The organism is Burkholderia sp. 9775_39 (assembly GCF_015712225.1).
Classification (GTDB): Bacteria; Pseudomonadota; Gammaproteobacteria; order Burkholderiales; family Burkholderiaceae; genus Burkholderia; species Burkholderia cenocepacia.
The window spans coordinates 1-57,671 of sequence record NZ_JACCQC010000001.1; the positions used below are offsets into that span (position 1 = coordinate 1).

Annotated in this window: 35 protein-coding genes; 14 read left to right on the plus strand and 21 right to left on the minus strand. The window is 67.2% G+C overall.

Features of this window, described 5'->3' with window-relative positions; all coding sequences use genetic code 11:
* Positions 1–657 precede the first annotated feature (657 nt).
* A complete protein-coding gene (locus H0X90_RS00005) occupies positions 658–1,095 on the plus strand; it encodes a hypothetical protein (RefSeq protein ID WP_006493901.1) in 438 nt (145 codons plus the stop codon).
* A gap of 152 nt (positions 1,096–1,247) precedes the next feature.
* Here the strand turns inward: H0X90_RS00005 and H0X90_RS00010 are convergent, their stop codons facing one another.
* The 8 genes from H0X90_RS00010 to H0X90_RS00045 form a co-directional block, all read right to left on the minus strand.
* Entirely contained in the window at positions 1,248–1,925 is a 678-nt protein-coding gene (locus H0X90_RS00010; protein ID WP_006497811.1) for a DUF429 domain-containing protein, read from the minus strand.
* Between the two features lie 9 nt (positions 1,926–1,934).
* On the minus strand, positions 1,935–2,459 hold the full coding sequence (locus tag H0X90_RS00015; protein ID WP_006489846.1) for an HD domain-containing protein: 525 nt from the start codon (positions 2,457–2,459) through the stop codon (positions 1,935–1,937).
* 118 nt (positions 2,460–2,577) lie between these two features.
* Positions 2,578–6,048, minus strand: a complete 3,471-nt coding sequence (locus H0X90_RS00020) for a YhaN family protein (protein WP_077190376.1) — start codon at positions 6,046–6,048, stop codon at positions 2,578–2,580.
* 3 nt (positions 6,049–6,051) lie between these two features.
* On the minus strand, positions 6,052–7,302 hold the full coding sequence (locus H0X90_RS00025) for a DNA repair exonuclease (protein WP_077190378.1): 1,251 nt from the start codon (positions 7,300–7,302) through the stop codon (positions 6,052–6,054).
* A 346-nt stretch (positions 7,303–7,648) separates the two neighbouring features.
* The gene (locus H0X90_RS00030; protein WP_077190380.1) at positions 7,649–8,419 is read right to left on the minus strand and encodes a hypothetical protein; all 771 of its coding nucleotides are present in this window, start codon (positions 8,417–8,419) and stop codon (positions 7,649–7,651) included.
* A gap of 252 nt (positions 8,420–8,671) precedes the next feature.
* Positions 8,672–9,214, minus strand: a complete 543-nt coding sequence (locus H0X90_RS00035) for a hypothetical protein (protein ID WP_006497816.1) — start codon at positions 9,212–9,214, stop codon at positions 8,672–8,674.
* 441 nt (positions 9,215–9,655) lie between these two features.
* The gene (locus H0X90_RS00040) at positions 9,656–11,641 is read right to left on the minus strand and encodes a gamma-glutamyltransferase family protein (protein ID WP_034203784.1); all 1,986 of its coding nucleotides are present in this window, start codon (positions 11,639–11,641) and stop codon (positions 9,656–9,658) included.
* Positions 11,642–11,872: 231 nt separating this feature from the next.
* Positions 11,873–12,829 (minus strand): LysR family transcriptional regulator, encoded by a 957-nt coding sequence (locus H0X90_RS00045; RefSeq protein WP_006497819.1) that lies wholly within the window; start codon positions 12,827–12,829, stop codon positions 11,873–11,875.
* 102 nt (positions 12,830–12,931) lie between these two features.
* Between H0X90_RS00045 and H0X90_RS00050 the strand changes: the two genes are divergently transcribed.
* The 4 genes from H0X90_RS00050 to H0X90_RS00065 all read left to right on the plus strand — a co-directional run bounded on the left by H0X90_RS00050 (position 12,932) and on the right by H0X90_RS00065 (position 17,287).
* On the plus strand, positions 12,932–14,056 hold the full coding sequence (locus H0X90_RS00050) for an aryl-sulfate sulfotransferase (protein WP_077190382.1): 1,125 nt from the start codon (positions 12,932–12,934) through the stop codon (positions 14,054–14,056).
* A gap of 58 nt (positions 14,057–14,114) precedes the next feature.
* The gene (locus H0X90_RS00055; RefSeq protein WP_006483692.1) at positions 14,115–15,470 is read left to right on the plus strand and encodes a uracil-xanthine permease family protein; all 1,356 of its coding nucleotides are present in this window, start codon (positions 14,115–14,117) and stop codon (positions 15,468–15,470) included.
* A 280-nt stretch (positions 15,471–15,750) separates the two neighbouring features.
* Positions 15,751–16,272 carry a DUF2165 family protein gene (locus H0X90_RS00060; protein WP_077190388.1) on the plus strand — a complete coding sequence of 174 codons (522 nt, stop codon included), beginning with the start codon at positions 15,751–15,753 and terminating at the stop codon, positions 16,270–16,272.
* Between the two features lie 79 nt (positions 16,273–16,351).
* Positions 16,352–17,287 carry a tyrosine-type recombinase/integrase gene (locus H0X90_RS00065; protein WP_077056889.1) on the plus strand — a complete coding sequence of 312 codons (936 nt, stop codon included), beginning with the start codon at positions 16,352–16,354 and terminating at the stop codon, positions 17,285–17,287.
* 38 nt (positions 17,288–17,325) lie between these two features.
* Here H0X90_RS00065 and H0X90_RS00070 read toward each other — a convergent pair whose 3' ends face one another.
* Both H0X90_RS00070 and H0X90_RS00075 read right to left on the minus strand, forming a co-directional pair.
* Entirely contained in the window at positions 17,326–17,805 is a 480-nt protein-coding gene (locus H0X90_RS00070) for an RES family NAD+ phosphorylase (protein WP_006497823.1), read from the minus strand.
* Entirely contained in the window at positions 17,802–18,257 is a 456-nt protein-coding gene (locus H0X90_RS00075) for an antitoxin Xre/MbcA/ParS toxin-binding domain-containing protein (protein ID WP_006480981.1), read from the minus strand. The genes H0X90_RS00070 and H0X90_RS00075 overlap by 4 nt, the downstream gene beginning before the upstream one ends.
* 828 nt (positions 18,258–19,085) lie before the next feature.
* Here H0X90_RS00075 and H0X90_RS00080 point away from each other — a divergent pair.
* The gene (locus H0X90_RS00080; protein WP_077190384.1) at positions 19,086–32,786 is read left to right on the plus strand and encodes an LWXIA domain-containing protein; all 13,701 of its coding nucleotides are present in this window, start codon (positions 19,086–19,088) and stop codon (positions 32,784–32,786) included.
* Positions 32,787–32,807: 21 nt separating this feature from the next.
* Here H0X90_RS00080 and H0X90_RS00085 read toward each other — a convergent pair whose 3' ends face one another.
* Positions 32,808–33,449, minus strand: a complete 642-nt coding sequence (locus tag H0X90_RS00085; protein WP_048986970.1) for an HD domain-containing protein — start codon at positions 33,447–33,449, stop codon at positions 32,808–32,810.
* Positions 33,450–33,622: 173 nt separating this feature from the next.
* On the opposite strand from H0X90_RS00085, the gene H0X90_RS00090 reads away from it, so the two are divergent.
* The 3 genes from H0X90_RS00090 to H0X90_RS00100 all read left to right on the plus strand — a co-directional run bounded on the left by H0X90_RS00090 (position 33,623) and on the right by H0X90_RS00100 (position 36,186).
* The gene (locus tag H0X90_RS00090; protein WP_077190386.1) at positions 33,623–34,588 is read left to right on the plus strand and encodes a GlxA family transcriptional regulator; all 966 of its coding nucleotides are present in this window, start codon (positions 33,623–33,625) and stop codon (positions 34,586–34,588) included.
* 287 nt (positions 34,589–34,875) lie between these two features.
* On the plus strand, positions 34,876–35,187 hold the full coding sequence (locus tag H0X90_RS00095) for a DUF4148 domain-containing protein (protein WP_006483511.1): 312 nt from the start codon (positions 34,876–34,878) through the stop codon (positions 35,185–35,187).
* Between the two features lie 285 nt (positions 35,188–35,472).
* A complete protein-coding gene (locus tag H0X90_RS00100) occupies positions 35,473–36,186 on the plus strand; it encodes a dienelactone hydrolase family protein (protein WP_006483507.1) in 714 nt (237 codons plus the stop codon).
* A gap of 134 nt (positions 36,187–36,320) precedes the next feature.
* Here the strand turns inward: H0X90_RS00100 and H0X90_RS00105 are convergent, their stop codons facing one another.
* The 4 genes from H0X90_RS00105 to H0X90_RS00120 form a co-directional block, all read right to left on the minus strand.
* A complete protein-coding gene (locus H0X90_RS00105; RefSeq protein WP_077020410.1) occupies positions 36,321–37,823 on the minus strand; it encodes an efflux transporter outer membrane subunit in 1,503 nt (500 codons plus the stop codon).
* 2 nt (positions 37,824–37,825) lie between these two features.
* A complete protein-coding gene (locus H0X90_RS00110) occupies positions 37,826–41,017 on the minus strand; it encodes an efflux RND transporter permease subunit (protein ID WP_006497829.1) in 3,192 nt (1,063 codons plus the stop codon).
* A gap of 15 nt (positions 41,018–41,032) precedes the next feature.
* A complete protein-coding gene (locus H0X90_RS00115; protein ID WP_048992876.1) occupies positions 41,033–42,271 on the minus strand; it encodes an efflux RND transporter periplasmic adaptor subunit in 1,239 nt (412 codons plus the stop codon).
* A 224-nt stretch (positions 42,272–42,495) separates the two neighbouring features.
* A complete protein-coding gene (locus H0X90_RS00120; protein ID WP_077190497.1) occupies positions 42,496–43,377 on the minus strand; it encodes a LysR family transcriptional regulator in 882 nt (293 codons plus the stop codon).
* A 705-nt stretch (positions 43,378–44,082) separates the two neighbouring features.
* Here H0X90_RS00120 and H0X90_RS00125 point away from each other — a divergent pair.
* Positions 44,083–44,937: an AraC family transcriptional regulator gene (locus H0X90_RS00125; protein ID WP_226245002.1), complete on the plus strand. Its 855-nt coding sequence runs from the start codon at positions 44,083–44,085 to the stop codon at positions 44,935–44,937.
* Between the two features lie 60 nt (positions 44,938–44,997).
* Here H0X90_RS00125 and H0X90_RS00130 read toward each other — a convergent pair whose 3' ends face one another.
* On the minus strand, positions 44,998–45,969 hold the full coding sequence (locus H0X90_RS00130) for a sulfonate ABC transporter substrate-binding protein (protein ID WP_006489094.1): 972 nt from the start codon (positions 45,967–45,969) through the stop codon (positions 44,998–45,000).
* A 101-nt stretch (positions 45,970–46,070) separates the two neighbouring features.
* Here H0X90_RS00130 and H0X90_RS00135 point away from each other — a divergent pair, with 101 nt between their 5' ends.
* Positions 46,071–46,259: a hypothetical protein gene (locus H0X90_RS00135; protein WP_155123393.1), complete on the plus strand. Its 189-nt coding sequence runs from the start codon at positions 46,071–46,073 to the stop codon at positions 46,257–46,259.
* On the opposite strand, the gene H0X90_RS00140 is transcribed toward H0X90_RS00135, so the two are convergent.
* Together H0X90_RS00140 and H0X90_RS00145 are read right to left on the minus strand one after the other, a co-directional pair.
* Complete coding sequence (locus H0X90_RS00140; protein ID WP_012493826.1) at positions 46,250–47,200, minus strand: LysR family transcriptional regulator; 951 nt, start codon at positions 47,198–47,200, stop codon at positions 46,250–46,252. The genes H0X90_RS00135 and H0X90_RS00140 overlap by 10 nt on opposite strands.
* A gap of 304 nt (positions 47,201–47,504) precedes the next feature.
* Complete coding sequence (locus H0X90_RS00145; RefSeq protein WP_077190501.1) at positions 47,505–48,803, minus strand: adenylosuccinate synthase; 1,299 nt, start codon at positions 48,801–48,803, stop codon at positions 47,505–47,507.
* Positions 48,804–48,943: 140 nt separating this feature from the next.
* On the opposite strand from H0X90_RS00145, the gene gcvA reads away from it, so the two are divergent.
* Complete coding sequence (gene gcvA / locus H0X90_RS00150) at positions 48,944–49,849, plus strand: transcriptional regulator GcvA (RefSeq protein ID WP_062885900.1); 906 nt, start codon at positions 48,944–48,946, stop codon at positions 49,847–49,849.
* Positions 49,850–50,001: 152 nt separating this feature from the next.
* Here the strand turns inward: gcvA and H0X90_RS00155 are convergent, their stop codons facing one another.
* Complete coding sequence (locus H0X90_RS00155) at positions 50,002–50,370, minus strand: hypothetical protein (protein WP_006489073.1); 369 nt, start codon at positions 50,368–50,370, stop codon at positions 50,002–50,004.
* A gap of 2,041 nt (positions 50,371–52,411) precedes the next feature.
* Between H0X90_RS00155 and H0X90_RS00160 the strand changes: the two genes are divergently transcribed.
* Positions 52,412–52,666 carry a hypothetical protein gene (locus H0X90_RS00160; protein WP_124550877.1) on the plus strand — a complete coding sequence of 85 codons (255 nt, stop codon included), beginning with the start codon at positions 52,412–52,414 and terminating at the stop codon, positions 52,664–52,666.
* A gap of 106 nt (positions 52,667–52,772) precedes the next feature.
* Positions 52,773–54,089 (plus strand): replication initiation protein, encoded by a 1,317-nt coding sequence (locus tag H0X90_RS00165; RefSeq protein ID WP_006489076.1) that lies wholly within the window; start codon positions 52,773–52,775, stop codon positions 54,087–54,089.
* A gap of 95 nt (positions 54,090–54,184) precedes the next feature.
* On the opposite strand, the gene H0X90_RS00170 is transcribed toward H0X90_RS00165, so the two are convergent.
* Positions 54,185–55,216, minus strand: coding sequence for a ParB/RepB/Spo0J family partition protein (locus H0X90_RS00170; RefSeq protein ID WP_060213374.1), 1,032 nt, complete (start codon positions 55,214–55,216; stop codon positions 54,185–54,187).
* Complete coding sequence (locus tag H0X90_RS00175) at positions 55,209–55,904, minus strand: ParA family protein (protein WP_006497839.1); 696 nt, start codon at positions 55,902–55,904, stop codon at positions 55,209–55,211. Before H0X90_RS00175 ends, H0X90_RS00170 begins: the two co-directional genes overlap by 8 nt.
* Between the last annotated feature and the right edge of the window lie 1,767 nt (positions 55,905–57,671).

The window sequence follows — 57,671 nt, forward strand, 5'->3', positions numbered from 1 at the left end:
CTCTTCAGTTCAAACCTGTTACTGTTTTCGGTTCAGTTAAGAACCGGTCGCTCACTCAAAGCTGACAGGAATATGAATCACTTCATAAACCTGACTTACTTTAGTGTGAGACTCTTGATACTTTTGCTATCTGATCCGAGGATCAGCTCGCTGTCATCAAGCGCCCACACTTATCGGCTGTTAATTTTTAAAGAGCATGTCTGCGAGGGATCTTGAACCCCTCAGCAGCGCTGCGTTTTCAGCAGCAGAGAAGCGAGATTATGAACCGTGTTTCGCAGTTCGTCAACAACTTTCTGAACGACTTCGTTGCGACTGCGGGGCTCAACTTCCGTACCGCCGAGGCTCGCTACCTTCCGAACTCCAACGGCACTGCTTCCCTTCCTCCCGCGCCGCGTTTCCGTTAGCGCGAAAGAGGCGTGATTCTAAGCACCTGCCCCCATCCATGCAAGCGCTTTGTGAAGAAAGTTTGAAAAAGCCTCCGTGCGCTCACGCGCACGGAGGCTTTGGGCTCGATGGGCCAGGAAGCGCAACGCGCGCCGCCGTCCAAAGATATGACGAACACGTCTCTTTCCCCCTATATGAGGGGGCGCGGAACGGCCAAGGAACCCGGCGCGGTCGAGTATCATGCCGCGACCGAACCACGCACTCATATTGACGATGGACAGCACGACTCAACCCGGCGACACCGACCTTCGCGACGAATATGCGGCACTGCGCGAGCGCGCGATCCTGCTGGAACAAGAGGTCCCGCCGCTTCTGCAACGCATCTCGGACATGCTGCCGCGCATCAGCGGCGAATCCGAACTCGCGGATACGCATCGCGAGCGACTCGTCGGTGCGCGCAACGCGGCGCTGGTCTCGATCGAAAACTATCAGCAGGCGATTCCATTCCTGCAGACCGCCGACTCGATCATCGAGCAGCTGGACAAGACGCCCGAGCGCGACGAAGACATCGAGTGGCGGGAATCGCTGCTGCAACGGCTGGACGAGTTGATCGATGTCGCGGTCGTGATGATCGACGATGCGGACAGCTACTTCGCGCATGCCCAAGCATGCGACCTGTCCAGCGTGCCGACATCCATCCTCGAGGATTGAACAGGCTCGCCCGGCATCGCGCGGTGCACCGGCCTCACGTCGTGCCCGCCGACAGCCGCTAGCCGCCCGCTGCATCGCCGGGCCTGCGGCATTCTTCCCGCACGAAGCGTTCGCCCTCCGACCGCCATCCCGCGCGGAGCCGCACGTCGCCGCTACGGCGAATCGAGCACGATCGTCTCGCTCATCACCGGCACGCGGATGTACCCGCCCGCCGCATCGCCATACGCATGCGCGTTCCCGTCGATCACGTACTGCGCCGTCAACGCGCACAAGGTGGCGTCTCGTGCATCGACGGTGCGCAGCGTCGATACGTCGATTCCCAGCCGCTCCAGCAATTGCCGCCGCTGATTGCGCTTCTGCTTCGCCGACGCCACGGCCTTGCCCAGCATCGCGCAGGTAATCGCATAAGGATAGGTTTCGAAGCTCGCACGGCCGCCCGCGTAGCGCGCGTCCGTCAGCAACGGATAGGCGTCCGAAAGCGCGCGGTAGACGCGCTCTCCCATGAACATCCAGTCGAAGAAGCCCGACGTGCTCGCGATGGCCTGCTCGCGCGACGGCGTCGGGAAGCACGAGATCCGTTCGCGCGCGAGCGCCTGCTCGGCCGCGCGGCGGCCGCTCCCTGTCCACCACAGGCTCGGCGCGTCGACGCCGACGGCCACGACGTCATGGGCGAGACACAGTGCGGGCAGCGACTCGGGCGCGATTCGCGCTTCCCGACAGACGACCGTCGAGCCACGCAGGATCACGAGATCGCACAGCTTCCTGTCGCCGCCGACGTCGACACCCGCGACTGCAGCCGGTCGTGGTGCGGCGGATCGGGCCGATCGCATGCGCGTGCGTCAGTCCGCCGGCCGTGCCGCGTACGCGGTGTCGAAGATTGCCTCGAGACCGGGATGGACGCCGCGCATCGGGTCGACGACCGACTTCGCCCAGTCGAAGTACGCCTGCTTGCGTTCGAGCGGCCAGTCCGCGGGTGGATGCCGGGCGATGTCGCGCAGGTTGCAGATCTTGTCGGCCAGCTTTACCAGCTTCGCGCGCCGGCTGATGGTGGCCGCGTGCTCGACCTGCAGACGCTTGCGCTCCTCCTTCGGCAGCGACTTGTCGTCGGTGACTTCCATCACGATGTCCGCCACATCCTTGCCGAACAGCCGCAGCAACTCCTGCTCGGTCGTCTCCGTATCCTCGACCGTGTCGTGCAACACCGCCGCGACGATCACGCGCTCGTCCTCGACGCCGGCCTCGTTGGCCAGTACGTCGGCGAGCGCGATCGGATGATTGATGTACGGCGACGCTTCTTCGTCCTTGCGCCGTTGATTGCGATGCTTGTCCGCCGCGAACGCAATCGCGGCTACCAGCTTCTTCATATTCACCCCTCGTGTGGCCAGACCGCGGCCGTTGAACCGGCCGCGTGCATTTCGGAACCGCTCATACTACCTGTACGCGATGCCGCTTCCCGTGCGCCGGCTTCCCGGCGTGCCCGCATCACGCGCCGACCGGCGCGCGCTGCAACTCGACCACGTTGACCCGCGCGCCGAATACGTCCCTCACGAGCGGCAGCAGGTGGTCGTGGTGCGTCAGGAACAGCACCTGGGTACGCGTCGACAGATCGCGCAGCGCATCGAGCCCCGCCTTCGCACGCGCGTCGTCGAAATTGATGAACAGGTCGTCGGCGACGAACGGCAGCGCCGTGCGGCTGCCGAGCTGCAACTCGAGCGCCGCGATCCGCAGCGCGAGGAACAGCTGATCGCGCGTCCCTTCGCTCAACCCGGCGACCTCGACCGACGTCCCCTTCGTACGCCGTGCATACAGCGCGGGCGGCGTCCGTTCGGTATCGACGGTCAGCTTCGCGAATTCGCCCAGCGTGAGCCCGGCGAAGATCTCGCCCGCGCGCCGCAGCATCGGCCCCTGCTTCTGGTCACGGTAGCGATCCGTCGCCCACTTCAGCAAGCGGCTCGCCGTGGCCGCTTCCAGATACTGTTCGGCCGCGTCGCCCATTGCCGCGAGCGCCTCCTGCCGCTTCGACTCGGCGACCGCCGCGTTCGCCTGGCCGTCGATCGCGCCGAACGCCTGATCGGCCACGACCTGCTGCTGCGACAACGCGTTCAGCCGTTTGCCGACATCGTCCAGCGACTGCTTCACCGCTTCCAGATGCGCCGGCACGTCGGCAATGTCCTGTTCCGCCACCTCGGCCTCGACGGCGGACCGGGACAGCCCGTCGCCGTCGCGCACCAGCGCCTCGTGCGCGGCATCGACCGCCTGACGAAGCTGGCGCTGGCGATCCGAACGCTCGGCCAGCGGCAGCGCCGCATCGATCGACGCGACGCCGGCCCGTTGCAGCAGCGGCTGGATGCGCGCGTCGGCGCCGGCCACTGCGGCCGCCGCGTCCGCGACCTTGCCGTCGGCCTGCCGCACGGCCTCGTCGGCACGATCGATCGCACGCGCGATTTCCCGGGCGGCCGCGAGGCGCATCGTCAGCCGCCGCGCGACGTCCGGCCAGTCGCCGCTCGCCAGCCATTCCGGCGCGAGCGCTTCGGCAAGCCGCCGCGCGCCGGCCTCGAGCGCGTTCAACTCCGCGCGGATCGCGGCGATCCGGTTGCGCGGCGCGTCGGCATCGGCCAGTTCGGCCGTCACCGTATTCGCGAGCCCGAGCGCGCCTTCCGCCGCGGCCAGCGTCGTCGCGCTCGCGGACAGTTTCGCGTCGGCCAGCGCGTCGCGCCATTGCGCTTGCCATGCGTCGTAAGCCGTTTGCGCATGATCGGCCCGCAACTGCGCGGTCGCGCAGCCGCGTTCGGCTTCCCGCGCACGATCGTCGAGGCTGTCCTTCTGCGCGGCCGCTTTCTCGGCCGACTGCACGAACGTCTCGGCGACGGCGACGAGCGCGGCCAATCCGTCCGCCTCGCCGCCCCGCGATACCGGCAGCAGCGCCGCGCGCAGCGCGGCTTCCGCGCTGGCACGGGCAGCACGCATCGCGTCGAATTCGCGACGCTGACGATCGAGCTCGGCCTGCGCGGCGAACACCGCGTCGCGCTTCGCGAGCCAGTCGCCCATCGCCGCCAGCGGCATGCCGGGCACCGCGGCCGTCGTCGCGAGCGCGGCCCAGGCGTCGCGATGTGCGGCGAGCTCGCGCTCGCGTTCGTCCAGCGCGGCTTGCCGGCGCGTCACGCCTGCACGGGCGGATTCGACCTGCTGACGCAGCGATTGCAGCGTCGCCGCGGCCTGGGTCGCGCCGAGCTGCGCATCGACGAGTTCGTCGGCGAGGCGAATCGCGGCGTCGACCGCCGGTGCGCCCGTTGCGAGATCGACGGCCCCGCTGCGGATCTCGCCCCACGCGCCGTCGCGCCGCGCACGCGCCGCCAGCACGTCGGCGGTCGTGACGACCTTGTGGTTCTCCGCGAAATGCTTCTCCTGCAGCACAAGCCGTTCGAGTTCCTCGAGCGCGCCATCCCGCGCGTCGCGCGCGGCAGCGGCCGCGCTGGCGCGTTCGCTGTCTTCCTTGAGCAACGCGCCGAGCCGCGCGGCCGACGGCACGTCGAGCGCGCGCAGCGCGTCGACCGGCATCCGCCATGGGCCGAGCGCATCGAGCGCGCCGGTCAGCGTGCGTTCGGCAGCCGCGATGTCATGCGCCAGCGCCTGCTCGCGCGGGCCGGTGTTGCGAAAACCCTGTGCATCGGCCAGCGCCGCGCGCAATGCTTGCGGCACGTCGACGGTCGACAGGCGCGCCTGTTGTTCGCGGACCTGCGCCAGCTCGCGCGTGCGTTCGTCGAGCGATTCGCGCGCGCCGGCGAGCGCCTGGCGCAACGCGCCATGCTCGCGCAGCAGGTTCGCGACGGTCTGCAGCGACAGCGCCGTCGGCAACGCGGCGCGCAGCGACGCTTCGTCCGTCGGCCAGCCGAGTTGCGCGGCCGCCGACAGCGCGGCGGACAGGTGCCGCTCGACGTCCGCGCCGAGCAGCAGCAGATCCTGCGCGTGATTCATGCATGCGCCGCGCAGCCGGTCGAGCGCCTCGATATCCGCTTCGAGCGCCAGCGTGTCGGCGTCCGCGGCGATCGCATCGCGCGCCTGCCGCTTCGCGAGCAGGTCGGCGCGCCGTTCCTCGAGCACCTTCTGCTCGGCCGCGAGATCGCCTTGCGCCTTCAGCAGATCCGCATACGCGGTCGGCGGCAACTCGACGACCGCGCCGAGTTCCGCCAGCGCCGCGTCCTTGACCGTCAGTTCCTTCAGGTACGGCGCGAGCCGCCGCACGCGTTCGAGCTTCGAGCGCAGCGCTTCGAGCCGGCGCTGTTCCGCGCGCGCCTGTTCGGTCTGCTGCTCGACCGCTTCGCGCGCGTCCTTGCGATCGACCCAGTCGCGCGTGCGCACCTGGACCGTCTTCAGTTCGGCAACGGCTTCGTTGAACGCCGTTTCGGCCAGCGCAAACGCGCTGCCGCTGCGACGCGGCGCCCACAATTCGAGCGCGCGCGCGTCGAGTTCCTCGCGCACCGGCCCGAGGCTGCCGACGCCGGCCGCCGATTCGAACAGCACCTGGCCGAGCTTGTCCGATGCGTCGAGAATGCTGCGGCCGCCATCGACCAGCCGCCCGTGATCGAGCCCGAACATCTGCTCGAAGAATTCGCGCGTCGCACCGTCGAGGATCGCGGCCAGATAGTCGTCGGGCAGCTTGTCGTCGGCGGGCGTGCGCAACGAACTGCGGCCACGCGCCCGGTGGAACGCGAGCTCACCGGTGCCGCTCTCCAGCACGCCGCCGATTCGCAACTCGGGCGTGCTGTGCAGGAAATCGAGCGGCGTCTGCAGCTTCATCCCGAACAGCAACTCGGACACGGCCGTGCGGATCGTCGACTTGCCCGCCTCGTTCGGCCCGACGATCACGTGAAAATCCTCGCTGGCCGACGGAAAACGCAGCGTCTCGTCGGTGAACTTGCCGTACTTGATCAGATCGAGCTGGCTGATGCGCATCGCTTACTCCCCCCTCGCCAGCCGCGCAAGCAACGCGGGCCCGACCTGCTCGACCAGCGCGGTCAGCTCGCCCGCGCGCACCATCGTCAGCAACGGCACCTCCTCCTTCACGTCGCTGCGGACCTTGCCGACGAACGGCTTCAGGTCGCGTTCGAGCAGCGCGAGGAAATCCGGATCATGCGCGGCGTCGGCCAGGATCTGCTTCAGGTCCTCCAGCGCCTCGAGCGGTTCGCTTTCGCCCGGCTGCCGATCGGCAGCGGACGTCGCGAGCCGGACCTTCTCCAGCCACAGCCGCTCGTTGCCGATGATGCCGATCTGGTTCAGCACTTCCGCACGCAACTGCGGCGCGCGGCCGAAAAAGAGGCCATGCGCGGGCGTGCGCCCGGTGACGGTGACGCGCACCGCGCGCGGCACGTGGCCGTCGACGGTCAACAGCGCCTCCAGCGACTGGCCGATCTTTCGCGACAGATCGGCCACCGACAGGCAATCGGACGCATCGACCGACACGGCTTCCCAGCGCAGCACGTCGAGATACAGTCGTTCGACCTGCGTGTTGCCTTGCTCGACCGTCACGAGCACCGCGCCGCGCCGGCCGGTTTCGCGGATATGGCGCCCTTGCAGGTTGCCGGGAAACACGACGGTGGACGAGCCCGTCCATTGCTGGAATTCGTGCACGTGGCCGAGCGCCCAGTAGTCGTAGCCTTTCGCGTGCAGTTCGGCCAGCGTGCACGGCGCGTAGTTCGCGTGCGCCGCATACCCTTCGAGCGCCGTGTGCAGCACGCCGATGTTGTAGTACCCGGGCACCGGGTCCGGATAGCCGACCGCGAGATTGTCGACGACGGCCTTGTCCTTGAAGCTCTGCCCGTGCAGCGCGACGTCGAATTCCGGCAGCCTGAAGGTTTCCGGCTTGCGATGGCCGAACACGGTGACGTTGTCGGGCAGCGTCAGCTTCTTCGTCATCTCGCTTTCGGCATCGTGGTTGCCGCCGAGGACGAACGCGCGGATCCCGGCCTTGCGCAGGCGGCCCATCTGCTGGCCGAAGAAGATGCCCGTGTTGTGATCCTTCCAGTCGCCGTCGTACAGGTCGCCCGCGATCACGAGGAACGCGACTTCCTCCTCGATCGCCCGATCCACGAGTTGCCGCAGCGCCTCGCGCGACGCGTTGCGCAACTGCGCGGCCGGCGCGTCGGGGTACGCGCTCAGGCCGTGCAACGGGCTGTCAAGGTGAATGTCTGCCGCGTGGATGAACTTCACGAAGGTTCCTCTGTTTCATGGCGAAGGGGCGACGCCGCTCGCACGGGCCCGTGCCGTCAGGCGTCACCCCGGTAGCCGCCGGGCCTGCCGCCGCACATGCGACACGCGCCGAGCCGGATCGCGCTGCCCGTTGCAAGCGGGTCGCGATGGTACCTGAAAGCGGGTAACGACATGCGTTCTCCGTCGGTCCGGACGGCGGGGAAGCACGCGATACCGATGCGAACCGCCATTGTGCCGCAGCACGATCGCGTGACAGCGAAACGACGCCGGGAAAGCGCCGAACGGGGAGCAGGAACACACGCGGGATCGCCCCACGTGCGTCGCGACGCACGCGCCCGGCTTGCGCTCACTCGCCGCGCGGAACGGGCGGCGGCGCATAGCCGTTGTCGTTGCCGGGGAATGGATTCGCGTTGCGGCGCAGCGCATCCTCGTCGCTCTCCTTCCGTGCGAACAGCGCCACACCGATCACGCCGACGTTCGCGGCATCGCCATACCTTGAATTCGCGACATAGCTGTCGGGCACGGCCGCGAAGCGGAACGCGGCGACTTCGTCGCGGCTCTTGCGGAAACCCTCGATCGTCAGCGTGCGGCCCGGATACAGCACGTAGCCGCCGTTCGTATAGCTGCCCGGCCGCCCCGACCGCACGTCGAGTCCATCGACCGTCGACACGACCTCGAACGCGCGGCGCCCCTGGTTACGCAACACGATCATGTAGCGCGAGCCTTCGACGCCGGCCATGTGCCAGCGGCCGTTGCTGCGCGCGAGACGCAGCGGCGCCCCCTTCTCGTCGGTAAACGACAGCGCGATGTCGCCGTTCGCGAGCGCGATGCGGGTCGGCAGCCGGCGCACCTGCGACGCGGGAAGCTGGCCGGGCAGCACGTCGTTGTAGTAGACCGACGCGAGGTCCGTCGGCTTCGCCGGATCCGCGCGTTCGAATTCGACCTGCCGGGTTTCGGATCTCACCGACTCGCCCCACGCGGTACCGAGCCCGCGGCGTTCGCTGGCGTCCGGCGCGGCGCTGGGCGCGGCGGTACTGGCGGACGGCGGGGGCGGCGCCGCGCAGGCAGCCAGCCAGAGCGCGCAGGCGAGCGCGAGAAGACGGAACAGGAGGGTCATGACGTGATGCCTCGGAATGTTATCGGACCGCGCCGGGCTCGCCGGAACGGTGTTTTTGTATCGTCTGTCGTCACGGTGTCGATCGGACATGCTGGCCCATGCCGGCCGGTACGACCATCGCGGCGACCGGCTGTCGGGCGCCCTGCTATTTAAGCATGGCGCGCGGGCAATGGGCAGGGGCCGCGCGCCGATAAAAAAACGGCCCGGCCCGCATCGAAGCGGACCGGGCCGTGGCGGGATGCGTGCTGTTTATTACAGCGCGCCGCCTTGCGCCGACGCCGAACCCTTCACGCCGACCGACGCGCCGCCCTGCACCGCGTTCGTCGCGCCTTCGAGCGCTTCGCCGGCCTTCGCCTTCGCGCCGCCCGCGACATCGCCCGCGGTCGACACCGCGCCTTGCGCATGGCTCTTCGTCGAACCTGCGACGTGCTTCACGTGCGACTTCGTCGCATGCACGGCCGATGCCGCCGCATCCTTCGTCGCGCCCGCCGCCGAACCGACCGCCTGCGTCGCGCCGCCCACTGCCGTGCCGGCTGCCGAGCCCACGCCGCCGACCGTCTTGCCGACGCCGTTCAGCGCGCCGCCGACGACGTTGCCCGCGCCCGAACCCGAGCCTGCCGCATTCGCGCCGGCGCCCGCCTGCACGCCCACGCCGCCACCGAGCAGCGGCGTCTGGACCTGGGCGCCGACACCTGCGGAACCCTGGGCGCCGGTCTGGGCGGTCTGTGCAAATGCAGCCGAAGTCGCCATCGCCGTCAGAGCGGCACCCAGCAGAATCGTACGAATCTTGTTCATGGTCATTCTCCCCAAAGACGTTGTTGCTGCGGGCCGCCTTCGTGCGGCTTGTCGCATGCCTCGCCGCGACATGCGGCAGGTGGAGCTAATGTAGCGGCGCCGACGCGCAAAACGATTGAATTGCGGGGACTGTTACTTCCGTTGCAAATGCTGACGATTGACTCACACTGTTTGACAATCGGGAGCTTGCGGCGGGTGAACGCCGTATTTGACGACGGGCGGGTGTGAACCGCGAACCGGGACGACCGGCTGCGTCACGGCGACGACCTGCCCGATCGTCAGGTATCGGGCAAGCCGATCCACGCAACGGCCGGCTGACGAGCCGGCCGCTTTTATCTGCATCCCGAAGGACGAGTGACGCCCGGTCGTCGATGCGGCCTCGTCATGACGCACGGCCCCGGTCGCCGACAAGCGGACCGGGGCCGTGCGCATTCCACGCGGTTACGGCCGGAACGTATCGCCGAGCACGACGCCTTCGCGACGCGGATCGGTGCCGCCCTGCAACGCCGGCGACTGGCCGACCGTCACGCGCATCACCGTGTTGACGCCGCTCGCCTGCGCGGACGTCGACACCTTGTGCCCGAGCGCGAGCAGCCCCGTGATCAGCGGATCGTTCGCGCCGTTGTTCGCCGCGTTGACGTTCGGATGTTCGCCGCCGACCGTGGTCGTCGGGCTGTTGCTCGCGCCGAAGTCGACGAGGCCCGCCGACTGCTGCGCATCGAGCCCCCAGTCGAGCGCGCCGACCAGCGTCTTGACCACGTATTGCGGAATCGTGCCGCCGCCCGGCGAACCGGTCGCCATCACGAAGTCGCCGCGCGAGCCGTCGGCGGCCTGCCCGAACACGATCGTCGGCGCCATCGAGCTGCGCGGCCGCTTGCCCGGCTGCAGGCGGTTGGCCACCGGATTGCCGGACGTGTCGAGCGGGTTCGCGGAGAAATCGGTCAACTGGTTGTTCAGCAGGAAGCCGTTGGTCATGTGGAACGAGCCCATGCTCGACTCGACCGTCGTCGTCGCGCTCAGCACGTTGCCGTCGCCGTCCACGATCGTGAACTGGTTCGTGCCGTGCTCGATCAGCGTCGTGTCGACGCCGAGCGGCACCGCGCCGAGATTGCCGGGCTGCGCGGTGCCCATGCTCTTGGTCGTGTCGATCAGCGCCGCGCGCGATTTCAGGTACGGCTTGTTCAGCAGCGTGTCCCACGTGCCGCCCGGCAGCGGCACGAAGTCGGTATCGGCCACGTACTTGTCGCGGTCCGCATAGGCGAGCCGTTCGGCCTCGGTGACGAGGTGGACGCCCGCGACGGTCGGCTTGCCGCCTTCGAGATCGATCGCCGTCGGCTTCAGCGACTTCAGGTCGAAGTTCTCGAGAATGCCGAGCGCCGACGCGACCGCGATGCCGCCCGACGACGGCGGCGGCATCCCGCACACCCAGTAGCTGCGATAGGTCGTGCACACCGGGTCGCGGCGCTTCGCCTGATAGGCGGCGAGATCCGCGACGGTCGTCTTGCCCGGCGTGAGCGTCGAGCCGTCCGCGCCCTTCGTCACCGCGATCTTCGCGACGATGTCCTGCGCGATCTGCCCCGTGTACAGCGCATTCGCGCCCGACTGCGCCATCAGCGACAGCGTGCGCGCATACGCGGGGTTCTTCAGTACGGTGCCGAGCGTCTTCGGCGACCCGTCGGCGTTCAGGAAATACGCGGCGGCTTCGGGATCGCGCTTCAGGTTCGCGGCGTTCGCCGCGATCGCGTCGGCCAGCCGGCCGCCGATCGGGAAACCGTTGGTCGCCAGCGTGATCGCGTCGCCGAACAGGCTCTGCCACGGCAGGCGGCCATGATCCTGTTGCAGCGCCTCGATGAGCCGCGGCACGCCGATCGTGCCGATCGAGCGGCCGCTCGCGCGCGCGTTCGGCAGCGGCGCCGAATGATCGGTGGCGTCGTCGACGTAGCGCAGGTAGTTCTCGGTCGCGGCGGCCGGCGCGGTTTCGCGGCCGTCGTACGCCTGCAGCGTCTTGCCTCGCGCATCGTAGTAGAGCAATACGCCGCCCGAACCGAGGCCCGTCGCCTCGGGCACCGTCAGGCCGAGCACGGCCTGCACGGCGACCGCCGCGTCGGCGGCCGTGCCGCCCTTCTTCAGCACCGCGCAACCGGCCGCGCTCGCGTACGCGTTCGACGTGGCGACCAGGTACGTTTTCGCATGGACGGGCTTCATCCCGGTGCGATAGCCCGACGACGCTTCCGGCAGCGACGGGTCACCCGGCTGGTTCGAGCCCACCACGACCGTCGCGCCGCTGTTGTCGACCGCGAGGCAGCTCGCATCGGTGGAAGGTGCGGTCGTGCGGCCCGCCTCGTTCTCGACGTCGCCGCCGCAGGCGGTCAACAGGGCGGCCGCGAGCAACGCGGACGCATACGGAAAAATCGCTGTTCTGTTCATTGTCTGCCGATGTTCTCGTCGATCGTTGCGATGGACATCCTGTTGCCTGCAACCCCCTCGGGGCATGGGCAACGCGTTCGATGGTCCCATGAACAAAATTTTTTCCGCAATAAGGAAATGGCGTAGTGCAACCGGACGTTGTGTGCGCAACGTCACCGAACCGGCATGCGGGTTCACCTGTTGCACTGCATCGCGTTTCGATACGCCGATGCGGCTCGCCGCGCGACGTCGTTATCTTTTCGCCCGGCGACGCGTGCCGCTCGACGGGCCGCTGCGTGCGAAGCCGTGCTCCATCGCGTCGATCGCCTCGGAAAAGAACTCGAGAAACATCGTCATCGCGACGGTCGCGCTCATGTCCGCCCGCTGGTAGATGCAACTGAACGAGCGCGCGCCCGCATCGGCCAGCGGCGTCCAGGCGAGCCGGCCGGCGGCCACGTCGTCCGCGACGTTTTCCGCGATCAGGAAGCCGACGCCGGCGCCTTCGGCCGCGAGACGCCGCACCATCGACACCGACCCGGTTTCGACCAGCGGCCGTACGTTGCGCGGCTGCCGCGCATCGATCTGGTCGAACATCGCGCGCAGCTCCGTGTCGGGCGTCATCAGGATCAGCGGATGCGCGAAGCAGTCGCGCATGCGCACCTTGCCGCCCGTCGACGCCAGCGGATGACCGGGCGCCGTGACGACACCCAGCGGCTGCGCGAACGCGCGCACCTCGACGACGCCCGGCGCGGTACGCCGGCGCAGCGCATAACCGATGTCGACCTCGCCCGTCTCGACCCAGCGCACGATGCTCTCGCCGTTTCCGGAGCGCACGCTGTACGTGACGCCCGGGTAACGCTGCATCGCGGCAAGGATCGCGTCGGGCACGAGCTTTTCCGCGGTCGACGCGGGCACCGCGAGATTCACGTGGCCGCGCCGCAACGCGCGCAGGTCCTCGACCTGCGTCAGCGCGTTGTCGAAATCGCGCTGGCCGCGCCGCACGGCCGCGATCACGATCTCGCCGGCGAGCGTCAGTTGCATGCCGCGCGGCAGCCGGTCGAACAGCGGCACGCCGACCTGCTCCTCGAGATTGCGGATCTGCTGGTGTACCGCCGCGGCGGTCAGGTGCAGCGCATCGGCTGCCTTGCGAAGCGAGCCGCGTCGCGCGACTTCGTCGAAACAGCGGAATGTCTGCGATATCGAACGCATGTGGAGTCCGTTAGATTTTTCCGAACAGGCCGTCAAGAATAATCCGATTTTACTGACCGGACGAATCGTCTAGATTCCGCTGCATCCCCGTATCCGATTCGAATGGAGACCGCAGTGACGACCGTCGACCAGATCACCCAGCGCCGCCGCGGCGTCGGCCTCATCGCCCACGATCCCGCGCTGTCCGCAGGCGGCTATACGCTCATCGCGCCGCAGACCGCCGACGGCAACGTCTATCTCGTCGGCATCGACGGCGAGGTCGTCTACCAGTGGAAGATGCCCGTGCGCCCCGGCCGCCATGCGGTCATCCTCCCGAACGGCAACCTCGGCTACAACGGCAATCATCCGCACTCCGAATCGCGCTACGCACCGTGGTCGATGTGGCACGGCGGCGACTTCTACGAGGTCACGCCGCAAGGCGAAACGGTGTGGCGCTACGAGGACCCCGCGCATCACCACGACGCGCAGTGGCTGCCGAACGGCAACCTGCTGTATGCGGCGTGCGAACCGGTCGACGCGGCCTTCGCGCGGCGCGTGCCGGGCGGCACCGCGCACGGCGACGACGAGGTGATGTTTGCGGACGTGATCCGGGAAGTGAACCGCGCCGGCCAGATCGTCTGGGAATGGCACGCACGCGACCATCTGCGGCCGGAGGACTTTCCGATCGCGGCAGGCTTCGGCCGCTATCACTGGCCGCTCGTCAACGGTCTCGCGGTCGATGCGGACGGCCGCGTGCTGATGAGCCTGCGCACGACGTCGGGGATCATCGGCGTGAACCGCGCAACCGGCCGCGTCGACCTGCACATCGGTCCCGACGTCGTATCGCACCAGCATGCGCCGGTGCCGCTTCCGAACGGCAACATCCTCGCGTTCGACAACGGCAATTTCCGTCACGGTGCGCACGTCGTGTTCTCGCGCGTCGTGGAAATCGATCCGGCGACGCGGCGCGTCGTGTGGTCGTATGCGGACGACGTCGTGAACCTGTTCTACACGCCGTTCATGGGCAACGCGCAGCGCTTGCCGAACGGCAACACGCACGTCACCGAATCGTCCACGGGCCGGCTGTTCGAAGTGACGCCGGCCGGCGAGGTCGTCTGGGAATACGTGATCCCGTGGTTCGCCGAATACCCGGACGAAGCGGCGCGCAAGACCGGCCCCGGCCAGTTGAACAGCGTGTTCCAGACGTTCCGCTACAGCGCCGCGCAGTTGCCCTGGCTACGGACCTGAGCCTTCGTTCACCGCCGGTTTCCGGCGATCGTCGCCGTTCGTTTTCGAGGGGCCTGCCGTGTCGCACGATCCGATTTCCCCGCCCGTCGATGCCCGGCTGCCCGCGTGGCAGCTCGCGCTGTTCGGGCTGCAGCACGTGCTGTCGATGGCCGCATCGCCGATCACGGCCGTCTTCCTGATCGCGAAAGTGCTCGCGCTGCCGGCCGACCTGACGGTCCAGCTGATCGGCGCGACGTTCTTCGCGTGCGGCATCGGCACGCTGCTGCAATCGCTCGGCGCCGGCCCGATCGGCGCGCGCATGCCGTTCGTGATGGTGCCCGGCGGCGCACCGACGATGCTGTTCGCGGGCATCGCCGCGCAATCGGGCCTGCCGACCGCGGCTGGCGCGGCGCTGCTCGCCAGCGCGTTCTACTGGGTGCTGTTGCCCGTCTTCACGCGCTGCCTGCGGCTCTTTCCGCGCATCGTCGTCGGCGCGATGCTGCTGCTCGTGTCGATCAACCTGATCCGGATCTACGCGACGATCGTCGTCGGGCAGCCCGGTTCGGCCGATTTCGCGCAGCCGCGCGCGCTCGGTCTCGCGCTCGCGACGATCGTCGCCACCGTCGTCGTCGCGGGCGCGTTCCGCGGCACGGCCGGGCGCCTCGCGGTGCTGATCGGGCTGATGGCCGGCGCGACGCTCGGCTGGGCGCTCGGCGCGATGCCCGCGCTCGCCGACGTGTGGCACGGGCCGCTCTTCACGCATCCGGTGTGGCTGCCGTTCGGCATGCCGCGTTTCGACGTGCTGGCCGCGCTGCCGCTGCTGATTTTCACCGCGATCTCGATGGCCGAGGCCACCGCGCAGACGGTCGCCGTCGGCGAAACGTGCGGCAAGCCGATTGCGCTCCGGCGCGACGTGCCGAAGACGATACGCGGCGATGCGCTCGCGTCGCTGGCCGGCGCGCTGTTCGGCACGCCGCTGATCGTGACCAGCGCCGAGAACATCGGCGTCGTGCAGACGACCGGCGTGCGCTCGCGCTACGTGACGGCCGCCGCCGGCGCGATGCTGATCGTCATCGCGCTGTTCGCGCCGCTCGCGCGGCTCGCGTATGCGATTCCGGCCGCCGTGGTCGGCGGCACCGCGCTGGTCGTATTCGCGATGATCGGCGTGATGGGCATCCGGCTGCTCGCGAGCGTCGACCTGCACGCGCGCGCGAACCAGTACACGCTCGCCGCCGCACTGGTGGTCGGCCTCGCACCGATCCTGGTGCCGAACCTGTATCGCCATTTCGGCGCACCCGTGCAGATCGTGCTCGGCAACGGCATGGCGGCCGGCACGCTCGCGGCGATCGCGACGCAACTGGCGTTCGCCGCGCTCGCGCGGCTGAACGGGCAGGCACACGCGGGTGCGGCTGCGGCGCCTTCGCACGACGCATAACGGCAGCGGCACGCACACGCGGCGCGCCGCTTGACGACGCCCGCGGATCGACCGACAATCGCCGCTCCCTCCTGGCGCGGGCACTCGATCCAGCCGGCGCGTGCGTCTCCTCGACGCCGCACCGGCTTCAGGTTTTCCAGTCCCGATCTCCGCGCCGCCGTGCACGCGCACGCTCTTCGACCGGCTTCGCCGGACACGCTTAACGCAGGTACCGCCCCTGAACGCCAGCGCATAGCCGCGCGGTCACGCTCGTGCCTGCCCGTTCACTTCGGAGTCCATGATGATCATTCGTCTTTCCAAGGCAGCCATGGTGCTGGCCATGGCCTTTTTCGCGTCGCTCGTCGCATTCGGCAACATCACCGACTACGCGACGAATTTCGCGTTCGTGCACCACGTCTTCCTGATGGATACCACCTTCCCGGGCAACGGGATCATGTATCGCGCGATCGACACGCCGTGGGTCCATCACGCCGGCTATATCGGCATCATTTCGATGGAAACGCTCACGGCCGTGCTGTGCTGGATCGGCGGCGCACGGCTGCTGCGCGCGCGACGCGCCGGCGATGCGGAATTCCGCACGGCCAAGGGCCATGCGGAATTCCGCATCGCCGGCCTGACGCTCGGCTTCCTCACGTGGCAGGTCGCGTTCATGTCGGTCGGCGGCGAATGGTTCGGGATGTGGATGTCGAAGCAATGGAACGGCGTGCCGGACGCGTTCCGGTTCTTCATCACGCTGCTGCTCGTGCTCGTCTACCTGACGATGAACAACGACGGCATCGACGACACGCGTCACGCGCACTGACGCGCCCGTTGCGTCGCGTGCCGGCCGACCGGACATCGGGACGATTGCCGGCGTCACCGCGTCCGGCTATAAAGCGGAGATGGACACGAATCGCTGGATCCACGACCCCGTCGGCGCGTTTCGCGTCTGGCAGGAAACCGCCGCGACCGGCGCCGGCCGCCGGCCGTTCGCGCCGCGCTCGGTCGTGCAGCATGTCGCGATGTTCGAGCGATTCCTGCGCCACCTGAGTGCGCAGCGCGTGTCGCTCGCCACGTTCGGGCCCGACCACGTCGCGGCCTTCCTCGCGGAACTCGACCGTACCTGCGCGCCCGGCACGTCGACGCGCGTGCGCTATGCGAAGCTGATCGACCGGCTCGGCCGGCATCTGGTCGACGCCGGCGTGCGGACGGTCCACCCGGCCGGCCGGTCGACGCGCGATCTCGCCTGGCCGGACGGCGAGCCCGAGCCGTGCTACCTGCCGCCCGATGCCGACGCGGCGCTGCAGCGCCATGTGCAGCCTCGAGCGGACGACACGCCGGCCGACTGCCGCAATCGCGCGATCGTCGCGCTGCTGCTCGCGAGCGGCATCACGTCGGCGGAAATTCGTGCGGCGACAGCCGACGCGCCCGAACTCGATGCGCGACCGCCGGTGTTGTCGGTGCCGCGCGATCGTGCGCGGCCGGCGCGCCGGATCGAACTCGCCGCGTTCGCGGTGGCGCCGCTCGCCGCATGGCGCGCGCGCTCGACCGACGCGCCGCCGTCGGCGCTGCTGTTTCCCGCGCCGCGCGGGGGGGCCATGAACGACATGTTCCTGCTGCTCGTCGTACGCGATGCGCTGAACGCGATCGCCTTTCGCGCAGCGGACATGAGCCCGCGCGTGCTGCGCAATACCTATGCGCGCCGCCAGTTGCTCGCCGGTCACGCGCATGCCGACGTCACGGCGATGCTCGGCCTCGCCAGCATGCGAACGGTCACGCGTATCCGGCAGACGCTGCCGCCCGATGCGGCCGCGGATCGCGCTGCCCACGAACGCTGATCGCGCGCCGCCGGCGCGAACGTTGTTCCGCCGGCGCGCTATTCGCCCGGCTTCGACTGGACCAGCCGCAGAATTCGCGTGTCGTATGGTGATTGCATCACTTCCGCGATGCGGATGTCGGACGCGGCCGGATGCAGCGGATTCAACAGGAAGTTGTGGGCGTGCGGCACGACGACGCTCGGCACGCGCAGCAGCGCGCTCGGCTGCGTGTGCAGCCACTCGGTGCCGGCGCTACGCGTCCAGTCGACGTTCGTTCGCCAGTCGTCCGGCGCATCGCCTTCGGCGATTTCGGCGACGTCCACCGAATCGGGCACCTCGATCCGCAGCAACTGGTACGCGCTCGGCAATTGCGCGACGGTGGCGATTTCGAAATGAACGAGCGTCTCGAGCAACGCGAGCGCCGGATGCTCGGCGAGATACACGACGGGTTGCCCGGCGAAATGCCAGCGGCCGCCGGCCCGCAACCCGCCGATGCCTTTCAGATCGGCGTAATTGCTGATCCGCCACAGCGTCGTCAAGCGAAGTACCCCTCGTCGATCTGCGTGAGGGCCTCTTCGACGAGCCGCGCACCATGCTCGGTGCTCGCCATGTCGAGCGACGTGCGGCCGCCGAAGCGCTGAAGCCCGTTGCGCAGCCACGCCATCGCCTTGTCCTGATCGCCGAACGTGGCCGTCGCCTGCGCGACGATGCGCGCGAGGCGGATCGCCTTGTCGGACTCTTCCGGCGACAGGCGTTCGTGCGCCTGGCGACGATGGCTCAGCGTGCGGCGCGGAATGATGAACGCCAGCTCGTCCGATTTCAGCCCGCGCTCGGACAGCCGGTCGATCACCGACACGTCGACGCGCGCGCTCGCCAGCTCGGCCAGATCGGCGCCCGAACGGACGCGGATCGCCAGCAGCTGCTCGAGAATCGTGAATTCGGCCTGCCGCGGATGAGCGACGCCCGAAGGATGAAAAGCGATGGTGCTCATAACCTCTCTCTGGCAATTTGCCCAATCATTATAGGCGTTTTGCCGGATGCTTGCGGATCGTCGAGTGGCGGAGCGGGCGACTGCGCTGGCAGGCCGGTATTTCGCGGTATGCGAATCGAAGATTCGCCTCGGGGAGGCGGGGCTCATATTCAGTATATAAAGTCGTCGATCCATGATGATCTGAAGTTGTCACGTAACAATTTCCCAACGGTGACCGAACGGAATGAAGGAAGCGCGCCGCTTCCCCGGCCGGTGCGTTGTCCGTCCTCGGTGTGACATAGCACTCGGCGAATTACACGTCGACCGCATGCTCCAGCAAGTCGACCGCGGCCCACCAGAGGTCGACGCGACCTAGCCAGATAGTGGCCAGCTATTGGCCCGCCGCGAAAGCGAATCACCCGCTGTATCGGTTCCTGTTCCCCCTCCCATCGATATCGATTCGACGCACTCGTGTCGCTGCACTCTCTCGCCCGCTTCCGGGCAGACAGCACGACCCCACAACACCCCCACCACCACCCATTACTTCGCATACCTGATCAAAAAAACGGAAAGCAAACGGTAAGACAGCATCCACCACCGAAAGCCAGCTGTAACACACGCCCTCGCCCGAATCGATGCGCAAACCGCCTCATCGCCCCGCGTCGGGTCCCGCGCACTATCGGTGCATGATCGCGTCTCGTAGCGATCCCCGGACCGTTCGTCTCGCCCTCGTCGCACGCTACGAATCGCCCCCGTGCCTGCCCCAACCGCTTCCGTACACTCGAAATCGCGCCATGCGGCGCTGGCGGCGTGCACCCTGCGTACGGCCGCGCCTGACGGGAGCCTTGCATGTTGTCCATCGATGGAATGGGTTTGGGGTTGAACTGGCAGCGTTTCCTGTCGCAAACGCTGGATCCCGACCTCGCCCCGAAACCGCCGCGCAATACGGACGGTACGTCCAACGACGGCCCGAACAACGGCCCGGCCAACCCGGTGAACCCGACCACCGTGCCGCCGATTTCCGTGCAGGCCGACCTCGGCACCGATCCGTCCAAGCCGACCAATGCCGAAATCGCGTCGGCCACCGCGCTGCTCCGGAACATGGCCGACCAGTATCGCGTCGCGCCGCCCGAGATCACCGTCGACAACGACACGACGCAAGCCGTCCAGCGCGTGATCCAGGACGCGCAGACCAGGTACGACGACGCGCAACACACGCTGCAAGGCGCGCAGGGCGTGCTGCGGATGACGAACCGCGACCCCGAAGCGACACCCGACGAGCGCAAGGCCGCGCGCGACAACTACACGAAGGCGCACGACGCGGCCGCCACCGCGCAACGCGAACTCGACGTCACGACCGACGCCGGCTACCGGATCCTGTACGGCGAACAGGCGAAAGCCGACCAGTACAGCGCCGACCCGAGCAACGACAAAATCGAGGGGCCGGCGCAGCAGCAGGCCGATGCGAAGCTCGCCGCGCTGCAGAAACTGTTTCCCGACCAGACCAAGGCGAATCCGAACTTCATCCCGCAGCAGGGCGATTGCAAGACGCCCGCCCAGGTCCAGGCCTACGACGACTGGCAGTCGGCGACGTCGACCGCGGTCACGGCGCAGGCGAAGTACTGGGCGGACGTCAGCAACGCGAATCTCGCCTATACGCAATTCCAGTCGTACATGGCCGACCCTGCCTACAAGGATGCGATCGATACCGGCGTCGGCAAGCTGAACGATGCGCTCGAGCCGCTGCAATTGCAGGTCGACCTGCCCGATCCGCCGCCCGCCGACGCGAACGGCAACGTCGACATGAACGCGGTGCAGGCCAATATCGCGCAGGCCGCGAAGATCGCCAATTACTCGAACGCGGCCTATGCGGCATCGCTCGACGCGCAGCAGGTCACGACGTTGCAGCAGGTCACGACGTTGCAGCAGAAATACGACGCCGACAGCGCGTGCCTGATCGGCTCGACGCCCGGCGCGACGAAAGACGACAAGGCCGCGCTCGATCGCGCGACGACGCAGGCGAACACGAGCGGCAGCTACATGCAGATGCTCGGCGCGCAGTTGACCGTCGACGACTTGCAGACCAAGTACGACACCGCGAAATCGGCATCCGACGACTGGCATATCGCGAATCCGCGCTCGCTGGACCCGCATCCGACCGTCGACGCCGACCTCGCCGCCGCGTCCGATGCGCTCGCACAGGCAAAGCAGAAGGCCAGCCTCGCGCACGACGGATTCGTCGTCGCGTACGGCCAGACGCTCGCGCAGCAGTATGACGACGCCGGCGCGCAGATCGATGCGCAGCTCAAGCCGAAGGTGCCGTTCGTGCTGCAGAACCCGACACCGACACTGTCGACGAATCCACCGCCGTCCACGACGCCGCCGTCCCCGTCGGCGCAGCCGTCGCCGTCGCTCAGCACGTCGCTGCCGAGCCCATCGAGCACCGCGAGTTCCGCGGCGCCGTCGACGACCCAGACGCCGACACCGTCGTCGTCGTTGAGCACGTCGGCGCCGCCCGCCGCGCTATCGACGTCGCTCCCGCCCACGACGCTGTTCACGAATCCGTCGTTCGTGCTGCAGCCGCCCGGCTCGAACACGTCCGTGCCGACCACCGCGACCGGCCAGACCGCCCTCGACGCGAAAAAGCTCCATGTCGTCGCGGGCGCGCTGCGCGCGGCCGACGGCCGCCTGTCCAACACGTTCAACGACGCGGCCGCGAAATTCCAGCTGGCGAACGCGAAGACGCAGGAAGGCGTGCTGAAGGGCAAGCTCGCGGACATGCAGAAAACCTACGACGACTGGTACGCGAACCACCCGACGCCGGTGCGCATGCGCGAGGTGAACGGCGACGAGATCCCGATGCCCACGCCGCGGCGGCCGAATCCGTACCAGGATCGGCTCGACGAGGCGCGCAACAACCTGCAGCAGGCCGACGCGACCATCAACAAGCTGCAGTTGCTGACCGAGATGTCGCGTCAGCAGGTGCTGCTCGACCAGTTCGATGCGAGCCTCGCCGAGAACCTGCGCAACCCGCAGAGCCAGGACGACAAGGATGCCTATTCGAAGGCGCTCGACGGCTTCTTCCGCGCGCACCAGGGCGAGCTGTCGCAATCGCTGCTCGACCAGGCGGGCGCGAGCACGAACAAGGCCGCGACGATCGATTTCGGCAAGCTGACCGACAACGAGCAGCGCAACCTGATCGGCACCGCGATCGGCCTCCCGCCCGACGTGCAGCCGTCGGCGGACACGGGCACGCCCACCGCGCCGGTCAACGACGACTCGGTGCGCTACACCGACAACGAAAAGCTCGACACGATCAACAAGGTGCGCGGCGAAATCCTCGAGCTCGGCGGCGGCAGCGGCACGCAGGTCAACATCCTGCCGCTGATCTACTCGGACAAGACGGCCGGGATGGTAACGAGCGCGCTCTTCAAGGTCACCGACAGCAAGGGCCACGTCCAGTACGTCGACGACACGTCGGCGAATTACGACAACATCGGCGACTACCTCGACAACAACCAGCTTGCGTCGAGCGGCACGCTCGATCTCGTGACCGGCTACGACGACAACGGGCACGCACAATTCCAGCAGAAGAGCGCGCATCACGACGACTGGTTCGACAGCGCGCTGAACACGCTGACCGGCGGCAAGGTGAATCTCGGGATGATGGGCCTCGGGCTGCTGATGGAAGGCGCCGGCGTGCTGCTCGACGCAACCGGCGTCGGCGTGTTCGCCGGCGGCGCGCTGAACTTCGCGGGCGGGCTGATGATGGATACGGCGATCGGCTCGAGCATGACGAAATCCGTGCTCGATATCGGCTCGCGCTGGGAACACAACCAGAGCATCAATCCGTTCACCGACGCCGGCGCGCGCGGCGACTGGCTCAACCTCGTACCGATGGGCGCGGCCGGCGCGGCGAAATTCGCGGGCTCGGAAGTCTTCGCCAAGACGGTCACCGCGCTGCGCTCGGCGAGGGCCGCGCGAATCAGCACCGCGATCGTGCGCGGCACCTCGCTCGCCACCGGCCTCGGCGCCGCCGGCGAAAGCTTCGTCGAAGCCGCTGTCGACTTCGCGCACGGGGACCGCGAGCACGGCTGGGACGCGCTCAAGTCCGGCTTCACGAACGTCGCGCTGATGGGCGCGGGCGGCGTGCGGGACCGCGTGGTCAACGCGACGGTGCGCGTCACCGGCCGGCCGGTGGTCGCCCGCTCGGCAGGCGGCGAGCGCATCTCGATCGACGGACAGCAACTGCAGAAGATCCTGAGCAGGAACGAGCCGTCGCAACTCGCGTTCGGCGCGACGCGCGCGTCGCTCGACGGCGTCGACATCAAGGTCGCGAAAGACGGCACGCTGATGGCGGGCGACAAGGTGCTCACCTACGACAACATGCCCGTGCGCGTGCTCGACTCGCTCAACAACAAGGACCTGAACCACCTGCCGCGCGGGACGTCGGTGATCCTCGGCGAGAACGGCGAACTGAGCATCGTCAAGCTGACCGGCAAGACCTGGACCGAAGGCACGAAGATCGATTCGGTCACGGAGACGGGCGACCGGCTGTCGTTCGGCAGCGACGGCGAAATCAACGCGCCGTCGAAGCTCGTCGCGAAAACGCCCGTCCCGTCGCGCAACGACCCGCGGCAACCGGCAAGCAACGACACGCCGCCGGCCGACAGCGCGCCGCGCACCACGCCCGCCAACGAAGCCGCGGCGCGCGCCACCGCAGCGAACGACACGGCCACCGCGACCACGGCCGCCAGCGCACGCAACGCGCAGCACACGAGCGAAGCGCAGGCCGCGCGCGACGAGAACCAGCAGGAAACGCGCGCGTCCGATTCGCATGTCGCCGCGCAGAATCGCCGCAGCAGCGACCTGCGCGCGGCGCACGATCCGGCCGTCGCGCGGACGCCCGGCGCACCCGGCGCGGGCGCGCTCGAGGAACCGGCCAGCGTCGCGCCGCGCACGCCGGTCCGCGTGATCGACCTGACCGACGCCGAACCGGCCTCCCGGCCCGCGACGCGCGACCCGGCCGGCGTGTCGGTACCGCGCGGCCCGTCGGTCGAGGCGCTCGACCATGGCGAGCACACGCTCTTGATCGTGCGCAACGGCGAGGACCCGGCGGCCGCCCGGCCCGACGCCGCGCGGCCGCGCGCGGCGGGCGAGCTGCCCGCCGACGTCGCGGAACCGATCGTCGTCATCGCCGATGCCGCGGACGCGCACGTCGCCCCCGAACTCGCGAACCGCTGGCAGCGGCCGGTATTCGCGGCCGCGCCGGATGCCCTGCACGCCGACGGCACGCTGCGCGCCGATGCGCCGCTGACGCGCTACCTGCCCGCCCCCGACGCCGCGGCGGCCGGCGGCCGCGTCGTCGGCACGAACGCGCAGGCGGCCCACGCCGACGCGGCGGGCGTCGTCGAAGCCGACGCGCCTGCGGCGGATCCGGACGCGCCCGCCGCGCGCCGCGCGCCACGCCCCGTGAACGACGACACCGTCGTCGTGCTCGCGTCGACCCGGCGCAACGTCGCCGACCCCGACACGCATGCCGCCGTGCCGCAGCCGCCCGCGCGCGCGGCGCGTGCGCTGGACGGCGCATTCAGCGCGCCCAACCGCATCCTCGTGCTCGTCAAGCCGGCCGAACGCGCCCCCACGCAAGCGGCGAACGATGCACGCGAGGCAGCCGCGCCCAAGCCGGCCCGGGACGCACGAACCCAGGACCACGCGCTCCCGGCCGCCGCCCACCCGGACACCACCGAAGCGCCGGCGGACCCGTCGCTTGCCGGCCCGGGCCTGTTCACGCGGCTGCAGATGCGCTTCGGCGGCGCGCCGCTGCCGGACGCGGTCCACGCGCTCGCGCAGCAATCGGGCACGCTCACGCAGCAGTTGCGGATGCTGAGCGACGCCGGCTGGCGCGTGAGCCTCGGCAAGCGCGGCGGCGGCAGCCGGATCGATCCGAAGCGGCGCCGCGTGACGATCGACGGCGCGCTGCACGATTCGGGCAGCATCACCTATACGCTCGCGCACGAGGCGAAGCATGCGGTCGAGGCGATCGACGGCACACTGGATTCGCTCGACTACAGCGGCCGCAGCCGCTTCACGCGCAAGGCGCTCGAAGCCGAAGCGCGCGCCCAGATCAACGCGTTCGAAGCGCGCTACGAGATCGATCTCGCGGGCGGCGGCGACATCGCGGCGAACACGACGCTGCCCGATGCGCTGCAGCACGAGGCCGACCGCTGGTCGCCATCGAGCGACTATGCGGGCACGGTCGAGCGGCTCGCCGACGCGTTCGCCGATGCGCCGGTGTCGGGCCGCCGCGGCGAGACGTACCAGGCGTTTTACGACGGCATCTGGGACAAGCAGAAGCGCCACGGCGGCGCCCCGCGCCGGATGCCGGCGCCGCACACGACCGAAGGGACCGGTGGCGCGCACCTGCCGCGCACGCTCGAGGAACAGGTGCGGTGGAGCGTCGCGCATGCGGAAACGATCTCGCCGTTCGCCGAACGCGGGCGTCACGAGCCGCGGCAGATGACGCTGCGGATGCTGGACGAACGCACGTCGTCGGGAACCGAGGAACCGGTGACGATCATTCGCGGCCGAACCGACGCCACGGGCCAACTGCTCGACGCACACGGCCGCCCCGCGCAGCACGTGCCGTTTTCGATCGCGCACTTCCTCGCCGGCACGTCGACCAGCGCCGGCACCGGCCGCGCGCTGGTCCTCGCGGCCGACGACGGACACGCGGCCGCGGCATGGCTCACGAACACCTGGCAACGGCCGGTCTACGTGCCGGACGGCGGCACGATCCGCGCGTTCGACGCGGCCATGCGCAACCCGGGGAGCCAGCGGCCCGAGGCGCGATTCGACCACGTCCCCACGTGGACCCGCTATGCGCCGTCGCCGCGCGAGCGGATCGACTACGGCGAACTGGCCGTCGACGCGCACGGCCTCTACGTCGCGGGCGATCCGTCACGGCGACTGGACCCGCAAGCGCTGATCGGGCCGTTCCTCGGCGCCGGCATCGAAAAGAGCGTGTTCGAACTCGGCAAGCGCAACGCGATCGGCCTGTACGACGTCGATCCATCGAGGCCGCGCGACGGCCAGCTCGCGAATCATTACGACGCGCTCGACACCGAACGCACCGGGCTCGACCTGCTGCGCCGCTACGGCATGCGCACGCTGACCATCGACGGCCCGTTCTCGGTCGGCAACCGGATCGGGATCCTCTACCATCCGCTCGCCGAACTCAGCAGCCGTGCCATCTCGCTCGGCGCGTTGCCGTCACGTATCACGCACGACTCGATGCAACAGCTTGCCGCGATGCGCGAAATCGTCGAGCGCGATGGCCTGGTGTTCGATTTTCAGGGGGTGGTCGACGCGCGCGGCGAGTTCTACTTCAGCGACCCGGCCACGATATTCCGCACCGATGACCGCGAGGAAATCGACGCCACGCTCGAGGAAATCGACACCGTGATCGCGCCGCTCGAACGCGGCATCCGCACTGGCAGCATCGCGCTCGCGCATCCGGCGATCAGCGAATCGCTGCCGGACGGCGCGTTCATCCAGAAGCCGTCGCGCTTCACGCGGATCCGGATGTGGTTCGGCGGCGCGCCGCTGCCCGACGCCGCCTATGCGCTCGCCGGCCGGTCGAGCCTGCTTGCCGACCAGTTGCGCCTGCTGAAATCGGATGGCTGGCAGGTCGTGTGGGGCCGCGCGGGACGCGGCAGCCGCACCGACGTCGAGCAGCGCCGGATCGTGGTCGACGGCGGCCTGCGCGGCACCGGCACGCTCGTCTACACGCTCGCGCACGAAGCCGGCCACGCGGCCGACGTGTCGAACGACCGGCTCGGCCTCGATACCAGCAGCCCGGAAGCGTACGTGCAAAGCACGCTGCTCGCCGAAGCGCGCGCGCAGGCCAACGCGTTCGCGGTGCGCAAGCAGATCCTCGAATCGACCGGCGTCGACATCGCCGAGCACGCGGTGCTGCCCGATGCGATCGCGCGCGAAGCCGATCACGTGATGCCGGGCGACGACGCCGGCCTCGCGCGCCTCGCCGACGCATTCGGCAATGCCCCCGTATCCGGCCGCGACGGCGAACACTACCGTGCGTTCTACGGCAGCACATGGGACCGCCAGCAGCAGCCGGGCAACGCAGCGCTGCGCATGCCCGCGCCGCACACGGCCGAATCGTCCGGCGGCAGCGGCGGCGCTCGGCTGCCGCGCACGCTCGACGAACAGGCGCAGTGGAGCCACGCGCACGCGGACCGTGCATCGCCGTTTCCGCGCCGCTGGTTCGGCGGCGGCTCGCCGACACTGTCCTTCTCGCGCCACGGTCCGGTGTCCTATGCGAACGGCGAACCGCTGACGCTCGTCCATGCGCGAACCGACGCAGCCGGCGGCCTGCTGGACGCACGTGGCAACCCCGCCACGCCGGTCGACTATTCGATCGACCATCGCCATGCGTTCACGCCCGCACGGGCCGGCGCCCCCATCGTGCTCGCGGGCGAAGGCGGGGCCGCACACGCCGCGTGGCTCGCGAACCTGTGGCAACGCACGATCTACGTGCCCGACAGCGGCACGGTCCGCACGCTCGGCGAACCGCGCGACGAGGGCACGCAGCGCATGCGGTTCGGCGGCCCGCGCGCATGGACGCGCTACACGCCGTCGCCGCGCGAACGGATCGACGCGGGCGCGCTCGCCGTCGACGAACACGGGCTGCACGTCGCCGGCGATCCGGCGCGGCGCGCCGATCCCGATGCGCTGCTCGGCCCGTTCCTCGGCGCGGGCACCGCGAAGGCGGTATTCGAACTCGGCAAGCGCAACGCGATCGGCGTGTTCGACGCCAGCGGCGACAAGGCCCGCACGATGCTCGCCCACGAAAACCGCGGGCTCGAGCAGTTGACGCAGCTCGGCATGCGCACGGTCACGGTCGACGGGCCGTTCACGTACCACGGGCGCGTCGCGGTGCTGTACAGCCCGCTGGCCGAACTCGGCAGCCTCGACGTGATGCACGGCATCCTGCCGAAGCGCGTGACGCGCGAATCGATGCGCCAGCTCGCCACGATGCGCGAGCTGGCCGCGCGGCACGGCCTGTCGTTCGATTTCGAGGGCCTGTTCGATGCGAACGGCGAGTTCCACTTCAGCGACCCGTCCGTCCTGATCCCGCATCCGGACCCGGCAACCAACCGCACGCCCGGGATGATCGACGCCGTCATCCAGCCGCTCGAACGCGGCATCGCCAGCGGCCACGTCGAACTCGCGCACCCGCTGATCAGCGAATCGCTGCCGGACGGCGCGTTCGTGCAGAAACCGTCGCGCTTCACGCGGATCCGGACGTGGTTCGGCGGCGCGCCGCTACCCGACGCCGCGTACGCGCTGGCCGACCAGTCGAGCCTGCTCGCCGCGCAACTGCGGCTGCTGAACCCCGGCCGCTGGCAGATCGTGCAGGGCCGCGCGGGCGCCGGCAGCAAGGTCGATGCCGAACAGCGCCGGATCGTGATCGACGGCGGCCTGCGCAACGCCGGCACGATCGTCTACGTGCTCGCCCACGAGCTCGGTCATGCGGTCGACGTGGCGACGAACCGGCTCGACCTCGACACCAGCAGCCCCGACGCATACGCGGAAAGCGCGCTGCGCGCCGAGGCGCGCGCGCAGGCCAACGCGTTCGCGGTGCGCAAGCAGATCCTCGAATCGACCGGCATCGACATCGCCGCGCACGCGGTACTGCCCGACGCGATCGCGCGCGAAGCCGACCATGTGATGCCGGGCGACGCGGCCGGCCTCGCGCGCCTCGCCGACGCGTTCGGCAACGTGCAGACGTCGCTGCCCGGCAACCCCGTCTATCGGGCGCTGTACCGCACGCAGGCCGAGCAGGCGCTGCGCGACGGCGAGGCCGGGCGAGCCGGCGCCATGCCGCGGACGATGCCGTCGATGATGATGTGGCCGATGGACCCGTCGTCGTTCCTGCCGGCCGCCCCCGTGCTTGCGCCCGAGGCCCGCGCGGCCGACTGGCTCGACGCGCACGGCAAGCGCGATCTGAAGCGCATCGACGGCACGCAACTGGCCGACATCCGCGACCTCGCGCAATACGCGGGCCCCAACGCCCACGTGCTGATCGCGAAGCACGCCGACCGGCCGGCGGACGACGGCACGCATCCGCAACCCGAATTCGTCGCGAGCCTGACGACCGATGCGCACGGCCAGCCCGGTCAGGTCGAATCGACCGATCCGGGCGGCGCGCCGTCGCACGACTTGCGCGACGCGCTCTATCCGGGCACGCGTCCGCGCAAGCGCAGCGGCAGCGCGACGCCGCATGAAGCGCGTGCGCAATTCGACTTCTACCTGTCGCCGGTGTCGCTCGACGAGCTGCGGCAATTCGGCGGCGCGGCGAAGGTCGAAGCCGTCGACTCGAAACGCGTATGGAATGCCGAGCCTTCCGGCGACGCGCCTGCGCAGGAGGTCGTCGAGCAGATCGGCGCACTCGCCGGCGCGCCGCAATTCAAGCGGCCCAAGGCGGCCGCGAAGGTCGCCGACGACAGCACGACGATCTTCGCGGTCGACCGGAAAACCGGCAAGGTGCTCGGCTACGCCGTGCCCAAGCAAGGCGGCAGCGGCTGGGCGTATCACGAGAAAACCTCGGTCGGCGATGCATCGATCGCCGAACAGGATCTCGGCGCCGCATTCCGCCGCCGCGCCCGCGGCCTGCCCGACGGACGGCGCGGCGTCGTGTTCGTCCCGTCGTCGCTGCCGGAATCGGTGGTATCCCGCTATGGCGGCTTCGCGCCGGCCGAGCGGGCGTTGCCGATCGCCGAGCAAAAGCCGCCGTCGATGAAAACGAGCGACCGCGTGCAGCGCCGGCTCGGCAAGCTTCAGTCGAGAGGCAAGCCGCCGGCCGGCGCGACATCGCTCGCCAACCCGTGGGTCGCGCCGAACCTGCTGCCGAAATCGGCTGACGACGTGCACGATTTCAACGGCGCGAACACGCTGCACCTGCGGCGCGTGATCGATCTCGGCCAGGTCGGCCCGGAATACTTCATCTACGTCTACGGCACGGAAGGCGCGCTGATCGACACGCTGCATCAGCCTGACGGCCTCCTCGCGACCCGCGACGGCACGTTGCAATGGTTCGACGATGCCGCGCATTTCGCCGACGAGCGCAAGCCCGGCGTCGATCTCGACAGGACCAAGATCGGCGGCGGTCCGGACGGCTCGGACCGGCACTTTCTCGTGACGCGGCTCGACCCGGCGGAATTCGATGCACGCACGAAGCCGACGCAGGTCGCGGCCTATGCGCTGAAACAAGCGGAACTCGACAAGCAGTTGCAGAAGGCCGCCGCGGAATCGTCCGCGCCGTTCGGCGAACTGCGGCGCCGCATCGCGGCCGAACTGGCGGCCGCGAAGCACCAGCAGGCCACACTTGCCGGCGATCCCGCGTCCGGCACGGCGTCCGCCAATCCGCCCGCGAAACCGAACAAGGCTGCGCGCGGCAAGGGCAAGAAAGGCAGCCGGAACGCGCCGGCGGCGCCCGCACCGGCCGCGTCGCCGGCGCCGCAGGCCGCGCCGGCCGGCAAGCCGTTCAGCATCAAGACCTATCAGCCGGGCCTGACGAGCGCGACGGTCGCCGAATGGATCCTCCGCTTCGGCAAGGCGAAGCTCGACGACTGGTTCCCGGAGCACGAGCGCGTGAAGGCGTTCGCGGGCCGCACCGGCGAGCCGCTCGACCTCGGCGCGACACGCCAGGTCATGATGGCCGACAGCGTGATGATGAAGGCGCTCGGCATCCCGTTGCGGCTCGCGCGCGATGTGTCGAGCATGCCGTGGCGCGGCCCGCTGTCGCGACCCGACCATGCGGCGAACCTGGTGTCGCGCCATGCGAAGCGCGCGATCACCTATCTGTCGATCGCACGCGCCGCGGACCGGCACGCGTTGCAGGCCTATGCCCGCGCGAAGGCCGAGCTCCAGGATCGCCTCGCGCTGATGGCGCGCGGCTTCACGTTGCGCGACGACCCCGCCGAAATGCTCGCGCTCGTGAAGCGCTATGGCGGGGCGATGCCGGCCGTATCCGTCGCGGTCGATCCGTATTCGCTGGCCGCCGCGCTCGGCCGGAAACACGACCCCGCGTTCATCCGCCGCGTGCGCGAACTCGGCAAGCTCGACAACGCGCAGTTCGACGAAGCGAACGCGCGGATCGACATCGTCGGCACGGGCCGCCATCTCGAACTCGACGACCTCGACCACCTGTTCAAATGGCTCGATGCGGCGTCCGAAGGCGGCTTCGTGCTGCGCCTCGAAACCGCGCCGTCGCGCGCGCTCGTGTCGGCCGAGGACCAGCGCACGCTGGCTGGCACCAACGATGCGTACCACGACTACGTGCGCACGTTCGACGCGCTCGAAACGTGGGCGCGGCAGCACACCGGCAAAACCGCGCCGCATGTGATGGTGACGTTCCACGGCTGGGACGCCGTGCTCGAACCGGCGCCCGGCGACGGCCACCTGAAGCTCGTCGAGGCCGTGCTCGACTGCAAGGAACTCGACTGGGTTCATCTCGGGCTGTCGTATGCGACGCATGGCTCGGACTTCGTCGCGAATCAGGATCTGACCGCCGCCCTCGCCCGCACGCTCGTCGACTACAAGCTGCATGCACCCGACAAACTCGCGCGCCTGCACGGCGCCGATGCGCTCACGCGCGTGTTCGAACGGGTCGGCGCGCAAACGCTCGCGAACCAGCATCAGGTGCTGTTCGCCGAAGTCGAACGCGTCGGCCTCGCGAACAAGATGACACCCGACGAGCTCGCGCAATTGCGCGCCGACCTGTACGAAGGCCATACGACCGCGCTGATGGACCGCGCACGGCAGGCGACGATCACTTATGCGCAGGAGAACTACTGGAACAGCACCGCACCCGCCAACCGGGCCGAGCTGCGCGCACGCGATGCCGGCAAGCGCTGGCTGAACCAGTACGGCAAGCCCGCTACCGAACGCAAGATGGGTGCGCATGCGAACCCGAATGCATCGAGCACCGCGTTCTGGCGCGCGGTGGCCGCCGATCCGAAGCTCGCGATCGACGAGACCAAGCCCGTCCTCGTGAACCGCGACATCGTCGCACAGCCGAGCCACCAGCTCGGCAACCCGCAGGAAGCCGCGCTCGCGCAGCTCAATGCGCTGCGCGTCCACCGCCCGTCGTTCGGCAAGCGCGACTGGGCGTGGTCGCTCGGCTTCGGCGGCACGGTGGCCGGCGCCAGCTCGCTCGTCGCGCTGAACGTGTTCAACGGCATGACCGTGATGAGTTCGGATGCGCTGACCCACGCGAACACCGCACTGTTCGTCGGCGCGCGTGCAGGCCGCGTGTTCGGCGCGATGCACCAGGGCGCGGTGCAGAGCCTGCAGAGCGGCGATCCACGCGCGGTGCACGACGTGCTCGACCGCCTGCAGCGCTCGCTTGCGCAGCAGCTGACCGCGCCGGTACACGGCTACAACCCGGCGCGGCTCCAACAGCTCGACCTGCTGACGAACGAAACCCGCGTGAAGGCGACCCACCTGGTCGACATGCATCGCCAGGGGCTCATCGGCTTCGACGATGCGGCCGCGCAGATCAGGGAACTGTCGGTCGACCTGCTCGCGAACATGCAGGGCATGGTCGGCGGCACGTCGCTCGCGCAACTGCATCACGGCAATTCCCGCCGGCTGCTCGGCCTCGTCGGACGCGGCAGCGCGATCGTCGGCTATTCGGGGACGATCGCCGTCGGCGTGCACGGGCTGATGACCACGCCGACCGTCGCGGGCGCGCTGACGACCGCGAGCGCGGCGCTCGCCGCGACGTATTCGGGCCTCGTCTATGCGGTGAGCGCGCACCGCGTGAACGCGGACAAGCGCAGCCGCGTCGTGCGCCTGATCGACTCGACGTCGGATTTCGTCGGCGTCGCGAGCGGCGTCGCGGGCTCGATCGCGCAATACGACAAAGGTCACTACGGGCTCGCGGCAACGGCCGCGACGTCGACGTTGATGCTGCTCGGCGCGCGCCTGAACACGCATTTCCCGAACGCGACGCGCTGGGTCAGGAAATATCCGACCGCGCTGATCCTCGTGCCGATCGGAATCTGGGGCTTCACGCAATTGCAGAACCTGTTCTTCGGCCCGCCGTCGGGCGGCTCGGGCTCGTCGCCGCACAAGCCGCAGTCGACGCCGGCATCGCCGTCGCCATCACATCAGCCGCCGCAACCGACCGCCGGCGCGCCGACGGCCGGCCTCGCGCCGGGCACTACCGCAACGCAACCACCCGGGACCGGCACGACGGGCACTACGGCGCCCGCTCAGCCCGCCGCGCCGCCGTCGTCGGCCGCGCAGCCGACCATCGTCGTGGCCGGCGATTCGCTGTGGGTGATCGCCGACGCGCATCGCCAGTCGCTGCTCGACGCCGCGCACGTGTCGCAGCACGACCGCAACGCGATGACGCGCGACCAGCAGGATGCGCGCGCGCTGAACGAGATCCTGCAGCTGAATCCGGGCCTGGCGTCGGCGCCGAACGTGCTGCATGTCGGGCAGTCGATCAACGTCGGCTGATGCGCGGTCGCCCGTGCGCGCTCAGCCGGCCCACGCGGACGAGCGGATCACGCTGCAGAAGTTGCCCGCACGGAAATGCGGATCCTTGTCCGCGAGCACGTCGGCCTTCACGTTGCCGAACGTCGTGCCGGGCTTGTGCTTGATGCCGTCGTAGAACGCCTGAATGATGTCCTCCTTGAAATGCGGCGTGCGCGGATGCGCGCGCACGACCGCTTCCCGCTCGGTATCGCTGTATTCCGGGTAAGTGAGGCCCAGTACGTCCATCTCGACGCCCGCCGTGACCAGCGCGACGACCGGATGCATGTGCTGCGGGATGCCGGGCGTGGTGTGCAGCGCGATCGAGGTCCACACGACATCGATGTCCTGTTGAGAAATCCCGTTGCCCTTCAGGAAATCGCGCGCGGCGTTCGCGCCGTCCACTTCGAAGCGCTCGCATGCACTGCTGTGCCGGTGCGTGAGTCCCATGTCATGAAACATGCAGCCGCAATAGAGCAGCTCGGGGTCGTACTCGAGCCCGCGCCGCCGGCCCGCCAGCGCCGCGAAATAGAACACGCGGCTCGAGTGGTGGAACAGCAGCTCCGATTCGGTATCGCGCACGAGCTCGGTGATCTCGCGCGTCAAACGCGTATCGGGAAGGGTGATGCCGGCAACGCTCACAGTCATGATCGACCTCCATGGAAGACACCTTCGATTTTCCGGAGTCCGACGGGTGTCTCCAATGGACGTATCACGCCGAATCCTGCCATTTCGCGCGACGAACGGACATGGTGCCTGCGCGGCGAAGAAAGCGCTCCTATACTGCTGCGCATCACGTTCGATACGACACGCAATCGATCATGCCGAAGGTCGTGGGTATTTTCGCCGTTCCGGGCGTTCAACTGCTCGACGTCTCCGCGCCGCTCGACGTGTTCGCGCAAGCGAACGCCGAGTGCGGCAAGCCGTTCTACACGTTGCGGATCATCGCGAGCGGGCCCGGGCCGATCCGCAGTGCGTCCGGCGCACGGCTGCTGCCCGACTGGATCGCGCCCGACATTCCGGAGCGCGTCGACACGCTGCTGGTCGCCGGCGCGCCGCACGCCGGCCAGATCGTGCTGCGCACCGACGTCCTCGCGTGGCTGCGCTCGGCGGCCGTGCAAAGCAGGCGCTACGGCTCGATCTGCACCGGCGCGTTCATCCTCGCGGCCACCGGCCTGCTGAAAGGGCGCCACCTGACCACGCACTGGGCCGCCGCCGATGCATTCGCGCAGGCGTATCCGTCCGTCACCGTCGACGCCGACGCGCTGTACGTGCGCGACGGCAAGCTGCGCACCGGCGCCGGCGTCACGGCCGGGCTCGATCTCGCGCTCGCGCTGGTCGAGGAGGATCTGGGCCGCGAGATCGCGCGGCGCGTCGCCGCGCAGCTGGTGATGTTCTTCAAGCGCCCGGGCGGGCAGCTCCAGTTCAGCCGCACGGGCGAGGCGCGCCCCGCCGGGCGTTCGGTCCTGCAGGAAGTCCAGCGCTGGATCGCCGCCCATCCGGAACTCGAGCATTCGGTGGCCGGGATGGCGAAACATGCGGGCATGAGCCCGCGCCATTTCGCGCGACTGTTCCGCGCGGAAGTCGGCATGACGCCGGCCGCGTGGGTCGAGGCGACCCGCATCTCGGCCGCCCGTCGGTTACTCGAGAACGGCCACGACACGCCGAAGCAGGTCGCCGCGAAATGCGGCTTCGCAAACGTCGATACGCTGAGGCGAGCGTTCACCCGGCATGTCGGCATCACGCCGGCCGAATACCGGAAACGGCAGGCGACCCTCGCTGCGTGATGCGGAGCGCGCGACACTGACGGCCTCGGCAAAATAATTCGGAATGCGATTCACCCGTTCATTCCGTTGCTGCGCCCATCGACCCTATCGCGCTCCGCAGGCCAAGCCGCGCCTCGCCGACATGCCCTCAATCGTCAGACGAAATCGCATGCCGCGCGAATCGTTTACCCGGTTGCAATAATGATTCGCTGCAACACGTATTTCCGACCGGTAACGCGATCGTTACGATGCAATCAACCGCTGAACGCCACGAGCGAAGCGCGAAATCAACAGAACCGGAGGTCACCATGAAGTCGTTCATCACTGCTGTCGTCGCCGCAACTGCCCTGTCCGCATCGTACGGCGCATTCGCCCAATCGAACCCGTCGGGCCAGCTGACGCGGGCCCAGGTGCGTGCGGAACTCGTCCAGCTCGAACAGGCCGGCTACAAGCCCGAAGTGTCCGATCAGTATTACCCGCGGGCGCTGCAGACCGCCCAGGCTCGCGTGACGAATGCCGATGAAACCGGCTACGGCGCGCAAGCAGCCGCCGGTGCACGCGCCGGCCGCGCGATCGCGGTCAAGCAGGAAGGCCGCGACTCGATCTATTTCGGCCAGTAAGCCGGATACGCGCCGGCGCATTCCGGCGTATTCCCGACGTATTTCGATACGCAGGTCGTACGCGCCACACCCCGCTCCCGTTCATCGGGGCGGGGTGTTTGCTTTTCGATCTCCGCTCCCGCCGCCGGTCATGCGCCACGCTGCGCCGTTCACGCAAGCGTCCGGTGTTTGCGCATAGAATGGCCGCGTGGTCGGCGTCGGCCAGAACGCATGCGAGCGGTGTCACGACGCCCGCTGGCCGGCCCGATGTCGCACTCGGCGCATTTTTCGAAAAGGAGCGGTTTCATGTCTCAAACATCCGGTTCCATGATCACGTTTCGCCGTCCGGACGGCCAGGAACTGCAGGGCTATCTCGCCACGCCGGCACAAACCGAAGGCGCGCCCGCGGTCGTCGTCATCCAGGAATGGTGGGGGCTGAACGACCAGATCCGCGGCGTCGCGGATCGCCTCGCGCGCTGCGGCTACTTCGCGCTCGTGCCCGACCTGTATCGCGGCAAGTCGACGGTCGAGGAAGAAGAAGCGCACCACCTGATGACCGGCCTCGATTTCGGCGACGCCGCGTCGCAGGACATTCCCGGCGCGGTCGCGCACCTGAAGACGCTGGCGCCGCGTGTCGCGGTGACGGGCTTCTGCATGGGCGGCGCCCTGACGCTGCTGTCGCTGCAGTACGCCGACGCGGACGCCGGCGTCATGTGGTACGGCCTTCCGCCGCTCGACTACATCGATCCGGCCAAGCTGAAGGTGCCGCTGATGGGGCACTGGGGGACGCAGGATGCGTTCTTTACGATCGACCAGGTCGACGCACTGGAAAAGAAGCTGACCGACGCGAAGGTCGGTTTCGAATTCCATCGCTATCTCGCGCACCATGCGTTCGCGAACGAAACGGCGGTCGGTCCCGGCCGCATCGCCGGCACGCAGTTCGATCCGGTGTGGTCGGAAATGGCGTGGGATCGCACGCTCACGTTCTTCGGCCGGACGCTGTGGACCAAGCAGGCGTAACGTAACGCTGCTCACCGCACACACGACGGTATGAAGGAAAACGCCACGGACTTGCGTCCGTGGCGTTTTCGTTTTCACAACCGGGCGGGTCGGCGGACAGACTTGGCCTGGAAGCTCCCGCCGTGCCGTCGGGCTTATCCGTTCGTCGCTGTCTGGTAATCGACCGGGGCATCCGGCGCGCGCGGCGTCTCGCCGGCGCGCTGGATCCACCCGCCGCCCAGTGCGCGGTACAGGTCGACCAGGTTCGTCCAGCGTGCCAGACGTGCGCTGATCAGCGACTGCTGCGCGGCGTACAGATCCGTCTGCGCGGTCAGCACCGACAGATAGCTGTCGACACCGTTCTTGTAGCGCAGGTCCGACAGATCGAAGCGTCGCTGCTGCGCGTGCTCGTTGCGCTCGAGCGCCGCGATCTGCTGGTCGTACGTGCCGCGTGCGGCCAGACCATCCGACACTTCGCGGAACGCCGACTGGATCGCCTTCTCGTAGTTCGCGATCTCGATGCGCTTCTGTACGTTCGCGAGATCGAGGTTCGCGATGTTCTGCCCGCCTTCGAAGATCGGCAGCGCGATGCTCGGGGCGAACGACCACGCCGCCGTGCCGGCCTTGAACAGGCCGCCCAGCGTCGGGCTCGCGGTGCCGAACGCGCCCGTCAGCGAAATCTTCGGGAAGAACGCCGCGCGCGCCGCGCCGATATTGGCGTTCGCGGCCAGCAGCGTCTGCTCGGCCTGCATCACGTCAGGACGACGCGTCAGCAGGTCCGACGGCAACCCGGCCGGCACGTCCGTCAGCAGGTTCTGCGCGTCGAGCGGCATGCCCGCCGGCAGATCGTCCGGCAGCGGCTCGCCGATCAGCAGCACCAGCGCGTTCAGCGCCTGCGCGCGGGCTCGCGCCTGCGCCTGCTGGTTCGCGAGCGCCGTCTCGACCACCGTCTGCGCCTGACGCAGCTCGAGCTCGGAGCCCGTGCCGTTGTCGAACTGCAGCTTGGTCAGGTCGTACGATGCCTGCGCGGTCTTCAGCGTGTCCTCCGTGACCTTCAGCAGGTCATCGGTCGACAGCAGCGTCAGATATTGATCCGCGACCTGCGACACCAGCGAAATCTCGGACGCCTGCCGCGCGTACGACGTCGACAGGTATTGCGCGAGCGCCTGGTCCTTCAGGCTCTGCACGCGGCCGAACAGGTCGAGTTCCCATGACGCGGACAGCCCGACGTTGTAGGTCGTCGTGATGTTCCGGCCCGGCACGGCCGTCAGCGAATTCGGCAAACGCTGACGGTTGCCCGTACCCGTACCGTCGAGCGTCGGGAACAGCCCCGCACGCGTGATCTGGTACTGCGCACGCGCGGCCTCGATATTGAGCACCGACACGCGCAGGTCGCGGTTGTTTTTCAGCGCGATCTCGATCAGCCGCTGCAGGCGCGGATCGACGAAGAACTCGCGCCAGCCGATGGCAGTCGCCGCCTGGCCATTCGCGCTGCGCGCGCCGGCCGCGCCCGGCTGCGTCGCGTAGACGCCGCCGGCCGGGTACGCCTGCGCGACGGGTGCGTCGGGCCGCTTGTAGTGCGGCGCCATCGTGCAGCCCGTGGCGAACAGCGCGGCAGCCAGTGCGACCGCGGTTGCAGTCAAAGCATGTTTTTGCATCGTTACTGCCCCTTCGAATCGTGTGCGTCGTCGTGACCGCGCTGCAGGTCGCCCTGCACGAGACGCCATGCGTCGTCGACGTTTTCCGTCTCGCCGCTGAAGATCGCGCGAACCCGCACGAAGAACATCGGGATCATGAAAATGGCGAGGAACGTCGCCGTGATCATCCCGCCGATCACGCCGGTGCCGATCGCGTGCTGGCTCGCCGACCCCGCGCCGTTGCTGATCGCGAGCGGCAGCACGCCCAGCATGAACGCGAGCGACGTCATCAGGATCGGGCGCAGCCGCAGGCGCGCCGCCTCGATCGCCGCGCGCACCGGCCCCATGTTCCCGCCCGCCTGCAGCTCGCGCGCGAACTCGACGATCAGGATCGCGTTCTTCGCGGACAAGCCCACGGTGGTCAGCAGGCCGACCTGGAAGAACACGTCGTTCTCGAGGCCGCGCAGCATCGTCGCGAGCAGCGCGCCGACCACGCCGAGCGGCACGACCATGATCACCGAGAACGGGATCGACCAGCTTTCATACAGCGCCGCGAGACACAGGAACACGACGAGGATCGAGATCGCGTACAGGATCGGCGCCTGCGAGCCGGACTGGATTTCCTGGAACGACAGGCCCGTCCACGAGTAGCCGATGCCTTCCGGCAGCTTGCTCGCGAGCGCTTCCATCGCGGCCATCGCCTGGCCGGTCGACTTGCCTTCCGCGGCCTGCCCCTGGATCTCGATCGACGACACGCCGTTGTAACGCTCGAGCTTCGGCGAACCGTAGATCCAGTGGCCGGTCGAGAATGCGCTGAACGGCACCATCCCGCCCGCGCTGTTGCGCACGTACCAGATGTTCATGTCTTCCGGCGTCATCCGGAACGGCGCGTCCGACTGTACGTACACCTTCTTGATCCGGCCGTCGGTGTCGAGGAAGTTGTTCACGTACTGCGACGCCCATGCGATCGAGAACGTCTGGTCGATCGCCGCGGCCGTCACGCCGAGCGCATTCGCCTTCTCGCGGTCGATGTCGACCTTGTACTGCGGCGTATCGTTCAGGCCGTTCGGGCGCACCAGCGCGAGCGCCGGATCCTTCGCGGCCATCCCGAGCAACTGGCCGCGCGCGGCCATCAACGCATCGTGGCCGAGACCGGCGTTGTCCGTCAGCTCGAAGTCGAAGCCGGCGGCCGTGCCGAGTTCCGGAATCGACGGCGGGTTGAACGGAATCACCATCGCGTCCTTGTACGTCGAATAGTGCGCGAAGGTCCGGCCGATCAGCGCCTGCACCTTCTGGTCCGAACGCTGGCGATGCTCGTACGGTTTCAGCTTCACGAACACGAGGCCCGCGTTCTGGCCGCGGCCCGCGAAGCTGAAGCCGTTGACCGTGAACACCGAGTCGACCACATCCTTCTCGGCGGTGGTCAGGTACGTGTTGATGTTGTCGAGCGTCTTGCCGGTCGTTTCCTGCGTGGAGCCGGACGGCGTCTGCACGATCATGAACATGTAGCCCTGATCCTCGTCGGGCAGGAACGACTTCGGCAGACGCGCGAACATCACGCCGACCGCGAGGAACACGGCGAGGTAGATCACGAGCCAGCGGCCCGAGCGCCGGATCACGTGGTTCACGCCGCTCGTGTAGCGATCGCGGCTGCGATCGAAAGTCCGGTTGAACCAGCCGAAGAAACCCTTCTTCTCTTCGTGATGCCCCTGCGGGATCGGCTTGAGGATCGTCGCGCACAGCGCCGGCGTCAGGACCAATGCGACCAGCACGGACAGCACCATCGCCGACACGATCGTCAGCGAGAACTGCCGATAGATCGCGCCGACCGAGCCGCCGGAGAACGCCACCGGCACGAACACCGCCGACAGCACGAGCGCCACGCCGACGAGTGCGCCGGTGATCTGGCTCATCGCCTTGCGAGTCGCCTCCTTCGGTGACAGCCCTTCTTCCGCCATCACGCGCTCGACGTTCTCGACCACCACGATCGCATCGTCGACCAGCAGGCCGATCGCGAGCACGAGGCCGAACATCGACAGCGTGTTGATCGAGAAACCGGCGAGGCCCATGATCGCGAACGTACCGAGCAGCACGACCGGCACCGCGATCGTCGGGATGATCGTCGCGCGCAGGTTCTGCAGGAACAGGTACATCACGAGGAACACCAGCACGATGCCCTCGATCAGCGTCTTGACCACTTCCTCGATCGACAGGCGCACGAACGGCGTCGTGTCGTACGGGTAGTGCACGACGAGACCGTGCGGGAAGTACTTCGACAGCTCGTCGATCTTGGCCCGCAGCGCGTTCGCGGTCGCCAGCGCGTTCGCGCCGGTCGCGAGCTGGATGCCGAGGCCGGCCGTCGGCTGCCCCATGTACTTCGTGTCGAACGTGTAGTTCTCCGAACCCAGCGCCGCGCGGCCGACGTCCTTCAGGCGCACCTGCGAGCCATCCTGGTTGACCTTCAGCAGGATGTTGCCGAACTGCTCGGGCGTGCGCAGCAGCGTCGATTCGGTGATCGTCGCCTGCAGCACGGTGCCCGGCTTCGCCGGCGTGCCGCCGATCTGGCCGCCCGCGATCTGCACGTTCTGCTGCGTGATCGCGGCCGTCACGTCGGTCGGCGTGAGGCTGTAGTTGGTCAGCTTGACGGGGTCGAGCCAGATCCGCATCGAGAACTGCGAACCGAGCAGCAGCGTCTGGCCGACGCCGTTCACGCGGCTCAGCGGATCGAGCACGTGCGAAGCCACGTAGTTTGTCAGGTCCTCCTTCGACATCCGGCCGTCCTCGGAGTTGAACGCGAACCACATCAGCCAGTTGCTGCTCGACTTCGTGACCTGCATGCCGAGCTGCTGCACGACCTGCGGCAGGTTCGGCGTCGCGAGCGACAGCTTGTTCTGCACCTGCACCTGCGCGACGTCCGGATTCGTGCCCGGCGAGAACGTCAGCGTGATCGTTGCGTTGCCCGAGTCGTCACTCGTCGACGACATGTACAGGAAGTTGTCGAGCCCGCTCATCTGCTGCTCGATCACCTGCGTCACCGTGTCTTCCACCGTCTTCGCGGAAGCGCCCGGATAGTTCGCCTGGATCTGGATCGTCGGCGGTGCGATCGTCGGGTACTGCGCGATCGGCATCTTGAAGATCGATGCGACGCCGGCCAGCATCAGCACGATCGCGATCACCCACGCGAAGATCGGGCGATCGATAAAGAACTTGGCCATGAAACGGACTCCCTGTTATTGCGCGCTCGACGCGGCGGCCGAACTCGCTGCGGCGCTGGCCGCGGTAGTCGCCGGCGCGGCGCCGGCCGATGTGGCGGAGGCGGCGTCCGGCGCCGGGGCGAGCTGCGCGGGGACGGTCTTCACGGTCGCGCCCGGGCGCACCTTGTCGACGCCTTGCACGATCACGTGATCGCCCGCCTGCAGACCGCCTTCGACAATCCAGTTCTGGCCGTACGTGCCGGTCGTCGTCAACGGACGCATCTCGACCTTGTTGGCCGCGGTCACGACGAGTGCGATCGCCTGCCCCTTCTGGTCGTGCGTGACGCCGATCTGCGGCACGAGGAACGCGTTCTCGTTCACGCCTTCCTCGATCCGTGCACGCACGAACATGCCCGGCAGCAGCACGCGGCCCGGGTTCGGGAAGATCGCGCGGATCGTCACCGAGCCGGTGGTCGGGTCGACCGTCACGTCCGAGAACTGCAGCTTGCCCGGCTCCGAATAGGTCTTGCCGTCTTCGAGAATCAACGACACCTTCGCGGCGCCCGGACCGGTCGTCTTCAGACGGCCGCTCTGCACGTCCTGACGCAGCTTCAGCCCTTCGAGGCTCGACTGCGTGAGGTCGACGTACACCGGATCGAGTTGCTGCACGGTCGACATCAGCGTCGCCTGGCTCGCCTGCACGTAGGCGCCCGGCGTCACTTGCGAGATGCCGACGCGGCCGGTGATCGGCGACACGACATCCGTATAGCCGAGGTTGATCTGCGCGGTGTCGACCGCCGCCTTGCCGGCCGCGACGTCCGCCGCGGCCTGCCCTTGCGTGGCGACCGCGTTGTCGTAGTCCTGCTTGCTGACCGCGTTCGCGGCGACCAGCACCTTGTAGCGCGCGACCAGCGCGTTCTGCGTGACGAGGTTCGCCTGCGCCTTCGCGAGCGTCGCCTTCGCGCTGTTCAAGGCCGCGACGTACGGCGCCGGATCGATCTTGTACAGACGCTGGCCGGCCTTGACGTCGGTGCCCTCGGTGAATTCACGACGCAGCACGATGCCGTCGACCCGCGCACGCACCTGCGCGACGAGGAATGCACTGGTGCGGCCCGGCAGTTCGGTCACCGCCGGCACGGCTTGCGGCTGCACGGTGACGACGCCGACTTCCGGCGTTTGCGGCGGCGGCGCCGATTCTTTTTTCCCGCACGCGGCCAGGAAAACGGCAGCCGTTGCGGCAGTGATTAAGCGGTATGGAACCCGTTCGACGCGCATGGAGCGACCTCTCACAATTAGACGACCTTCAATGGGAATCACCAGATCTCCTCATGGCCCTGACACGCGGCGGACCTGCAGCTTCCGGCCCACCGCGGATGCGGACGCGTGTTGCGGGTGTGCGTTGCACCCTGCGGAGCGTTCGTGCGCCGAACTGCTTCCGAAAAAGAACGGCGAGCCCGCAGCCCCGGCGGGCTCGCGTTGCCGTGGGATCAGCCGGCCCGTTAGCGCGTGGGCCGGAATGCGGCGCCTGCGAATTCGATGAACGCGCGCGCGGCGGCCGGCAGACGCGCGGCACGCGCATGCGCGAGCTTCAGCGTGACGGGCGCGAGCGGGCGGACCGGGGCCACGCGCACGAGCGTGCCGGCCGCCAGATCCGCATCGACGAGATACGCGGGCAGCACCGCCGCGCCCATGCCGGCGACGGCCAGCCGCCGCGCCATCTCGAGATGGCCGACGCCCGTATTGCCGGACGCCGCACCGGATCGAATCGCGGCCGCCGGGTCGTCGTCGGCCGCGGGCAACTCCAGCCGCACGGCCGCGAGTTCCGGCCAGTCGCCCGACGCAGCGGCGCCGCCGTGCGCGGCGACGTAGCCCGGCGCCGCGACGCGCACGGTTTCGTATGCAGCCAGCGTATGCAACGCGTGCGCGCCGGACACCGGCATGCCATCCGTCAGGAACGCGACGTCGATGTCCTCGGCAGTCAGGTCGACGTGGGCATCGGTCAGCGTCACCGTCGGCCGCACGTCCGGAAACCGGTGCACGAAGCGATCGAGCAGCGCGCTCAACTGGCTGAGCCCGAACGCGACCGGCGCGGCCACGCGCAATACGCCTTCCGGCTTGCTGCCCATCGCGACGAAACGACCGTCGATCTCGTCGATCGCACCGAGAATCCGCTCGACGCGCGCGAGATACAGCTCGCCGATCTCCGTCAGCGACTGGTGGCTCGTGCTGCGTTGAAGCAGGCGCGCACCGAGGCGCGTCTCGAGCGCATCGACCAGCCGGCTCGCCATCGCCGTCGACACGTGCAGCCGCGTCGCGGCCCGGCGAAATCCGCCTTCCCTTGCCACCGTCACGAATGCCCGAATCGATTGAAGTTGGTCCATTTGTCCGGATTCCCCTGCGCGAACGACTGCCCGTCTGCCTGCACCCCGACGCCGCACCGCCACCCGCCCGCATCGGCCCGGCCAATGCGGCGGCGCCGACGCCGGCTCCGCCGGGTCGGTCGGCACGCTCGCGACGGGCGCAAACCAGCCTCGGCAAGCCCGATGCACGATCGTTCAGTAGCAGTCCTGAGTCTTTTCCCGCGATGCGCGGCGGCGACGCGCGCGGCAAGGCCGGCGGCGGCCGCGCATCACGCGGACGGTGTTGCCCGCATCATCCGGGCACGCTGAAACCGCATTTCCTTCAGCAGGTGCAATGGTAGGGAAACCGCCGGAAAATGGCTTGCCCGATCCTGCGATTGTTTTGCCTTAATTTCCGAATTTGTGCGCTGCACACGATGCCACGACGGGCGATGCGTCCGCCGCCATGCAGGTCCGGATGATCGGGCTAATTTCGGACAGGTTTAGGCAATCCGGCGCACGCAACTGGCCGTACGATGTGACCGCCGTGCGTGCAGCTCGACAGGGAATCGTCGCCGCGCGCATGGCATCGCTCACTCCGCCAACCGCTCACGCAACATGGAAATCGACGCTCGAACGCCACTGCAACCGCGCACCCCGCCGGATCACGACGCGCGATCGCGAGCCGGCGCGCCCGCCGCGGCCCGGCTGGCGACGCTGATCGCCGCCTATGCACCGCACGACGGCATGTTCGACCTTCCGCTGCGCGGCATGCGCATCGCGCGCGCTTCCGTGCCGCCGCCGCAATGGAACCACGGCGTGCACCACGCGTGCCTGAGCATCGTCGGGCAAGGCGCGAAGTCGATGCGGGTCGGCGACGATACCTACACGATCGACGAATCGCGGATGCTGGTCGCAACGGCCGACCTGCCGGTGACCGGCCGCGTGACGCGTGCGAGCCCGGCCGAGCCGTTCCTGTACGCGCAACTCGAACTCGATCCTGCGCGCATCGCGGCGCTCACGCCGGTCGTCTTCCCGCGCGGACTGCCGAAAGCCGTCGACTGCCGCGCACTCGACACGCACGACGCGACGCCGGAAATCGTCGACGCCATCGCGCGGCTGATGCAACTGATGGCGCAACCGGACGACCTCGACCTGATCGCGCCGCTGATCGTCGACGAAATCCTCATCCGGCTGCTGCGCGGCCCGTCGGGCGCGCGCGTCGCGCAGATCGGCGACGCCGGTTCGACGACCCAGCGCATCTCGCGCGCCGTCGCATGGATTCGCGATCACTACCTCGATCCGATGGTGGTCGACTCGCTCGCGCGGCAGGTGGAGATGAGCCCGTCGACGTTCCACCATCACTTCCGGGCGGTCACGTCGATGAGCCCGTTGCAATGCCAGAAGGTGCTGCGACTGCAGGAGGCGCGCCATCTGATGTGCCTGTCGGCGATGGATGCGCGGCAGGCGTGTCGCAGCGTCGGCTATGTGAGCGCGTCGCAGTTCAGCCGCGAATACGCACGGCTGTTCGGCGACGCGCCGGGCCGCGACGTCGCGAGGCTGCGCGGGGAAGCGGTGCCGCTGTCGCGCGTTGCACCATGAAGGAATATCGGGGGCGACAAAGCGGCTCGTCACCCACCCGATCGCCGGGCGGTTAGACCCTCACGCGAGCGACGGTGGCGCAGCCACGCTGACGTCGACGCGTTTCGGCAGGATGCCGGCCTGGTAGAACACATCCGCGATGCGCTGCTGGTACGCGAGCGTGTCGCGGGTGACGGGCTCGACACCGAAGCGTGCGCGGCGAAACGCGAGCGCCACGGCCGGCTCCGGAATCCCCCAGAGCTTCGAGAATTCGGCCGCGCCCTGCGCGCGGTTCGCATCGAGCCAGCGCTGGACCGTCGTCAGTTCCGACACGACCGCGTCGAGCACGTCGGCATTGCGCTGCGCGTACGTGCGCGACGCGAAGTAGTAGCTGCGGTTCTCGACGAGCCCCGTGCCATCCGCGACGATGCGCGCGCCGAATGCCTGCTGGACCACCGCGAGAAACGGGTCCCAGATGATCCACGCATCGACCGAGCGGTTCTCGAATGCCGCCCGCGCATCGGACGGCGACAGCCACACCGGCGTGACGTCGGCATAGCCGAGCTTCGCGGCCTGCAGCAGCCGGACCAGCAGGAAGTGCGTATTCGATCCCTTCACCAGCGCGATGCGCTTGCCGCGCAGGTCGGCAAAGGTCTTGACCGGCGAGTCCTTCGCGACGACCACCGCTTCGGTTGTCGGACCGGCCGGCGTCTGCGCGTAGTAGACAAGCGGCGCACCGGCCGCGAGCGCGAAGATCGGCGGCGCTTCGCCGACATCGCCGAAATCGATCGATCCCGCGTTCAGCGCCTCGAGTTGCGGTGGCCCCGACGGGAACTCGGTCCACGTGACGTTCACGCCGAGTGTCGCGAGCTTGCCTTGCAGCGTGCCGCGTGCCTTCAGCAGGCTGAGCGGCCCTTTCTGATAACCGATGCGCAACGTACGCGTGCCGGCCGCGCCGGCCAGCGCAAGACCCGGGTGGGCGGCGGCGCCTGCCGCGAGTGCCAGGCCGGCATGAAGCAGCCGGCGGCGGATACTGGAGTGTCGATCTGCCATGTCGTTTCGGGTTCGATGAAGGAGGCGCGGCCGGAGCGCGCGCATGCGATGAAGCAGGTCGAACCGATTCTAAAAGGGGGCCGCTGCGCGCCGAACCAACGATGTTCGATATCGAAAGCAAGCGTTTTCATAAGGGCAATGCCGATGGCACGGGCATCGTTGTCAGGAACGGTCCGCGCACGTGCGTTCGTCACCCGCCTTTAATACAGGACTACCAATTATTTTCATCGAACAGAGAGACGGTGCGCGGTACTCACGTACCGACCATGCGTGAACCAGCTCAGGAATGACGGGCGGCGCAACAGGCGTTCAACGCGGCCTCGTCGGCGGCCAGCATCTCCGGCACGCATTCCCGCAGGAAATCGACGAACGTGCGGATCTTCGCATCGAGATACTGACGCGACGCATACAACGTATAGACCGTCAGCTTCTGCAACCGGTAATCGGGCAGCACGCGCACCAGCGCACCGCTCGCGAGCGCGGGCAGCGCAGCCGACATCGGCAGCGAGCCGATCCCGAGCCCCGCGCGCAGCGCGGCGCCGAGCGCATCGGCGATGTTGACCTGGAAATCCGGCAGCGGCAGCTCGAACGTTTCTCGACCGTTCGGACCGTCGAGATGCCAGCGGTCGCGCGGAAAGAGCGGCGTGACGATCTGCAGGCACGCGTGCCCGGCGAGGTCGCTCACCGTGCGCGGCGTGCCGCGCGCCTTCAGATACGCAGGCGACGCGCACAGCACGCTGCCCACGTCGCCGAGCCGCTGCGATACCAGCCCGGAATCGGGCAGCTCCGTCGTGCTCAATTGGAGCGATACGTCGTAGCCTTCGTCGATGATGTCGGGCACGTGCTGCGACAGCGTCAGCTCGACCGCGACCGACGGATAGCGTTCGCGGTAGCGCACGACCGCGGGCACCACGTAGGACTGGCCGAAACTCGTCGTCGCGTGCACGTGCAGCCGCCCGGACGGCTTCGCCTGTGCATCGGCCGCCTCGGCTTCCGCTTCGTCGATATAGCCGAGGATGCGCTGGCAGCGGTCGAGATAGCGCTGCCCGGCGTCGGTCAGCGCGATGCGGCGCGTGCTGCGGTTGAGCAGGCGCGTGCGCAGATGCGTTTCGAGTTGCGCGACCGAGCGCGATGCGTAGGCCGTCGTGATGTCCAGACGTTGGGCCGCGCTCGTGAAGCTGCCCTCCTCCGCGACCCGGACGAAAATGCGCATCATCTGTAACGTATCCATCGACCTGTCCCCGGGATTGTCACGTCGCGCCGCCGTGCCGACAGGGTGCCGGCGGCGCCGGCACACGCCGGTCTGGCGCGAATTGTGCGGAACAGTACAGCAGCGTTGCAGACGTGTCCAGTTCGCCGTACGCGGCGTGATCCGGATGCCGAATCGTGCTGCCGAGCGGCCCGCCGCGCGGGATCCGGGCCGGGCGCACATACGTATCGAACGTACCGACAGGCCGACAGCGTCGGCCGGCAAAAACTACCCGCCGACCGGCATGCCGCCGGCCCGTCGATCGACGCCCTTCGCGCCTCGCGCGTTACGCGGCGCCCGCTGCATCGAACGGATTGCGCAACACGATCGTGTCGTCGCGCTCCGCGCCGGTCGTGATCATCGAAACCGGCGCGCCCGCCACGGTTTCGATGCGCGCGATGAAATCTCGCGCCGCGCGCGGCAGCGCCGCACGCTCGCGTACGCCCTTCACGGAGCCTTGCCAGCCGTCGAATCGTTCATAGACCGGCCTCGCGCGCGACTGCGCATCGAGGCTCGCGGGCAAATGGTCGACGCGCGCGCCGTCGAATTCGTATCCGACGCACAGCTCGATCGACTCGAAGCCGTCGAGCACGTCGAGCTTGGTGAGCGCGAGCGAATCGATGCCCGAGATCCTGACGGCCTGGCGCAGTTGCGCGGCATCGAGCCATCCACAGCGCCGCGGCCGGCCGGTGTTGACGCCGAATTCCTGTCCACGCGCGCGCAGCGTTTCGCCGGTGGCGTCGGTCAATTCGGTGAGGAACGGGCCACCGCCGACCCGCGTCGCATACGCCTTCGTGACACCCAGCACGTGGCCGAGCTTCGCCGCACCGAGCCCGGTGCCGGCCGCCGCGGCCGATGCCACGGTGCCCGACGACGTCACGAACGGGTACGTGCCCCAGTCGATGTCCAGCATCACGGCCTGCGAGCCTTCGAACAGAATGCGCTCGCCGCGATCGGTCGCGTCGTTGAGGTCGGCCCAGACCGGACGCACGAACGGCAGGATCTTCGGTGCGAGCGCAACCAGCGTCGCCAGCATCGCGTCGCGATCGTACGCGTCGAGCCCCAGGCCGCGGAACCATGCATTGTGATGGTCGACGAGCACGTCGAGCTTGGCCGCGAGCCCGCCCGGTTCCGCGAGATCGCCGACACGCAGCCCGCGACGCCCGACCTTGTCCTCGTAGGCCGGCCCGATGCCGCGCAGCGTGGTGCCGATGGGCTCGCGGCGCAACCGCTCCTGCGCCTCGTCGATCGCGCGGTGAATCGGCAGTACCAGCGTCGCGTTCTCGGCGATCGACAGGTTGTCCGGCGTCACCGACAACCCGAGCTCGGCCATCCGCCCGATTTCCGCGAGCAGCGCTTCGGGGTCGAGCGCCACGCCGTTGCCGATCACGCCGCGCTTGCCGCGCACGATGCCGCTCGGCAGCAGCGCGAGCTTGTACGTGTTGCCGCCGACGACCAGCGTGTGGCCCGCGTTGTGCCCGCCGTTGTAGCGTGCGATGAGATCGGCCTGTGCCGCCAGCCAGTCCACGACGCGCCCCTTGCCTTCGTCACCCCATTGGGCGCCCACGACCACCACGTTCGGCATGCTCCGTACTCCATGTGAGAAATTCAGACACTCGTTCGGCCGCATGGGCCGTTTGTATGCCATATTGACGGAGCCGGATCACCCGATCAAACGATTAAACCTGAACCATCGTGTGATGAAATCTCACACGAAACGATGCCATGGCCCGACGTCTCCCTCCGTTGAATTCGCTGCGCGCGTTTGAAGCCGCCGCGCGCCTCGGCAGCTTCACGCTGGCCGCCGACGAGCTGTGCGTGACGCACGGCGCGATCAGCCGGCACGTGCAGCAACTGGAAGCGTGGCTCGGGCGGTCGCTGTTCGAACGCCACAACCGGCGCGTGGAACTGACCGCGGCCGGGCGCGCGTACCTCGCCGAGGTCGGCGCCTCGTTCGACCGGATCGCGCTCGCCACCGCGCAGCACTTCGGCCACGCGCAGCAGCGCGTGTTGCGCGTCAGCGCGCCCGCGACGTTCTCGCTGCGCTGGCTCGTCCCGAAGCTGTCGTCGTTCCAGGTCGCGCATCCGGCCATCGAGGTGCGGCTGTCGACGTCGAACGAGCCGATCGAAAAGCTGCGCGACAAGGTCGACCTGATCGTGCGCGGCGGCCCGCAGGCCATCGACGGGTACGTCGCGGAGGAATTCCTGTCCGAAGTCCGGCTGCCGGTGTGTGCGCCGAAGTTGCTGGAGGGCCGGTCGCTGGATACGCCTGCCGATCTCGCCAGCTTCACGTTGCTGCACGCGGCGACCTATCCGGGCATGTGGCCGGAATGGCTCGCGGCGGCCGGGCATCCGAATCTCGTCCCGCGACACTCGCTCACGCTCGAGCATTTCTACCTGACGCTGCAAGGCGCGCTCGACGGGCTCGGCGTCGCGATGGGGCCGATCGCGCTCGTCGCCGACGACATCGCCGAAGGCCGGCTCGTGCAGCCGTTCAGCGAACCGGCGCTGCCGCCGTGGCGCTATTTCACGTATGTGGCATCCGCGCGGGCGGACGACGACGCCGTACGTGCGTTCAAGGACTGGTTGAAGGTGACGGGAAGCGCGACTGCATCGGGCGGGCGGGATTGACGCTTCGGCATGCCAGCCGCGCGCCTTCAAATAATGAAGGATTCCGAATCAAATGAGGTGAATGTCCGGAACGTGTTTGCCTGTTCGCATCGCTTGATCGCAATGCACACGGCAAGCCGCGGATCGAACCGTGGCTTGCCGCCGGACCACGCTTACTGGCTTGCTGCGGCGCCGGCCTTCTTCTCCGCGTTCTGCAGGTTCTGCGGATAGTTCGGATCATTGGCCGCCGGCTTGTAACCGGCGTCTTCGAGTTTCTTCAGCTCGGCGGTGTTCTTCGCACGCGCGGCCTTGCGTTCGGCTTTGCGTTTGGCCCGGGCCGCCTTGCGCGCTTCGCTCTTCGCGGCCTTTGCGTCCTGTGCAGCCGCCGCAGCCGGTGCGCTGGCGGCGTCGGTCTGCGCGAACGCCGGAACGGCCGAGCCGAACAGGAAAGCGGCTGCCGTAGCAGCCAGCGTGAGTTTTCTGATCTGGATTCGCATCGCTGAACTCTCTTTTTTGATGACCATCACGGTTTGAAAAACCATCGAGATACCGCCCCTGCCCTGACCGGTCGTCATGTCGCGATCAGGACCTGTGCATCATAACCGTGTCGCAAAAAATGTGGCGCCATCGTGCGACGGCATTGGGGATACACGTATGGGAGACGACGTGGCTCCTGCGTTCGATGACGGGCGCAGTCGTACCGGACACGACGCGAGGCGTCGATGGCTGTTTCATGGGTGGTGATATCGATACGCTCATGCGCGACGCGATGATCGTCGCGCTCGCACGATCACCGCAGCAACAGTCGGTCCGTGCGTTACGTCGTCGTTCGATGTAGCTCGAGCGACGGTTCCTCCCATAAACGACCACGATTCGGTTCTTCGGCGATCGAGACGGTTACGTTGCGCCGTTGCGGTGTTCGGTCATTGATTCGGCAGGTTTCGCGACACTGTGATGCCGAAGGTTACCCGTGGACGACCGGCAGGTCTGACGAAAAAGGTGAGTGCCGTGCGAGCGGTGAAAACGCCGGCCTGGTCGGTCTCACGGATGTGCTGAACCCGGCATGAACCCGGCATGAGGGGCAACGCTCGTCTGATGGATGCGCACATCACCGTGAACACATGCTCGTCCCCGTGACGATACTTGCCGACGCACCAGGCATCACACATGGACGCCACCCGTTGTTGTTTGCTCCCATCGACGGTTCCCTATCTGAACGAAGCTGCTACCTGCACAGCTTGCTTATACCTGTGCTCCACCTGATCGGTGAGCTTTTACGGGATCCAGCGTTTTTGAAAAGGTGAGGATGTTCGGGAGCATCGGCAGAATCGGGTGCGGTGAGCGTCGGATCCGGCGACATCTTCACGTTGCCTCGCAGCGATGTCGATGAATGCCTGAATGCCGTCAAGATCGGCGCGGCGGTCCGGCCCTCTGTGCGGTGGCCTTTCGGCATGAGGTTGCTTTCGGGCCGTTGTACGAATTTCTCGTTGCCGGTGACGGGCACAGCATGACGACTCCCGATCGTGGCTACAAAGGTAGAAAAACGGACGGGACATGAGGATGGAAAACAGCCCGGCGCGGATACCTGCTTGCACAGTCCACAGGCTAAATTTGGCGAGCAGCGTCACCGGCGATCGGCAAAAACTTGTCCACAGACGAGGCAGCGCGAGTACAAAAAACCACTCGCCGGCAGCCCGGGATGATTTCGAACTGCTGTGGAGGAAACCGACGGGATCCGTTCCGCTGGTCAATCACAGGCATCGCAGGGGCCGCGAGCCACGTTTCTGCGTCCCATAAACGGGAACCTCTACGCCGAATCCGGGGATTTCCTCCCATAAGTTTCTACGTTTCGGTGTTTGTGAGTGGGCACTCACCTCTTCGGGATGCCTTGTCAGGCTTGGAGCCATCAGAAACCAGTGTGGGCAGACAGGGCGGAGTCGGCCTGAATCGAGAGATCCGGGGCTTCGTCTCCCACAGATGACTCCCATTGGTAGCGGTTTATGGGGTTCGTCTTTCTGTGCAAGCACACGTGTGTTTACATCTTTGGTAAACCACGTTTACTTCTTTAACTACTTTTAGACGGCTCACAGCCTTATCTGGCAAGGCTTTGAGCGGTGTTCGGTACCCATTTATGGGAGCACAGGTGGAAGGGCTTGGGGTTTCAGGTCTGTGGATTTGGGGTTTGGGGTACCACGCTGTGGGGAATCAGGGTTGTGGATATGGGGCGAGCGTATCCGGTTATGGGAAATCGGCCGGAAATTGCGTTAGGTAGTCGTCTATGGGAACGCATGAAGGTAGCCTTTTATGGGCGACTTTTCTCGATCGGAAGTTCGTTGCGTGCACAGTGATTTTCTTTGGGTAGCCGGTTATGGGGAATCAAGAAGGTAGCCGGTTATGGGAGCCGGACTGAATCGATTCGTTGTCCTTTCCCTCGCGCACCCCGTAGCGCTTTCCCATAGACAGGACCGGTGTCATCGACAGGTTACCTTTTATGGGGAAAGCGAATGGTTGCCGTTTATGGGAGCGATTTCTACGCTCGGGACGGCAAGCAATACGTTTGACGGTGCTGACAGGTACCCTCCTATGGGAATCGACGAAGGTAGCAAGTTATGGGAGAAAACGGCGGTTGTGCTGCAAGGCACCACGAATCCTCCCGACCATCCCGATTCCGCGCGTTTGCCCCCATGGATGGGTACCTTCGTGGTGGCAAATCTTGTGCCGGGTTTGCGTGGTCGCCCAGGAAAGGTAGCGGCTTTTGGGAGGCCTTTTTGGCAAAAGGTAGACGGATATGGGGCCTCGCGCAAATCGATGAACCAGAATTTTTCCTTTCATATCTGATGGTTAGCTCAGATAGTGAAAGTGATGCTGGAGCACGGACGTTGCTCCGCCGCGCGAAAAGGTATAAAGTCCGCTCTCAATAAGGCAACCTTACCCGGACACCACGATGCCGCGCAAGCCCGCAAGCAAAGGCTCAGACAAACAGGTTTCGCTGTTTCAGACACCCGAGCCTCCCGACCTGTTGCGCAAGGCGGTCCAGGCGATTCATATCGCACCGAAGTCCGGAAAGATCGGTCTGCAGCAGCGCAAGATGTTCAGCTCGCTGATCAAGAACGCGCTTCGGCAGGAGGCGTTCGAACCCGGCCGGACGAGCTTCTCGATCTCGATCGCGTCGCTGTCGCACGAGAGCGGGTTGAACAGCAACAACACGAAGTACGTGAAGGACACGGTCAACTCGTTGATCAGTACCGTCGTCAACTGGGACTACCTGGCCGCGGACCGTTCGACGGTCTGGAAGGCGTCGGGCCTGCTCGCCGGCGCGGAGCTCGAACAATCGGTGCTGAAGTACAGCTTCTCCGACCAGATTCGCAGCGAACTGCTCAATCCCGAAATCTACGCGCTGATCGATATGCGGATCGCTCGCGAGTTCCGGCGATCGCATTCGCTCGCGTTGTGGGAAAACACGGTGCGCTACGAAGGAATCGGCATCACCGCGAAGATTCCGTTGCCGAAATTCCGTGACCTCATCCTCGGCCAGGACAAGGCGTCGCAGTCGTACAAGGAATACAAGCTGTTCAAGAGCAAGGTGCTGGTGCCGTGCATCCAGGAGGTGAACGAAGTATCGGACCACACGCTCGAGCTGATCGAACACAAATCCGGCCGCAGCGTGGAAGCCGTGCAGTTCAAGGTGACGCGCAAGCAGAGCACCGATACGGTCGAGGACGGCGACGTCAAGAACGAAGCGCTGGTCGAGGAAGTCGCGAAGTTCGGCATTCCGCGCTCGGAAGCGCGCCGGTTGATCACGCAATACGGCGTGCAGCGCATCAAGGCGGCGATTGCCTATACGCTCAATCGGACTACGAAGAAGAATGCGACGCCGGTCGACAACGTCGCCGCGTATTTCCGCAAGGCGCTGACGCACGGCTACACGCTGGCCGACGGTCAGGGCACCGAAACGGCCGCACCGGCGAAGGAATCCGCGCAGAGCAAGCAGGAGCAGATCCGCGACAAGTATCTGGCGGCGAAGGTCGAGGAAGCCGGCGCGTATTTCCGCGAGCTGGAGATCGACGACCAGACCAAGCTGATCGAGCGCTACAACGAGACGGTGGCGGGGTCGAAGGACCTGACGCTGTCGCCGAAGAAGAAGGCGAGCAAGCTGGCGCAGACGAGCTTCTTCCGATGGCTGGCGCTCGATACCTGGGGCGAGCCGACCTCGGACGACCTGCTGGAATTCCTGCTGAAAAGCAGCCTCGCAGGCAACTGAACGCGGCCTCGCCGTCGTGCGCGCCGTGCGCCGAACCGTGTTGCGGTCCGGGTTGGCGGCGCAGTGCGAAGACGAGGCCTTTCGTCGGTGGCGCGTTACTTTGACGTGGCCGTCGCCAGATCCGCCACGTACGCGTCGATGACGGTCTTGAGCTTGTCCGCAAGCGCTTCCTGGTGGGATGCGTCGACGCCCTTGAGTTGCAGATCCAGACGCCCGTCCGGATACGTCTTCAACTGGCCGATCGCGCGCGATTCGAGCGCGAAGTCGTGACGAACGCTGTAGCGCGTGCGTCCGGCCTTCTTGGTGCCGTCGCTCTGCGCACGCAGGAAATTCTCGAGATCGCGGACGGATTTTTTCCGGTCGATCACGGCCGTCAGCAGCCGGTCGGCCGTCGGCTCGCCCAGGCGTTCATAGATCAGTTTGAGGAAGTACGCCGCCTGCAGACCGACGACGTCGTTCGCACTGGCCATCCGCTCCAGCAGCGTGTTCGGCAGCGCGTTGAGCGACAGCGTCTTGCTGATCGAGGCCTTGTCCTTGCCGATTTTTTCCGCCAGCGTGTTCTGGTCGGAAAAGACCTTCTCGTCGAGGAGACGTTTCCACGCAACCGCATCGTCGAAGATCGTCTGGCGTTCGTGGTCGTGGTTCGCGCGATACGCGATCGTATAGAGCTGCTCGGGCGTGTGATCCGTGCGGAACGTCGCATTGATCGTCTCGTCGCCGTTGATGCTCGTCGCACGCAGCCGGCGTTGCCCGTCGATCACGACGAGCTTGCCGGGAAACTCGGGGAGTCGCGTGACCTTGATCGGCTCGATCTGCCCTTCCCGTTTCAACGTCAGTGCGAGCTCGTGCAGGCTCGATTCCGAGTAGAACACGCGCGGATTGAACGGGTTCGGGATACAGTCCTTGACCAGCACCTTCTGCGGCGCGCCAAGATCGGCCGTACCGGCGGGCGTGGTGGCGGCCGGAGCACTGGCGGGCGTCGCTTCGACGACCGCAGCCGGTGCGGCCGTCGGCTCGGGCAGCCGCGTTTCGAGCGCCGCATTTTCCTGCGCGAGTCCGCGCAACAGGCCGGCCGCGAGATGCAGGTTGCCGGTCGGTTTCTTGTCTTTCGAGGTGTCCTTAGCCATGGGCGGCTCCGGTAGCGCGCGTCGACGCGATGTATTGGGCCATTTCCGTGACCAGCTTTTCGATTTCCGCGCGGGCTTCCTTCAGGCCCTTCAGGTATCGATTGTGGTGATGGATCGTGGTGCCGAGCGCGAACGTCTGACGATAGACCTCGCGTTGCGCGATCTGGCTGTCGAGCAGATGCTCCCCTATTTCTTCAGCCCTTAGAATTTTTAAAATTTCTTCACGCATTTTAGTTTTTCCATTGACGCTATTCAGCATCAATGCGGAAGAAAGTTGAGGATTTCGAACGGCGCGCATCGACTCGATCATGCGGATCATCGCGACGGTGCTGTACAAGTCGGCCGGCGAAGGCGAAAGCGGTACCAGGCAGAAGTCGGCCACTTCGAGGACGGATGCAATACGCGGATCTTCCAGGTTGCCGGGGCAGTCGACGACGATCACGTCGAAGTTCGCGTCCTGCTTCTTGATCTCACCGCCGATACCGCGGCCCGCGGGAGCCAGCGAAAGGACCGTCATCGGCAGCGTGTTCTCGCCGCTCGTGACCCAACGGACGGAAGTGCCTTGAGGGTCGGCATCGATCAACGCGACCTTGTTACCGCCGGCTTCGAAGGCAGCCGCGATGTTGACGGAGATGGTTGTCTTTCCAGTCCCACCTTTTTGATTACTGACGGCGATCTTGAAAGCCATTAAATTCCTCCACGGAGTTTTTCGTAATATATGCAGTTATTAACGGAATGTCCAGAAAAGCGTTCGAAGCAGAGGATATTTTGTTGATCGTTGTGGTTGTTACGTGACAAGTGGGCCGAATGGCTAAGGCGTTACTCGTACTTATTGATCCAAGAAAAACAAGTCAGTCGCTCATGTTTGTAAAATCGAACGACAAGCACGAGCCAGTTCGCCGTCTTCGGCAACGATCGCGAAACCTTTTCTCAGAGAGTTGATGTCTCGTCGTGCTTCAGTCTGAGACGAAATTCGATACAAATCCGGGGCGCTGAGACCCCGGTAACGAGGAAGAGCCGGTTGTCACGTGACAAGTCGCCGGACATCGATTCCTCCGAGTGCTACGTCGCGCGAAAGTTTTCGATTGCGACCTGGAGCGCGGGGTAATCGCTTCACTCTGATTACCGATACACGGGCGCTAAATCGCGGACGTCTACCTGGGAAGATGAGTTGTCACGTGACAAACAATCCCAAGGTGCTGTCTCGGATAGGGGATTTGTGGTCAGTTAAGAATAGTTGTTGCTGGTCGACGCTCGCGGCGTGGAGGCATATTGTCGGGGAAACGCACGAAGTTGATAGCTTTCGCCGAGGTGGTTTGTCCGTGTGTCCATCGGTGAGTTGTCACGTGACAACAGGACGCGATGCCGGGAAGTTCAAGCGATGGCGACTCTATGGCGAGGAGCGCCCCGTTGCTGTCGCAAAGAAACGGCTTGGGGCTGCGAAGGCCTTGGCACGATCGGTTGCGCGGCCAAATTCCTACCGGCGTGCGGACCCTCAAGGGCTGACGCAATGCTGTCGAGCTCTGTCGCAAAGGCTGCATGGGGCTGTCATGATATGTCCCCATTTATAGGGGCGCGACCCTGCGTTTCCACGCGTGCCGGCCGATAGGGTAGGTTGCTTCGTGGCCGCCAGCCGGTGCTTGCGCTGGCGGACTGTTGATGCCGGAGATAGCCGCAGGTATGAACTGCTACTGGCGCTGAATCATACGTCAGAGGCATGTAACAACCCAAACGGGTCGGATCGTGAAACATTTCCCGAAAATAAGCACTCGCCGGAAATCCTTGTCGGGCAATGGTTTGCGCCATATTCTTCATGCTGTTTCACGCAAAACGGATGCTGCACCCTCGGGAAATAGGGGCGTATGAGTTTTCAACGCCCGGGCATTGAAGATTGATACGGCTGCGGCTAGATTTGTTTTGATTGATATGTGATTTGTTGTTTTTGATACGTTTCGGCTGATTCTTCGCGGGATCCGCCGATGAGCCGGGAGGATCGGTGCGCTACCATTGAATCCCCTTGAGCCTCCAATCGAGTACGGGGCGCACCGATATTTAGCGCCAGTTGTCACGTGACAACGCACACGTCGGTCGCGCGATTCATGGAATGGTGGGGTTCGGAGTAGATAGGAGTTGACGCCGGGCATTCGTGGGCCGGTAATCGCAGCGCGACCGATACGACGTAGTCTTCAGAAGAGAGCGCGGCTACGATCCGCTCAGAGAGCGTCGGTTCAGGGCGATTATCTGTAGCCGGATGTGAGATCCGAGCGTGGGATGCGGCCGCTCGACACGCGTCGGCTGCGGTTTGACGTTCAACAGCGACTGAGACGCCGAGCATTCATCCGAGCTGGAAACATATCGGTGTCCAACGCTTCAACCCAAGCCCGTCGACGTCGCGTGTGCGAAGCCAATTTCAGCCCTTCGAATCCCGTCGAAACCGACACATCTCCGCCGCCGC

Coding starts and splice junctions, on each gene's coding strand:
- H0X90_RS00005 (WP_006493901.1), top strand. CDS start 658: ATGGACAGCACGACTCAACCCGGCGACACCGACCTTCGCGACGAATAT.
- H0X90_RS00010 (WP_006497811.1), bottom strand. CDS start 1,925: ATGCGATCGGCCCGATCCGCCGCACCACGACCGGCTGCAGTCGCGGGT.
- H0X90_RS00015 (WP_006489846.1), bottom strand. CDS start 2,459: ATGAAGAAGCTGGTAGCCGCGATTGCGTTCGCGGCGGACAAGCATCGC.
- H0X90_RS00020 (WP_077190376.1), bottom strand. CDS start 6,048: ATGCGCATCAGCCAGCTCGATCTGATCAAGTACGGCAAGTTCACCGAC.
- H0X90_RS00030 (WP_077190380.1), bottom strand. CDS start 8,419: ATGACCCTCCTGTTCCGTCTTCTCGCGCTCGCCTGCGCGCTCTGGCTG.
- H0X90_RS00035 (WP_006497816.1), bottom strand. CDS start 9,214: ATGAACAAGATTCGTACGATTCTGCTGGGTGCCGCTCTGACGGCGATG.
- H0X90_RS00040 (WP_034203784.1), bottom strand. CDS start 11,641: ATGAACAGAACAGCGATTTTTCCGTATGCGTCCGCGTTGCTCGCGGCC.
- H0X90_RS00045 (WP_006497819.1), bottom strand. CDS start 12,829: ATGCGTTCGATATCGCAGACATTCCGCTGTTTCGACGAAGTCGCGCGA.
- H0X90_RS00050 (WP_077190382.1), top strand. CDS start 12,932: ATGGAGACCGCAGTGACGACCGTCGACCAGATCACCCAGCGCCGCCGC.
- H0X90_RS00060 (WP_077190388.1), top strand. CDS start 15,751: ATGATCATTCGTCTTTCCAAGGCAGCCATGGTGCTGGCCATGGCCTTT.
- H0X90_RS00065 (WP_077056889.1), top strand. CDS start 16,352: ATGGACACGAATCGCTGGATCCACGACCCCGTCGGCGCGTTTCGCGTC.
- H0X90_RS00075 (WP_006480981.1), bottom strand. CDS start 18,257: ATGAGCACCATCGCTTTTCATCCTTCGGGCGTCGCTCATCCGCGGCAG.
- H0X90_RS00080 (WP_077190384.1), top strand. CDS start 19,086: ATGTTGTCCATCGATGGAATGGGTTTGGGGTTGAACTGGCAGCGTTTC.
- H0X90_RS00085 (WP_048986970.1), bottom strand. CDS start 33,449: ATGACTGTGAGCGTTGCCGGCATCACCCTTCCCGATACGCGTTTGACG.
- H0X90_RS00090 (WP_077190386.1), top strand. CDS start 33,623: ATGCCGAAGGTCGTGGGTATTTTCGCCGTTCCGGGCGTTCAACTGCTC.
- H0X90_RS00095 (WP_006483511.1), top strand. CDS start 34,876: ATGAAGTCGTTCATCACTGCTGTCGTCGCCGCAACTGCCCTGTCCGCA.
- H0X90_RS00100 (WP_006483507.1), top strand. CDS start 35,473: ATGTCTCAAACATCCGGTTCCATGATCACGTTTCGCCGTCCGGACGGC.
- H0X90_RS00105 (WP_077020410.1), bottom strand. CDS start 37,823: ATGCAAAAACATGCTTTGACTGCAACCGCGGTCGCACTGGCTGCCGCG.
- H0X90_RS00110 (WP_006497829.1), bottom strand. CDS start 41,017: ATGGCCAAGTTCTTTATCGATCGCCCGATCTTCGCGTGGGTGATCGCG.
- H0X90_RS00115 (WP_048992876.1), bottom strand. CDS start 42,271: ATGCGCGTCGAACGGGTTCCATACCGCTTAATCACTGCCGCAACGGCT.
- H0X90_RS00120 (WP_077190497.1), bottom strand. CDS start 43,377: ATGGACCAACTTCAATCGATTCGGGCATTCGTGACGGTGGCAAGGGAA.
- H0X90_RS00125 (WP_226245002.1), top strand. CDS start 44,083: ATGTTCGACCTTCCGCTGCGCGGCATGCGCATCGCGCGCGCTTCCGTG.
- H0X90_RS00130 (WP_006489094.1), bottom strand. CDS start 45,969: ATGGCAGATCGACACTCCAGTATCCGCCGCCGGCTGCTTCATGCCGGC.
- H0X90_RS00135 (WP_155123393.1), top strand. CDS start 46,071: ATGTTCGATATCGAAAGCAAGCGTTTTCATAAGGGCAATGCCGATGGC.
- H0X90_RS00140 (WP_012493826.1), bottom strand. CDS start 47,200: ATGGATACGTTACAGATGATGCGCATTTTCGTCCGGGTCGCGGAGGAG.
- H0X90_RS00145 (WP_077190501.1), bottom strand. CDS start 48,803: ATGCCGAACGTGGTGGTCGTGGGCGCCCAATGGGGTGACGAAGGCAAG.
- gcvA (WP_062885900.1), top strand. CDS start 48,944: ATGGCCCGACGTCTCCCTCCGTTGAATTCGCTGCGCGCGTTTGAAGCC.
- H0X90_RS00155 (WP_006489073.1), bottom strand. CDS start 50,370: ATGGTTTTTCAAACCGTGATGGTCATCAAAAAAGAGAGTTCAGCGATG.
- H0X90_RS00160 (WP_124550877.1), top strand. CDS start 52,412: ATGGGAATCGACGAAGGTAGCAAGTTATGGGAGAAAACGGCGGTTGTG.
- H0X90_RS00165 (WP_006489076.1), top strand. CDS start 52,773: ATGCCGCGCAAGCCCGCAAGCAAAGGCTCAGACAAACAGGTTTCGCTG.
- H0X90_RS00170 (WP_060213374.1), bottom strand. CDS start 55,216: ATGGCTAAGGACACCTCGAAAGACAAGAAACCGACCGGCAACCTGCAT.
- H0X90_RS00175 (WP_006497839.1), bottom strand. CDS start 55,904: ATGGCTTTCAAGATCGCCGTCAGTAATCAAAAAGGTGGGACTGGAAAG.